Origin of the sequence: Pectobacterium peruviense (genome assembly GCF_002847345.1) — a bacterium.
GTDB lineage: Bacteria > Pseudomonadota > Gammaproteobacteria > Enterobacterales > Enterobacteriaceae > Pectobacterium > Pectobacterium peruviense.
On sequence record NZ_LXFV01000019.1, the window covers coordinates 1 to 57,671 of the forward strand.

At 48.9% G+C, this 57,671-nt stretch carries 52 protein-coding genes; 32 read left to right on the forward strand and 20 right to left on the reverse strand.

The features are described 5' to 3' along the window. Positions 1-410: 410 nt before the first annotated feature. Both A0G03_RS14535 and A0G03_RS14540 read right to left on the reverse strand, forming a co-directional pair. A complete protein-coding gene (locus tag A0G03_RS14535; RefSeq protein WP_241771477.1) occupies positions 411-1,559 on the reverse strand; it encodes a methyltransferase in 1,149 nt (382 codons plus the stop codon). Between the two features lie 302 nt (positions 1,560-1,861). Then, positions 1,862-2,449 (reverse strand): NAD(P)H-dependent oxidoreductase, encoded by a 588-nt coding sequence (locus A0G03_RS14540; RefSeq protein ID WP_048258951.1) that lies wholly within the window; start codon positions 2,447-2,449, stop codon positions 1,862-1,864. A 117-nt stretch (positions 2,450-2,566) separates the two neighbouring features. Here A0G03_RS14540 and A0G03_RS14545 point away from each other — a divergent pair, with 117 nt between their 5' ends. Further along, positions 2,567-3,172 (forward strand): TetR/AcrR family transcriptional regulator, encoded by a 606-nt coding sequence (locus A0G03_RS14545; RefSeq protein WP_048258950.1) that lies wholly within the window; start codon positions 2,567-2,569, stop codon positions 3,170-3,172. Between the two features lie 111 nt (positions 3,173-3,283). Here A0G03_RS14545 and A0G03_RS14550 read toward each other — a convergent pair whose 3' ends face one another. Then, a complete protein-coding gene (locus A0G03_RS14550) occupies positions 3,284-3,817 on the reverse strand; it encodes an HPP family protein (RefSeq protein WP_048258949.1) in 534 nt (177 codons plus the stop codon). Between the two features lie 132 nt (positions 3,818-3,949). Between A0G03_RS14550 and A0G03_RS14555 the strand changes: the two genes are divergently transcribed. The 3 genes from A0G03_RS14555 to cueP all read left to right on the forward strand — a co-directional run bounded on the left by A0G03_RS14555 (position 3,950) and on the right by cueP (position 5,784). Continuing rightward, a complete protein-coding gene (locus A0G03_RS14555) occupies positions 3,950-4,522 on the forward strand; it encodes a TetR/AcrR family transcriptional regulator (protein WP_080965215.1) in 573 nt (190 codons plus the stop codon). A 90-nt stretch (positions 4,523-4,612) separates the two neighbouring features. Continuing rightward, complete coding sequence (locus tag A0G03_RS14560) at positions 4,613-5,014, forward strand: VOC family protein (RefSeq protein ID WP_048258948.1); 402 nt, start codon at positions 4,613-4,615, stop codon at positions 5,012-5,014. A 215-nt stretch (positions 5,015-5,229) separates the two neighbouring features. Then, entirely contained in the window at positions 5,230-5,784 is a 555-nt protein-coding gene (cueP, locus tag A0G03_RS14565) for a copper-binding periplasmic metallochaperone CueP (protein ID WP_198528810.1), read from the forward strand. A gap of 98 nt (positions 5,785-5,882) precedes the next feature. Here cueP and A0G03_RS14570 read toward each other — a convergent pair whose 3' ends face one another. After that, positions 5,883-6,776 (reverse strand): ABC transporter six-transmembrane domain-containing protein, encoded by an 894-nt coding sequence (locus tag A0G03_RS14570; protein ID WP_048258947.1) that lies wholly within the window; start codon positions 6,774-6,776, stop codon positions 5,883-5,885. Positions 6,777-6,868: 92 nt separating this feature from the next. On the opposite strand from A0G03_RS14570, the gene A0G03_RS14575 reads away from it, so the two are divergent. Next, positions 6,869-7,441, forward strand: coding sequence for a TetR/AcrR family transcriptional regulator (locus tag A0G03_RS14575; RefSeq protein WP_048258946.1), 573 nt, complete (start codon positions 6,869-6,871; stop codon positions 7,439-7,441). Positions 7,442-7,502: 61 nt separating this feature from the next. Here the strand turns inward: A0G03_RS14575 and A0G03_RS14580 are convergent, their stop codons facing one another. Together A0G03_RS14580 and A0G03_RS14585 are read right to left on the reverse strand one after the other, a co-directional pair. Continuing rightward, complete coding sequence (locus A0G03_RS14580; protein ID WP_048258945.1) at positions 7,503-7,973, reverse strand: hypothetical protein; 471 nt, start codon at positions 7,971-7,973, stop codon at positions 7,503-7,505. After that, the gene (locus A0G03_RS14585) at positions 7,960-8,733 is read right to left on the reverse strand and encodes a winged helix-turn-helix domain-containing protein (RefSeq protein WP_048258944.1); all 774 of its coding nucleotides are present in this window, start codon (positions 8,731-8,733) and stop codon (positions 7,960-7,962) included. The genes A0G03_RS14580 and A0G03_RS14585 overlap by 14 nt, the downstream gene beginning before the upstream one ends. 674 nt (positions 8,734-9,407) lie before the next feature. On the opposite strand from A0G03_RS14585, the gene A0G03_RS14590 reads away from it, so the two are divergent. From A0G03_RS14590 to A0G03_RS14620, 7 genes are all read left to right on the forward strand, one after another. Continuing rightward, positions 9,408-9,956, forward strand: a complete 549-nt coding sequence (locus A0G03_RS14590; RefSeq protein WP_048258943.1) for a fimbrial protein — start codon at positions 9,408-9,410, stop codon at positions 9,954-9,956. A 209-nt stretch (positions 9,957-10,165) separates the two neighbouring features. Then, positions 10,166-12,589, forward strand: a complete 2,424-nt coding sequence (locus A0G03_RS14595; protein ID WP_244177726.1) for a fimbria/pilus outer membrane usher protein — start codon at positions 10,166-10,168, stop codon at positions 12,587-12,589. A 38-nt stretch (positions 12,590-12,627) separates the two neighbouring features. Next, entirely contained in the window at positions 12,628-13,377 is a 750-nt protein-coding gene (locus A0G03_RS14600; RefSeq protein ID WP_048258941.1) for a fimbrial biogenesis chaperone, read from the forward strand. A gap of 18 nt (positions 13,378-13,395) precedes the next feature. Next, the gene (locus tag A0G03_RS14605; RefSeq protein WP_048258940.1) at positions 13,396-14,430 is read left to right on the forward strand and encodes a hypothetical protein; all 1,035 of its coding nucleotides are present in this window, start codon (positions 13,396-13,398) and stop codon (positions 14,428-14,430) included. Positions 14,431-14,481: 51 nt separating this feature from the next. Next, positions 14,482-15,027 carry a fimbrial protein gene (locus A0G03_RS14610; RefSeq protein ID WP_241771476.1) on the forward strand — a complete coding sequence of 182 codons (546 nt, stop codon included), beginning with the start codon at positions 14,482-14,484 and terminating at the stop codon, positions 15,025-15,027. Between the two features lie 474 nt (positions 15,028-15,501). Next, on the forward strand, positions 15,502-16,173 hold the full coding sequence (locus tag A0G03_RS14615; protein ID WP_198528809.1) for an RraA family protein: 672 nt from the start codon (positions 15,502-15,504) through the stop codon (positions 16,171-16,173). A 124-nt stretch (positions 16,174-16,297) separates the two neighbouring features. Then, positions 16,298-17,647, forward strand: coding sequence for an MFS transporter (locus tag A0G03_RS14620; RefSeq protein ID WP_048258938.1), 1,350 nt, complete (start codon positions 16,298-16,300; stop codon positions 17,645-17,647). A gap of 53 nt (positions 17,648-17,700) precedes the next feature. Here A0G03_RS14620 and A0G03_RS14625 read toward each other — a convergent pair whose 3' ends face one another. Together A0G03_RS14625 and A0G03_RS14630 are read right to left on the reverse strand one after the other, a co-directional pair. Beyond that, positions 17,701-18,597 (reverse strand): LysR family transcriptional regulator, encoded by an 897-nt coding sequence (locus A0G03_RS14625; RefSeq protein WP_048258937.1) that lies wholly within the window; start codon positions 18,595-18,597, stop codon positions 17,701-17,703. 144 nt (positions 18,598-18,741) lie between these two features. Further along, positions 18,742-19,491, reverse strand: coding sequence for an AAA family ATPase (locus tag A0G03_RS14630; protein ID WP_048258935.1), 750 nt, complete (start codon positions 19,489-19,491; stop codon positions 18,742-18,744). 318 nt (positions 19,492-19,809) lie between these two features. Here A0G03_RS14630 and A0G03_RS14635 point away from each other — a divergent pair, with 318 nt between their 5' ends. After that, positions 19,810-20,259 carry a hypothetical protein gene (locus tag A0G03_RS14635; protein WP_048258934.1) on the forward strand — a complete coding sequence of 150 codons (450 nt, stop codon included), beginning with the start codon at positions 19,810-19,812 and terminating at the stop codon, positions 20,257-20,259. 116 nt (positions 20,260-20,375) lie between these two features. Here the strand turns inward: A0G03_RS14635 and fhuE are convergent, their stop codons facing one another. Beyond that, positions 20,376-22,598: a ferric-rhodotorulic acid/ferric-coprogen receptor FhuE gene (fhuE, locus tag A0G03_RS14640; RefSeq protein ID WP_048258933.1), complete on the reverse strand. Its 2,223-nt coding sequence runs from the start codon at positions 22,596-22,598 to the stop codon at positions 20,376-20,378. Between the two features lie 852 nt (positions 22,599-23,450). On the opposite strand from fhuE, the gene A0G03_RS14645 reads away from it, so the two are divergent. The 4 genes from A0G03_RS14645 (at position 23,451) to A0G03_RS14660 (ending at position 28,018) form a co-directional block, all read left to right on the forward strand. After that, a complete protein-coding gene (locus tag A0G03_RS14645) occupies positions 23,451-23,864 on the forward strand; it encodes a GNAT family N-acetyltransferase (protein ID WP_048258932.1) in 414 nt (137 codons plus the stop codon). 29 nt (positions 23,865-23,893) lie between these two features. After that, on the forward strand, positions 23,894-24,583 hold the full coding sequence (locus A0G03_RS14650) for a helix-turn-helix transcriptional regulator (RefSeq protein WP_048258931.1): 690 nt from the start codon (positions 23,894-23,896) through the stop codon (positions 24,581-24,583). 14 nt (positions 24,584-24,597) lie between these two features. Further along, a complete protein-coding gene (locus A0G03_RS14655; RefSeq protein ID WP_048258930.1) occupies positions 24,598-25,914 on the forward strand; it encodes a cytosine permease in 1,317 nt (438 codons plus the stop codon). 235 nt (positions 25,915-26,149) lie between these two features. Continuing rightward, entirely contained in the window at positions 26,150-28,018 is a 1,869-nt protein-coding gene (locus A0G03_RS14660) for an Svx/AvrXca family virulence/avirulence protein (RefSeq protein ID WP_048258929.1), read from the forward strand. Positions 28,019-28,141: 123 nt separating this feature from the next. Here the strand turns inward: A0G03_RS14660 and azuC are convergent, their stop codons facing one another. Continuing rightward, positions 28,142-28,228 (reverse strand): stress response protein AzuC, encoded by an 87-nt coding sequence (azuC, locus tag A0G03_RS22120; protein WP_085996941.1) that lies wholly within the window; start codon positions 28,226-28,228, stop codon positions 28,142-28,144. A 369-nt stretch (positions 28,229-28,597) separates the two neighbouring features. Between azuC and A0G03_RS14665 the strand changes: the two genes are divergently transcribed. From A0G03_RS14665 to A0G03_RS14695, 7 genes are all read left to right on the forward strand, one after another. After that, entirely contained in the window at positions 28,598-29,791 is a 1,194-nt protein-coding gene (locus tag A0G03_RS14665; protein ID WP_048258928.1) for a multidrug efflux MFS transporter, read from the forward strand. Between the two features lie 301 nt (positions 29,792-30,092). Further along, positions 30,093-30,497, forward strand: coding sequence for an ExbD/TolR family protein (locus A0G03_RS14670; protein ID WP_048258927.1), 405 nt, complete (start codon positions 30,093-30,095; stop codon positions 30,495-30,497). Between the two features lies 1 nt (position 30,498). Next, on the forward strand, positions 30,499-31,248 hold the full coding sequence (locus A0G03_RS14675) for an energy transducer TonB (RefSeq protein WP_048258926.1): 750 nt from the start codon (positions 30,499-30,501) through the stop codon (positions 31,246-31,248). Between the two features lie 78 nt (positions 31,249-31,326). Further along, positions 31,327-33,567 (forward strand): TonB-dependent receptor family protein, encoded by a 2,241-nt coding sequence (locus tag A0G03_RS14680; RefSeq protein WP_048258925.1) that lies wholly within the window; start codon positions 31,327-31,329, stop codon positions 33,565-33,567. Positions 33,568-33,835: 268 nt separating this feature from the next. Then, on the forward strand, positions 33,836-34,504 hold the full coding sequence (locus A0G03_RS14685; RefSeq protein ID WP_048258924.1) for a MotA/TolQ/ExbB proton channel family protein: 669 nt from the start codon (positions 33,836-33,838) through the stop codon (positions 34,502-34,504). Beyond that, complete coding sequence (locus A0G03_RS14690; RefSeq protein WP_048258923.1) at positions 34,497-35,837, forward strand: phospholipase D-like domain-containing protein; 1,341 nt, start codon at positions 34,497-34,499, stop codon at positions 35,835-35,837. The genes A0G03_RS14685 and A0G03_RS14690 overlap by 8 nt, the downstream gene beginning before the upstream one ends. Before the next feature lie 33 nt (positions 35,838-35,870). Continuing rightward, positions 35,871-37,232, forward strand: coding sequence for an esterase-like activity of phytase family protein (locus A0G03_RS14695; protein ID WP_048258922.1), 1,362 nt, complete (start codon positions 35,871-35,873; stop codon positions 37,230-37,232). 138 nt (positions 37,233-37,370) lie between these two features. On the opposite strand, the gene A0G03_RS14700 is transcribed toward A0G03_RS14695, so the two are convergent. Then, positions 37,371-38,261 carry an SDR family oxidoreductase gene (locus A0G03_RS14700; protein ID WP_198528808.1) on the reverse strand — a complete coding sequence of 297 codons (891 nt, stop codon included), beginning with the start codon at positions 38,259-38,261 and terminating at the stop codon, positions 37,371-37,373. A 126-nt stretch (positions 38,262-38,387) separates the two neighbouring features. Between A0G03_RS14700 and A0G03_RS14705 the strand changes: the two genes are divergently transcribed. After that, complete coding sequence (locus A0G03_RS14705; protein ID WP_223250532.1) at positions 38,388-39,323, forward strand: LysR family transcriptional regulator; 936 nt, start codon at positions 38,388-38,390, stop codon at positions 39,321-39,323. 160 nt (positions 39,324-39,483) lie between these two features. Here A0G03_RS14705 and A0G03_RS14710 read toward each other — a convergent pair whose 3' ends face one another. The 6 genes from A0G03_RS14710 to A0G03_RS14735 all read right to left on the reverse strand — a co-directional run bounded on the left by A0G03_RS14710 (position 39,484) and on the right by A0G03_RS14735 (position 46,947). Beyond that, positions 39,484-40,170 carry a GntR family transcriptional regulator gene (locus tag A0G03_RS14710; RefSeq protein WP_048258920.1) on the reverse strand — a complete coding sequence of 229 codons (687 nt, stop codon included), beginning with the start codon at positions 40,168-40,170 and terminating at the stop codon, positions 39,484-39,486. Between the two features lie 90 nt (positions 40,171-40,260). Next, the gene (locus A0G03_RS14715; RefSeq protein ID WP_048258919.1) at positions 40,261-41,727 is read right to left on the reverse strand and encodes a mannitol dehydrogenase family protein; all 1,467 of its coding nucleotides are present in this window, start codon (positions 41,725-41,727) and stop codon (positions 40,261-40,263) included. Positions 41,728-41,914: 187 nt separating this feature from the next. Continuing rightward, on the reverse strand, positions 41,915-43,285 hold the full coding sequence (locus A0G03_RS14720; protein ID WP_048258918.1) for an MFS transporter: 1,371 nt from the start codon (positions 43,283-43,285) through the stop codon (positions 41,915-41,917). Between the two features lie 326 nt (positions 43,286-43,611). Continuing rightward, complete coding sequence (locus tag A0G03_RS14725; protein ID WP_048258917.1) at positions 43,612-44,634, reverse strand: Zn-dependent oxidoreductase; 1,023 nt, start codon at positions 44,632-44,634, stop codon at positions 43,612-43,614. A 29-nt stretch (positions 44,635-44,663) separates the two neighbouring features. Continuing rightward, positions 44,664-45,878, reverse strand: a complete 1,215-nt coding sequence (manD, locus tag A0G03_RS14730; RefSeq protein WP_048258916.1) for a D-mannonate dehydratase ManD — start codon at positions 45,876-45,878, stop codon at positions 44,664-44,666. A gap of 169 nt (positions 45,879-46,047) precedes the next feature. Continuing rightward, complete coding sequence (locus A0G03_RS14735) at positions 46,048-46,947, reverse strand: LysR family transcriptional regulator (protein WP_048258915.1); 900 nt, start codon at positions 46,945-46,947, stop codon at positions 46,048-46,050. Positions 46,948-47,223: 276 nt separating this feature from the next. On the opposite strand from A0G03_RS14735, the gene A0G03_RS14740 reads away from it, so the two are divergent. The 6 genes from A0G03_RS14740 to A0G03_RS14765 all read left to right on the forward strand — a co-directional run bounded on the left by A0G03_RS14740 (position 47,224) and on the right by A0G03_RS14765 (position 53,804). Further along, positions 47,224-48,189: an alpha/beta hydrolase gene (locus A0G03_RS14740; RefSeq protein ID WP_048258914.1), complete on the forward strand. Its 966-nt coding sequence runs from the start codon at positions 47,224-47,226 to the stop codon at positions 48,187-48,189. 531 nt (positions 48,190-48,720) lie between these two features. After that, positions 48,721-49,419: a 4Fe-4S dicluster domain-containing protein gene (locus A0G03_RS14745; protein WP_048258913.1), complete on the forward strand. Its 699-nt coding sequence runs from the start codon at positions 48,721-48,723 to the stop codon at positions 49,417-49,419. Continuing rightward, positions 49,412-50,374 (forward strand): cytochrome c nitrite reductase subunit NrfD, encoded by a 963-nt coding sequence (gene nrfD / locus A0G03_RS14750; RefSeq protein ID WP_048258912.1) that lies wholly within the window; start codon positions 49,412-49,414, stop codon positions 50,372-50,374. Before A0G03_RS14745 ends, nrfD begins: the two co-directional genes overlap by 8 nt. After that, on the forward strand, positions 50,375-51,751 hold the full coding sequence (locus tag A0G03_RS14755; protein WP_048258911.1) for an MFS transporter: 1,377 nt from the start codon (positions 50,375-50,377) through the stop codon (positions 51,749-51,751). A gap of 65 nt (positions 51,752-51,816) precedes the next feature. Then, positions 51,817-52,164, forward strand: a complete 348-nt coding sequence (locus A0G03_RS14760; RefSeq protein WP_048259011.1) for an FMN-binding protein — start codon at positions 51,817-51,819, stop codon at positions 52,162-52,164. A 110-nt stretch (positions 52,165-52,274) separates the two neighbouring features. Continuing rightward, the gene (locus tag A0G03_RS14765; protein WP_048258910.1) at positions 52,275-53,804 is read left to right on the forward strand and encodes an FAD-dependent oxidoreductase; all 1,530 of its coding nucleotides are present in this window, start codon (positions 52,275-52,277) and stop codon (positions 53,802-53,804) included. 227 nt (positions 53,805-54,031) lie between these two features. On the opposite strand, the gene alkB is transcribed toward A0G03_RS14765, so the two are convergent. Both alkB and A0G03_RS14775 read right to left on the reverse strand, forming a co-directional pair. After that, entirely contained in the window at positions 54,032-54,688 is a 657-nt protein-coding gene (gene alkB, locus A0G03_RS14770) for a DNA oxidative demethylase AlkB (RefSeq protein WP_048258909.1), read from the reverse strand. 18 nt (positions 54,689-54,706) lie between these two features. Beyond that, the gene (locus A0G03_RS14775) at positions 54,707-55,162 is read right to left on the reverse strand and encodes an Lrp/AsnC family transcriptional regulator (RefSeq protein WP_048258908.1); all 456 of its coding nucleotides are present in this window, start codon (positions 55,160-55,162) and stop codon (positions 54,707-54,709) included. Positions 55,163-55,363: 201 nt separating this feature from the next. On the opposite strand from A0G03_RS14775, the gene A0G03_RS14780 reads away from it, so the two are divergent. Further along, positions 55,364-56,218, forward strand: coding sequence for an EamA family transporter (locus A0G03_RS14780; RefSeq protein WP_048258907.1), 855 nt, complete (start codon positions 55,364-55,366; stop codon positions 56,216-56,218). Between the two features lie 162 nt (positions 56,219-56,380). Here A0G03_RS14780 and ada read toward each other — a convergent pair whose 3' ends face one another. Continuing rightward, a complete protein-coding gene (ada, locus tag A0G03_RS14785) occupies positions 56,381-57,496 on the reverse strand; it encodes a bifunctional DNA-binding transcriptional regulator/O6-methylguanine-DNA methyltransferase Ada (protein WP_048258906.1) in 1,116 nt (371 codons plus the stop codon). Between the last annotated feature and the right edge of the window lie 175 nt (positions 57,497-57,671).

Here is a 57,671-nt window from a genome sequence, read left to right on the forward strand (position 1 = left end):
GATATATACTCTTTGATGCGTGGCCTTACTCATGTTGCGAATGACTCAATCACCGCCTATCGCAAACAATAAAAATTAAATCATAGCCTTACATCATCGCGCTTTCGTCCCCTTTTGCGATCGTAGATACTGACTACGTGGCCTTAAGCATCATCAAGCGAGAATATTAACGCCTCTCAACATTGATTACCCATACAAAAAATACTTCGTGGCCTTTATCGCAAAACTCTTATTAAAGAACGTGTTCGTTGTCTTTACTATAACAGCAGACTGGAACTTTACCGCTGTTGATAACCAATTTACGGATTTTAAAAACAGTGTCAATACTGTTTTTAATAACATGTTTTTAATAACAGTAGTCATGAGAATGTCGATATGGAAAACGTAAGAAAATAGGTCTTTTACGCCATTCATTCCAGCAACGCTGTGTTTAATTTAATTTCAACGACCGTGTGGCCAGTTGCTATTTTCTTTGTGCCAACGACTACTAATCCACCTAACGCCAGAATATCTGCCATATCTTTCAATGTCCTATATCGTGTGCCATCCTGACAGATAACGGATTGGAAAAGTGCATTCATCAATAATCTTGGTGACGTTTCCTCATGATCCAGTAGAGGCTCGATGATTAACAGTGTTGAATTTCCAATTGATTTCGCTATTTCTTTTAAGATCTTCAGGCAGAATTCATCATTCCAGTTATGTAATACGTTTTTAAGCAGATAGACATCATAACCAGAAGGAATCGCTTCAAAAAAACTGCCGGGAGTGAAAACCATTCTTTCTTTCAATGCAGGATAGTGCTGTGCGACGCTCTTTTCGCTTCGGCTACAGACGCCAGTCATGTCAAAAAGACAACCGGTTAGATTATGGTACTGCTTTATAAGTTCAGTCAAAATAACGCCGCTACCGCCGCCAATATCAATGACGCTGCCAGTATTTTTAAAAAGTGACGCATATTCTTTAGCCAGTACAGATCCAACCGGGCGCGATAAATCCCGCATGGCAAGATCGTAAACTTCGGCTCGTGATGCGGAGTTTGCCAGGTGCTCATATAGTGTCAGCCCAAACCTCTGCTTAAATCCCGACTCCCCTGTACGGCACGTATGCAGTAATCCATCAAACCCCTGATAGTATTCATTGCCAAATAACATACAGAAACTTTTCATTGAACTGACGTTATCCGACATCAGCAGCGTAGAACATGCGTTATTTTTAATAAAAATTTCATCTTTCACTTCAAAAAAACCAAATACCTCAAGTACCTTTATGATATCAAAAAGGTTTTTTTCACATGTATGACATGCCTTTGCTAATTCAGAAATGGTTGAACCCTGCTCTTCTATTTTATCTGCTATCCCTATTTCCGCTGCGACACATAATGCTTTTGCAGCTAAAGGCATCATCATTATTTCTGAAATACGTCTTATATTCTCAGCGGAATTCATATCTTTCCCTTTATTATCTGATTTCATAACGAGGATGGAATGACTATTTAGCACGTCATTTATGGCGATACGCAAAGTATGCTGAAATGAGGCTAAAAAGGTATCATCCATTTGGCTGAGCCATAATCAGCTATTTATGTCTCGGCCAAAAGAAATAAGGAATTATACCCGTAATATTTCAAGCTGCATGTGTGTTGGCTGCGTTCACTCACCCGAATCACTTACCTGAGTAAGCTCATCGGGATTCCCTCGCTTGCCGCGTTACGATGCTCATTAATGAGCATCGCCCTAAAGGGCTAACGCTTCGCGTTATTCAAAACGAACTCGTTTTGTCCTGAAACTCGAATTATTTGGGGTATAAAGCGATATTATTTAAAAAATAGGCTTTGCTAACAAGCGATCAATAACCGTGATTATCGAAAAATCTTCTCACCAATGTTACGTGCGGCATCAATACAGGCCGCTGGCGTTCCCAGTTCCGGCATCAACAGCATTTCAGACGTCAAGACTGGCGCACCGCAATAATCAAAAATCCCATGTGCGATCTGCGCATGAAAGGCATCTGCGTAGCCACGCTTTTCGAATGTTCTCTGGTTGGCAGCGCCCAGAGCCACAAGGTGCACCGGTAAATGCCCCAGTTTCTTTATCACACGTCCATCAGCTGTTTCTTCATAGGCCCAGCCGTTTGCAAAAACACGATCGATCCACCCTTTCAACAGCCCCGGCATGGACCACCAATAAATCGGGAAGACCAGTACCAACGCATCTGCGTTATCAATACGAGACTGCTGCGCAATAACGTCAGGCGGTGTTGCATCTGTGCGCTGAAAAGCCGCCATATCTGACACAGAAAACACCGGGTTAAAGCCTTCCTGAGTGAGATCTGCGATTTCAAACGTATTTGTCGGGTTTACCCCAACAATCCCTTCCGCTATAGCAGTCGCGACACTATGGGTTAATGAGGTATTAACAGGATGAGAAACGACAAGTAATGCATGCATTCTGGGTGCTCCCTATTGCCATAAAACGACGTCAGATATAGTCTTATATACTAACAGTAACCTACCATTGGTAAGTTACTTTTGGTACATAAGAATGTCAACAGGATAATATCGGTGATGTCCAGAGCACAGGCACGACAGCGTTTATCAAGAGAAGAGCGCCATATACAACTGATACAAGCTGCCTGGCAGATTATTCGGGAGGAAGGTACGGAAGCGCTGACGCTTGGGCATCTGGCAGAACGGGCGGGCGTAACGAAACCGGTGGTTTACGATCACTTTACTAACCGTTCGGGGCTGTTAGCTGCACTTTACAAGGAATATGATGCTCGCCAGACAGCGATTATGGATGACATTATTCGTAAGACTGAACCCGTACTCGATAAGTTGGCGACGGTGATTGCCACCTCATACATTGATTGCGTGCTGCTTCAGGGGCGCGAAATGCCTAACGTCATGGCAGCACTCACTGGCACTCCCGAGCTGGAACGCATCAGGCAGGAGTACGATGCCATTTTCACGGAAAAATGCCGCGCTCTTTTTGCTCCATTCTGTGCAGGCCAACCACTTCATGACGCCGCACTGCGTGCCATGCTCGGTTCCGCAGAAGGATTATCTTATGCTGCGGTTAAAGGAATTATTACGGAACAACAGGCTAGGGATGAGCTATTCCATGTGATTATTTCTATGGTGCAAAGGTGCTGTATAAACGAGCGTCAATAACGCTTCCCTGCAAAACAGCTGAAGCGGTCTAGGTCTAAGACTGGATTAGTAAGAAAACGTCCCACATCAAAAAACAGCCAACGACTCGCCTCATCCCTGAGGCATGCCATCTCAGGGTTGTCGCTTGCGCTGCCCGATGCCGTGCCAATACGCAGGCCAATGACTTTCCTCTGCGTAGTTATTGATCACGGCGGCGATAGCCACCAGCACAATGCTCCCCAGCAGAACGGGCGTGACTAAGAACTCAAACCCCACGGCGCTTTTCCCTGCCAGAATAATGACCAGTGGGTTAGCGCCAGCCGGTGGATGAACCGCACGAAAATATTGCATCAACATCGTCGCCACACCAACCGCGAGTGACAGAACAACGATCGTGTCACCGAATACATATAAAGCAATCAGGCCCACGGCTGACGTAATGAAATGTCCTCCAATTACGTTCCTTGGCTGTGCGAATGGCGATGCTGGCGCGGCAAATAAAATGACGCACGTTGCGCCAAAAGGTGCCATCAACCACGGTACGCCAGTGGATTGCCCCAAGTAGCTTAGGATCAGAATCCCTACGCTCCCACCCACTAGCCCTTTCATTAATTGGGTAAACGTTGGCTTTGGCGGTAAAGCACCGCCCCCCCTGAGTTTCTTCATTGCTCATCCCCGATAAAAATGTGAGTTTTATGAAATTGCCGTGCTATATTGAGTGTACAGATCTGTACACAACCAAATAAACAGTACAGATCTGTACACACAAAAACAACCCATTACTGATGAAGAAAAACGATGAAAGAGAGCATGGGCAAGAAAGAGCACATTGTAGATATCGCCGAAGCGCTCTTTAATGAATTTGGCTATACCGCCGTTGGCGTGGATTTGATTCGAGATAAGGCGGAAGTCTCCAAGACCTCCATGTATCGCCATTTCGGTTCAAAAAACAAGCTAATTGAAGCCGTGCTGATTCGTCGGCATACGCATTTTGAGGAAGGGCTCACTCACGTGATATCAGGAAGTAAAGACGCGGAAAGCCGCCTGGATGCCGTGATGGACTGGCATTTTTCCTGGTTCCGAACCGTGGACTTTAAGGGATGTATGTTCATGCATGCGCTGGCTGAATTTAAAGGGCAAGATGAAACCATTACCGCTCTAGCGCTGCGCCATAAAACCTGGCTCAAGTCATTTTTACTATCAATCTTCACCCCCGAAGAACCAGACAAGGAGTATAAAGCCGAAGCTATCATGACGTTTCTTGAAGGGATGATCGTGAGGGCGGAATTTATCGGCGTAGCCAGCGGCGAGGATGTTTATCGCCGACACGCGAAGCTCTTAGCATTATCCCATTCTTCTCTTAGCCAGTAATAACGCGGTGCCTATCGCACATCAGCAAAGCAAAGCGAACCGACGAACGCGTAGTCACCCTAGGTTTTGTCTTTAATTGAGGAACTAGCCATGAATTCACCAGCCACACAAGGCGTTCACCATATTGGTTTGACGGTATCAGCCTTGGAAGAAAGCGCGCACTTTTTTACCACGCTTCTGGGATGGACAGAGGTAAAACGACGAGAGGATTATCCCGCTATTTTTGTCAGCGACGGAACGATAATGCTCACACTGTGGCAAGTGCAAACCAGCGAACCTGTTGCGTTTGATCGAAAAAACAACGTTGGGTTACATCATCTTGCCATTAAGGTTGATAACAAAGCCGCGCTGTTTGAGATCTTTGAGAAATTATCGGCCCATAACATCAACATTGAGTTCGCGCCTTCTCCGATTCATGCTGGTCCGGCAATGCATATGATGTGCTATGAACCGAGTGGAATCCGCATCGAGTTTTACTGGTCAGGTCAGTAAGCGTGACGGAAGGATCCCCGACTCATGACCGGCATCAATAATGGCACTCATATCGCAGTTACTCACTATGGTTTAAAATTGACCAAAATCAATAAAAAACCAGTAAATACATTACTTTACTTTTCTATACGCTCCACCTTTTGACCTTCCCGTAGGGGGAAGGTGTAACGTCATTGCATGTGATTCCAAGATAATGACTCTATTGAGGGGAAGTAATGATGAAGATAAAGATGATGGCGGCACTACTCGGTCTGACATTAAGCGGTTCAGGTTTCGCAGCGACAGCTGACGCCAATGCTTTTCTAGCCAAGCAAGGACTGGCGGGGAAAACCGTCGAGCAGATCGTCGATGTTATCGATCAATCGCCGCAGGCAAGGCCGTTGGCCTACGGCGCGTCCATTACCAGCAAAGAACTGAAATTGTCAGATGGGCAGCAGCAGTATAGCTATCCGCTGGGAAATAAATTCTATCTCTCATTCGCCCCTTATATTCAACAAACGCATCCCTGCTTTAACCACAGTTTGTCTGGGTGTCAGGGTGAACTCGCCAATACGGCGTTTGACGTAAAAATCACGGATAAGGCCGGTAACGTTATCGTGCAGAAAACCCTAAACAGCCACCAAAACGGTTTTGTTGGCGTATGGTTACCGCGCAATATTGAAGGGACGATTAATGTCACCTATCAGGGACGCGTGGCAAGCTCAGCGTTTGCGACCTATGACGACAGCCAGACCTGCGTGACTACGTTGCCATTGAAAGAACGGGTGTAAAGAGAAGTCGTGAGTATTGATTGAGAAACCCAGCCGCAGCGCTGGGTTTCTTACTTAAAAGAAAAACAGACGAATTATCGAACGCTGGCGGGATGCACTCACACCACACCCGGATCCACGCGCTTACCGATATCTTTTAGCTGCGAATATTTTTCTAACAAGCCGGGCGCGTCGTCCAGACTCATGGCAAACATCCACATATAGGTCATCACCGAATAGATATGCCCCGCGTTAGTTCCGCCATTAAGCGTCATATACAGGATCGTCAGTGAAAACAGCACGGCAGCCGCCGCACCGATAGCTAAGTAACCTAGCGCCTCACGGTCCGACAGGCGAATGCGCAGCCCAGCCAACACGTGATAATGTTTGGTCAGTGAAGCCGCCGTCGCACTGCTAACAAAACCCACCTCTTTTTCCAGACGGTTATTTAATTTGCCGAACAGGACTTCATTTTTGCGCGTGTAACTTGGCAGGAACAGGGTAAAAAACAGCAGAATGACGATGCAGGCAACGCCCGCCCAGGATTCAATCACCAACAGCATCACGGCGGCGCCGATGATCGACGCCAGTGATGTGATCAGCACTGGGAGATGGATTTCAAAAAAATCCACGAACTCGCGTGACAGCGCCACGCGCGCCGCAATCGTCGAATGGCTGTGGTTTTCTTTTCTCTGCGCCAGAATAACTGGCACCGCCAATGCGGCGTAAATACGGGCGAATGTGCGCGTATCCACGCTGCGTCGCGCTGCGCCAATCGCCCACATAATAAAAACCATCAGAGCATACAATACCGCATGCCAGGGCTGAGCATTCAGAATCGCGTTAATCGCGAAGCCCGCCATGAGGGGATAAAGCAGATAAGTCACATTCTCCGCCACCACTAACAGCAGGGTGAGAATCAGTTTTTTGCCATGCAGCTTTCCCAGTTTTTTAAGGGTGACAGCGGCACTATGCGAAACCTTGGCCGGTTCGCTGATATTATGGGTTTGCATGAGAATAGCATCTAACAGAGTTATACTTGAGCGGTTGCTCAAGAGCAAAAATTGTATTTGAGCATCTGCTCAAAGTCAACGCGGGGACGGGAATGAAAGAGACGACGAAAGCGCTAAAAGACAAAATCCTTGGTGGCGCAATCGAGCTATTTATTGAGAAAGGCATAGAGAAAGTGACAACACGTGAACTGGCAGAGCACGTCGGTATTTCGCGTAGCCATCTTTATCACTACTTTCCTGACTGGCAGACACTGTCGATTGAGGCGCTAACCGTGTTTATGCAGAAAGATTTGGAAGACGTCGCGGCAGAAATCGCCACGTTGACGCCGAAAGAAAAACTGCGCGGGTTGGTAAAAAATTACCTACCGGATGCCACTGACGTCATCTGGAATCTTTATGGATCGCTATGGCAGTTGGCGGTTCACAATACCGCTTACGCTGAGCTCGCCCAGGTAATGACAGAGAAGTGGTTTGCTTTACTGGAAGACATTATTGCGTCAGGTGTCGCATCCGGTGCCTTTAAAAATGCCGATACTCAGCGCGTCTCCCGCCAGTTGGGCGCATTGTTAAACGGCTACTCTGACCATTTGATTATTAACCCTTCCACTGCCGATTTCCAGCAAGCAACTGAAGATATTGATGATTTTATACAACGCGTGTTATGACGCACGTGAGCAGTCCATTCCGAGTAGCGATTAATGTGTACACGCACTGTTCCAACACGCATTAATCGCGGATGTTGCATGCCATTTTTGATTGGACGTTACTAATCAGATAGGTATGTTTCGTCAACATTTCAAACTGAATAACATCATTTTCAGCCAGAATGGGGATTGCTTCATTGGGGGAATTGTCATTGGTATGCTTATTCATCGCGATATTGTTCACCACCAGACGGCTCCCCTCCCACACTGAATCAAAGCTGAACGTACGCCGAATCGTTAGCGGCACGCCATCTTCGCCAATGTAAAAACCGTTGACCAAAACCAGCGCCTTATTTTGGTTATTGAGATAAAAATAGACGTCATATTCCTTTCTGATCGTCTGATCTTCTGCGTAGAGCTTTACCTCACCCTGGCATATCAGCGGTTTTCTGTATAAATTACTTTTTAAATAAAAAATGATCCCAAGAGAAAATGAAATACAAAGCACCACCACGGTGCAAAAAATTTTCTTTCTGACTTTAATTATTAACATAAGTCACACATCCCTTCCCGTCTTTCTTGCAGGAAATAACAATTTCACTCTTCTTATCCAGCATTTCAGATATAACGATCTTTTTCGACAGGAAGAACAATATGTTATCTGAACACAATTTTTCATAATCAGTAGGGAGAGGGTAGCCAACGCTATCATATAAATAGAAAAGCTCGCATTTCCCGTTCATCTTCACATCAACAAGGTGCCGATACGGGAAACGGTTTACGTTCGCCAACACGAGTAGGAAAGCCCCGACTATCGCAGTACAGATAAGAAAAAATTTGATATATTGCTGCGTCCTTACTGGTTCAGGAATAGTATGATGTTTCATAGAAAAAGGTTTTTTTTCTTCATAACCTTTTTCTTCAAATCCCTCTTCAACCTCCTGATTTAACTTTTTTTTCTCTTCATCTCCCACATCCTCATTCAGATGTAAAACAATACTTTCAACGTTAAAGACAATACCCATTTTAGGAATAGTCACTATCGAATCTGAAAGGTCAAACTCGCGCAATACCTTCCTTAGTAGAGATAGATAATTATTGAGATTATTAAGAGAAGGACAAAGTGCATGCTTTTCCAGTGCTTCCTTTAACAAAAAATCACGGCTTAGCGTTACCCCTTGATTTTCTATTAATAAACAGAGCAATCGGGAAATAGGAAAATTCACAGAGGTTGCTTCATTTTCACGTTCTATCCATGCCAGTGTTCCCTCTCCCTCGTTGAAAATGATTAAATCATTAATCAAATAAACCATTCGACCTTTTCCATCAAGATTAGAGACACTATTCATTTGTTACAGTAACATTATAGATATGCTTTTTTATGATCATAAAACCTACGGAATAATCTGAAAAATCGCCATGAGAAAAAAACAGGTTATCTATAAAAGTAAAACTGATTATATACATAGCCTTAGCGAGGCTATCTTCGGCAAGGATAAAAACTTCCCCATTTATTGTCAAAGATTATTTAACTTTCATTAAATCACTACCTAAACAAAAAAGACATTTCATTATTTTTATAGCTAAACAGCCATTTTACCCCATCAACGAAAAGGAAATAGATCGTAAAATAACGCATTGAATTAACATGATTTATATCTAAAAACGATATTCCCTTCTTAAAATACCTCTAAAACAAGAAAAAACCCACATCAGCATAAAAACCTAAATAATTGTAAATTTAAAACATATAAACTAAATAAATATATTTAAAGCAATATATTTGACCATAAAATCAACCATCATTACTATTCACCTCGTTCCAGAGCAATAAGCTGGACAGACTGGGAAATATATCCACCACATGAAAGGTGGTAAGCCGTCAGTCAATCAATAGAGAAAGCATTATCCGTTAGGTATGAATACGGTGAACACTCATACATAGCGTTCATCTTTTAAATAGAGTAACCAACAGAGAGAGCATAATATGAAACCATCAATAATCACCCTGGCATCTATCATCTCCGTGATATTTTCTGTCGGTGCCTATGCCGCAGATTCACATAATGGATCGGTGACGTTTAAAGGAAAAATTATTGATACGCCTTGCTCAGTTTCTCAGGAAGATCTGCATCAAACTATTGAGTTTGGCGAAATCAGCAAAACCGTGCTGGAAAACGGCGGCACCTCAGAAATTAAGCCGTTTGATATCACATTAAAAGATTGCAGTCTGGATACCGCAACCAGCGCCAAAATTGTTTTCTCCGGCGGCGCGGCATCAGGCACCAATAATGAGCTTCTGGCATTAAACGGCAGTGCAACTGGTGCAGGTATTGCCGTAGAACGCATCGGCGAAAAAATTAAATTCGACGGAACAACACCAGCCGTTCCTGCTACGCCGCTGGCAAACGGAGATAATATTTTCTCCTTCACGTCTTATGTCGCCAAACTCCCAACCCCACAGGACGGCGAGTCACCAACAATAACCACAGGGGCTTTCTCCAGCACAGCTAATTTTGTTGTGTCTTATCAATAAAATATTTATGCGCTAGCAACAGGGTATCTGTAACCAAACGGGGAGGTCTCCTCCCCTATACCCTTTCTTTATTCCACATGTCGTTTGACATGAATGGACACCACAGTGCTGCATCTGCTTAAGCATATAATCCTATGGAAATGAAGAACATTACACTCAAAGAAAAAATACAACTCGCTTTATTTCACTATGGTATTTTTATTTTTTCTTTGAGTTCAACATCACTCAGTGCAACGGAATTTAACATTAATGTACTGGATGTCGATGAGCGCAGTGACATTGATCTTAGCCATTTTTCTGACCCCGAATACGTCACGCCTGGCACCTATCTTTTATCGATAAAAGTCAACGCACGTGAAATACAGCAAGAGATGATTAGCTACCTGCCGGAAGGTAATAATCGCGCTCGGCCAACGGCCTGCCTCTCGACTGAACTCGTCGATAAACTGGCGCTAAAAAAAGAAGCACGCGACCAAGCTGAATTATGGAATAACGGCACATGTGTCGATCTGACACCAATTGCTGGCGTCAAAATCTCTAACCAAATAGGCATGGGAACGCTAAATATTACCATTCCTCAGGCCTGGTTGGTGTACAGCGATCGCAACTGGATTCCGCCCGAACAATGGGATCATGGAATCGGCGGCGCACTGCTGGACTATAACCTCGTCGGGAACGTACGTCGTGAGACCAATGGCAGAGGCACATCGCACTATCTCAGCAGCTACGGAACAGCCGGATTTAATCAGGGAGCCTGGCGCTACCGTGCCGATTACCGCTATTTTCTGCAAAAATCGCGCAACTCGAATCGCGATAGCTTCTCGTGGGATCAGTTTTACGCTTATCGTCCGCTTCCCACCCTGTCAGCCGATCTCAAGCTGGGTGAAATGTATTTCAACAGCAATCTGTTCGATAGCTATCGCTTTACCGGCGTGTCATTAGCCAATAACGAGAACATGCTTCCCCCTTCGCTGCGTGGCTACGCGCCCGAAATTCGCGGCGTCGCCAAGTCAAACGCGACGGTGACCGTCACGCAAAATGGCAGGCTGATCTATGAAACTACCGTTCCTGCCGGCCCTTTTGCGATTCAGGATATGAAAAACGGCGTCAGCGGAACGCTGGATGTCCGCGTGACGGAAGAAGACGGCACGGTCACGACGTTCCAGACCGAGTCGGCCAACCTGCCTTACCTAACGCGCCCCGGACACGTGCAGTACAAACTCGCCGCAGGGAAACCCTCAAATACCAACCATCGTCTGCAAGGCCCAGCCTTTTCTGCTGCCGAAGCCTCATGGGGATTATCCAACGCGTGGTCGGTGTACGGCGGCAGTATTTTGTCCAATAACTACCAGTCCTGGTCAGCAGGCATAGGGAAAAATCTCTATCTGCTGGGCGCACTGTCCGCTGATATCACACAGTCTCGCGCGACGCTTCCGACCATGTCCTCGTCGCAAATGGGACATGCGTTTTCGCTTAACTGGTCTAAATACTTCAATTCGATCGATAGCCAGGTCAGTTTTGCTGGCTATCGCTTTTCAGAGAAGACCTACATGAGCATGGCGCAGTATCTCTATGCGCTGAATCTTGATAACCGCTATCGCAATGAAAAAGAGCGCTACACCATTACGCTCTCAAAAAACTTCGCGACACAAGAGTCATCTTCGCTGCTGAGCGGGCTGTCGACCTACGTTACCTATACACGCCAAACCTACTGGAATGAAGCCGAGCAGGATCGCTACGGCATTTCGCTCAACAAGTACCTTGATATCGGCGCATTTAAAGGAATTTCTGCGAATTTATCGGCCTATCGCACCGAATTCAACCGCCGTACCGATGACAGTCTGTATCTGAGCTTTTCTATACCACTCGGAGAAAAAGATCGCCTGAGCTACAGCATGGGACACTATAACGACGGCAGCAATCAGGCGCTGACCTATTCCAATAACGCCGATCCGCGTCGTACCTGGAATCTGAGTACCCGGCATGACAGCAAAGAGAACATCTACCTGAGCGGCAACTACACCCATCTGGCACCGATGACGGATGCCACCGTGGGCGTTGCCTGGCAGCAGGATCGCTATACCTACCTGAATGGCTCATTGCGCGGCGGGATTACCGCAACCCGCCATGGCGTCGCGGCACATCCGAAAGGCAATCAGGGCGGCACTCGCATCATGGTCGATACGGAACAGGCGGACGTACCGTTCTCTGGCAGTCAGGTCGAAACTAACCGCTATGGCCTGGCCGTCATTGCCGGTACCAGTAGCTACTACGATGTGTCGACCCGCATCGATATACAGAAATTACCGCAAAATATTGAAGCCATGACGACGGTGGTTCAAGGCACGCTGACCGAAGGCGCGATTGGCTACCGCAAATTCGAGGTGGTGAGCGGGGAAAAAGTCATGGCACACATTGCGCTGGCCGATGGCAAATATCCCCCATTCGCCGCCCAGATCAAGAACAAGAAGGGCCGCGATATCGCCATGGTTACCAACGGCGGACAGGCCTATATCACGGGCGTATCGCCTGACGAAACGCTATCCGTCATCTGGGAGGGGAGAACGCAGTGTTCCATCACCCTACCCGCCACCTTAAATCACCTTGATGCGCTGCTGCTTCCCTGTAAATAAGCGGCGTGAAGAATATAGAGAAGCCCGGAGAGTACGTTATGAAATACCCATCTTATCGGCGAGCAGTAGGATTCATCATCGGTTGCCTGTTTTTGATGCCCTCGGCCTATAGCGCCCTGAGCCTCGATCGCACCCGCGTTATTTTTAACGATGATGAGCAATCCGCGACAGTCATGTTAATGAACCAAAACGCGGAGAACCCGTTTCTGGCGCAGTCGTGGCTGACGGACGAGCGACACAATAAGGTGACCACGCCGTTGATGGTGCTGCCGCCATTACAGCGCATCGAAGCGAAAGGATATAGCCTGATCCGTCTGGTCAAAACCGAAAAAATCAGCCAATTACCGACTGACCGCGAGTCGCTGTTTTACCTTAACGTCCGGGAAATCCCCCCCAAGGCGGAAAAACCTAACGTACTACAGATAGCGATTCAGTCTGAAATCAAGGTGTTCTTCCGCCCCCGCAGCGTAAAGCCAGCCAAAGACGAAATATGGCAGGAAAAGCTGATCGTCAGAAAAACGGGAAAGACCTTTCAGGTAGAAAACCCAACGCCGTACTACATCACGGTAAGCAGCATACTGAAACAGCCCAAAGCGACGCGAGCCACCCCCACCAGCCTGATAAAGGGAAATGCCTTTATGGTCGCGCCACGCTCAACCCTCTCGGTTGAGGTAAATGACGGTGCGGTCGATCGCTTCTATCTGTACTACGTGAATGACTACGGCGGCCATCTGGAGTTGCCTTTTACCTGCGTACAAAACCAGTGCCAGCCCGTAATTCGTAAATAAGCTACAGGGATATCCGCCATGTATTGGTTAGCCACTCGTCAACATCGCTATGTCGCCCTCTGCGCGGCACTCTTTTTCGGTCTAACGGCGTTTAACGCCAGCGCGTTGGAATGCCGTCTGGGCACAGTGACCGGCCCTGTCGCCGATTATGAGGATATCGGTACGCTAAAAATCCCAGCGACCTTGCCTATTGGCAGCCGTCTCTGGACATCAAAACCCTATACCCGCAGCCTGGCCTGTTGGGCGTATAAATCCGTGCGCCCGCAGGGTGAGATGTCCTATTTCTATCCCAATCCTGAAGGCAAGGTCATCAGCCAAGGTGTTGGAATTGGCATCATCTATAACGGCCAGGATCTCGGTGTGATTACCAATGGCGGCACTACCGCCTCTCGCGTGTCCACAGGACAGTGGATCTCGCCGGGGCCCAATGGTTCAGCACCGCCGTCCAACCCGACCATGCTCAATGTCACGGTGCAGCTCTATCTCGAAAAAACGGCGAATATCACCGACACCACAGCGGGAGTCGATTCACTGCGCGTCTTCCAGATTGACGGTGAAGGGGGCATCAACAATAAGCCCGATAGCAACTATGGCCTAAGCCTGTCAGGGCTACACGGCATCGACATTATGCAGTGCGCGGCGAAGATCAATGTCTCGCCCGATAGCTATGTCGATTTTGGTACGGTGAGAGCGTGGTCAGGTACAGAGGCCAACGCGCTGGCGCAAACGGAGTTCCACATCAACGTATCGACCGATGGTGGGGAAGACTGCGGCAAGGGATTCGATCTCGACATCAACTTTGATGCCTCTTCGCGGGGCAATTCGCTCGTCGGGATAGACGGCATGAATATGGGAAATGGCGCCACATTAAAAATCGAAGATATGCGCAGCGGTAATAACGTGGCGTTTAACCAGTTCATCGGTCTGGTTGACGGCCTCACGGCATCAAGCGGCATGCTCGAACGGCGTTATACAGCCAAGCTCTACGCTTCCGGCCCCGCCGTAATAGGCGATACCGAGAAAAATATTATTCTGCGGTTTAATTATCATTAATCTGTCTTCATACGCGAGATCGCAACGATGATAAAAAATGACAACACGGTAATGAAAGCCAGGCCACGCGGCGCATTACTCGCTTTCACACTCGGTATTTTGGCTCTGCCATCGGGGTCGTCCATCGCACAACAGAAGTCATCACTGGACGACCATGAAGTGACGTTTCACGTTTTAGTCGTCAACGCCGCCTGCAATGTGAGTACGGAGAGCAAAGCCATTGTGGTGGACATGAGTGAAGTCTCCGATCGCTATTTAAAAGCCAATAGTTACGGTGACTGGCATGACTTCACGATTAACCTTACGGACTGCAATCTGGATACCTACCAAAACGTCACGATCCTTTTTTCAGGAAAAGAAGAGCCGTTATTACCAAAGCGGTTAGCGCTGGATACCTCATCGGGTGCCAAAGGCATCGCAGTTGGCATTTACCATGAAAACAAACTGGTCGGCATTAACAACAGCACGGATAGTGTGGTGCTGCAAAGCGGGGACAACGCCATTCCCTTTTCGGCTCGCATCGAAAAGATACGCGACGACCTGATTCAATCCGGTGATTTTGTGGCAACGGCGAACTTCACCTTGAGCTATTTATAACGAGGCTAAGATCTGGGCCGCGATGTGCTTTCCCAAAAACCGGCGGCTCAGTCATTCGCTATAATGCAGTACATAAAAAATTACTCAGAAATCACATAATCAGCAGTCAGTTTAGCTAGAAAACTATATTTTATCGTTTAAAAAATAGTTTAAATCATTGTATTAAATCACTTTACATAACAAGCCTCATCTCTTTCCAGCCAGCTATCCCTTCATGTTAAGTTTTTCTTAAACTGTTTTAAATAACCCTATATTGAGTAATTCCGCGCTACCTCTATCATCACTACCAAGAACGGAGAAGCTAATAGAAACACTATTTCTCTCTATTTATCTGACTATCAATATCGAGAAAAAATAACACTAAAAAAAATAAACAATATAATTAAACACAGCCAAATAGATTTGATCTACACATGTAAAAAAACTATTTACATGCGTCAAACATCGCACCTGGAAAATAGAATAGGCACAACTATGTTGAATGAAAATATGTTGAATAAAAAAAACACACTGAATATCGAATTAACAGAGAAATTAAAACGCCTGGGTACGGCAACGCTCTATGAAGCACAAGGAGCAACAGGTTCACTTGATTCTTCTATCAAACCACTGGCACGAGGTATGAAACTCGTTGGTCCTGCAACAACGCTACAGATGAGACCAGGGGACAATTTGATGATTCATTATGCACTGCTCCACGCTAAAAAAGGTGACGTGCTGGTCATCAACTGCGATGGATTCACTGGTGCAGGCATTTGGGGTGATGTGTTAACAGCACAGGCGCAAAATATTGGCCTGGCTGGACTAGTCGTGAACGGCGCAGTAAGAGACAGCGATGCGATTATCGAGTCAAACTTTCCCGTTTTTGCAAAAGGGCTTTCTATTCGCGGTACAGAGAAAAAGCAGCCAGGGAAAATGAATGAAACGCTTCTGATTGGTGACTGCGTAATTCATCCCGGCGATATTATCGTCGGTGATTCAGACGGCCTCGTCGTCATAGAGCAATCACGTCTGGAAGAAGTTATCCATCTTTCTGAAGAACGTGAGGAAAAAGAGAACATCTACAAAGAAAAGATATCACAGGGTTCATCAACGGCTGAATTAATGGAGCTAAGTAGCATTTTTAAAAATCTGAATCTGAAATAAACATCCCGTCATGGCATCATGTCGGATAAAAGTAAAAACATAAAAAAGAAGTACGTTATAAAAATAAATAATTAAAACCAAATGAAAGATAAACACTTACTTATTTAATCAGCAGGTAAAAAAAATGAATAAAATAAAAAATAGCAGTACGTTTCGCTGGGTTGTCACAACACTGATTTTCTTCGTGTACACCATTGCCGCAGCGGATAGAGCCAACATCGGGGTTGTTTTACCGTTCATCCGTAACGATTTTCATATGTCTAATACAGAAGCTGGCGCCTTAGCAAGTTTATTCCTGCTCGCTTATGCAATAGCGCAGATCCCAAGCGGTTTTTTGTATTCAAAATTCGGCGTGAGGAAAATATTCTCCCTCTCTATGATCCTGACCTCATTGGCAACTGGCTTGGTGGGTTTCTCTACCTCCATTCTCGGGCTCAAGGTTTCCCGTTTCATTCTGGGGCTTGCGGAAGGTCCATTGCCGATTGGTATAACATCGACAATAAACCGGTGGTTCCCTTCTCGCGAGAAAGGCATAGTCACCTCAATATTTTTGTCCGCCGCAAAATTCGGCCCTGTGCTTGTTCCTCCGGTTTGTGCCTTTATTCTTTATCACTATAGTTGGCACTACGCTTTCTATTTCTTCGCGATTCCCGGTATTTTTCTTAGCGTTATATGGTACTTGCTCGTTCCTAACACGCCACAGGAAAGTCGCTTTTGTTCCGAAAGCGAGATCGCGCTAATTGAAGAACGAGACAGTGTTTCCACACCATCAGCGAATACGGCCACGCAGAAAAAAGTCGTCCCCGTTCGACGCTTCACACTGCTGGACAAGTTGATTCGTGCCAAGAAGGTGAAACTGATTGATAATTCCAAGGGCATCTTCAGATCCTGGAATATTCTTGGCAGCACGTTAGGCTACTTCTTCATGATGGGGATTGTGAATGTTCTCCTTGCCTGGATCCCTACCTATTTGATGAATGAAAAAGGCTTTTCCATTATCAAAATGGGAATGCTGGCCTCTGCTCCGTGGGTTGGCGCAGTGATTGGCAATATTATTGGCGGCTGGTGCTCAGATCGCATTCTCAATAAACGCCGCAAGCCATTAATGATGCTATCAGCGATAGCAACGGTGATCATGATGGTGATCCTCATCAATGCACCAGACAACCCGATGATTCTTGGTCCATTGCTGTTACTGACAGGGATTCTGTTTAATCTCGGCTTCTCAGCTTATATGGTCTATCCGATGTCACTGACGACCAAAGATGTCTTTCCAGTTGCTGGGGCGCTAATTAATACCGGAGGCCAGTTAGGCGGTGCGGTATGTCCTTTGGTCGCAGGATACTTGCTCGATCATTACACCTGGGGACACGTTTTCGGATTCATGGCGCTAGGCTCTTTCTTATGCTTGCTTGTCCTCTTCACCATTTCTGAACCGCTCTCTGACGATCAAATTGATCGGAAAGCAGCCTAATCATCCTATCGCTAAGGCACAAGGAGGTGCCTTTAAACGAAAGCCAGCCGCACTCAACCTGATATCGTCTTCATCGTTTCAATAAAATTCATAATATTCGGGTTCGGGTTCTTCGCGTTATAAACGGCGTAGATATAGCTCAAGCATTTAAAATCTTCGATTGGCAGAAAAAGAATATCCTGACGATTATTAGGAATTGTTGATCTTCCAACGAGCGTGACGCCTAATCCTGCCCCAACCAATGCCAACGCCGTATGTATTTCGACCGTGCGATGAGCAACGGCGGGCTGTACGCCATATTCGATAAATTTATCCTGAATTCGCATGGTATAGCTGCTTTTAGGATCGCTCGGAAAAATAATAAAGGGTGAATTACAAAAATCTCGCAGCGTAATAAAATTCTTCCGGCTCAAATAGTGATTAATCGGAATCGCCGCCACAAGAGGATCAATCAAGATCAGTTCGCGCGACAGTTCCTGCCCGTCAGTCGGCTCGCTGATATCCATTTCACGGGTGAAACCAATATCAATGGATTGCGTTGATAGCAGATCGGTCTGATATTCAGAAAGCACCTCTTTTAGGGTGATACTAATATGGCCGTGCTTTTCTGAAAAAAGTTTGATTGTTTCGGGAATAAGATTAAACATCACCGACCGGACAAACCCCAAATTGAGATTAACGGATGCAGTACTCACATACTGCAACGCGTCCCTTTCGAGCTTGTCAAAGCTGAATATCACTTCATGAGCTTTGTTAAAAAGAAACTCGCCCAGCTTTGTCAGCGTAATGGGTCGAGAAGTACGGTTAAACAGCTCACCGTTCAACTCTTTTTCCAGCGACGTGATTTGCAGGCTGATTGCCGCTGGAGCAAGAGAAAAAACCTTCGCGGCCTGGCTTATTCCCCCTGCTTCAACCACTTTACAGAAATAACGCAATTGTTTGATATTCATGGCTCGCTATCCTCTACCGATCGTTTGGTATGTTATCAGCTAACGTGGATAGTGGTTTCCTTAAAAAGGTTCTAAAAGAAAAAAGGCGGTTTCCCGTCTTGATATAACGCCTCATTATCCTTTACCCCAACGCCGTGTTAATCCCTACTCTGCCAGTAGCTCACGTAACATTCGCTCAGGGTTGTTCAGGAAAGAACGCGTGATTTGATAGTGTTCTGTGTCCTCATAGGACACCTGCTGTATTCCCTCTTCACTGAACTCAAAGATAGTAGCATCAGGGTACGCCATCAGGATCGGGGAATGGGTCGCGATAACAAACTGCGATCCTTCAAGAATGAGGTCGTGCATACGGGCAATCGCAGCCAGCTGCTTACTGGGCGACAGTGCGGCTTCTGGTTCGTCGAGCAGATAAATCCCCTCTTTACCAAAACGGTTGAGCAGCAGCGCCATGAAGGATTCGCCGTGGGATTGTTCATGCAGCGAATGACCACCATAGGAATCGATCACGGGTGGATCAAAGCCAGGCTCGCTATCTAGCCGCTCAATCTCCGTCGCGACATTGAAGAAACTCTCCGCACGTAAGAAGAAGCCGTTTTTAGGCCGCTTGATGCCTTTCGCTACCCGCAAGAAATTCGAGAGTCTGGAATGCGAGGTACGAGTGCCGAAGTTGAAATTGCGGGTGCCGCCTTCAGGGTTAAATCCCATCGAAACCGCAATGGCTTCCAGCAACGTAGATTTTCCTGAGCCATTCTCGCCGATAAAAAACGTGACTTTTGGATGCAGATCCAGCTTATCCAATGAGCGAATCGACGGAATCGAAAACGGATACACCTCAAGTGAATCCACTTTTTCGTGTGCCAGCGCGATTCGACTGATGTATTGCGTTGAGATCATACGCAGTCTTCCTGACAGGTAATGAGTGAAAATATCCTAACACAGCGTGAAATAAAAAATAACTCTGTATTAATTCAACAAAAATAATAATCCAAAAAAAAAAACATCACCAGCATAATGACATTATATTTAATTTGACGTATGCCATCCCCCCCTCATCCACAGGTCATATTGTGCATTACCCTATTCATAACTAAATTAATCCAACATGCAAACAAAGAAAATATTTTCAATTCAACCTTAACAAGGCAAGAATTAATTATTTTATTTGTGAAGCATGGAAAACACACAATAAAACCTAATAGAGAGAAAATAATCATGGCTAAAATCACACAGTTTGTAGGAACCGAAGCCACTGCTGGAAAATTACTGCCAGCATCATGGCAATTGTTCTCCAGAGGCAGCATGAGTGAATGTGGTACGATCAAAGTTAATTCTATTAGTGATTACAGCGCCAATATCACTATTGCAGTCAATATTCATCACGTCCCTTTTAATGCGACGGTAGATATTAACCTGCTTGATAAAGATCCGAGTTCAACATCTGGTTCTGCCACCGTCAGTTTCGATGGTGGTCCAGTAGAGAATGTTCGCTATCACGAAGGGAAAGCTAATAACCCGCACAATTATAAAGGCGGAAATGCTATTTTCCTGGATGATTTACAATATGAAAACCTTAGCGTCAGCCTTCAACTGTGGCCGGTTGAAGACAAAACGTTGTTCTATATTAAAGTCCCAATGCTTTCTTTCTGGTTAGTCGCGGGTTAATTAGCAATAGTTTCCTCGCTCACCGATATGGTGAGCGAGGAAACAGTATTACAACACGAGTGATGCTACACCTACATTCTTGAACCGATACTTATTCATCAGCTCAAAATATCAACTTAGAAATTATAGTTGACCGTCATCGAGACGCTGCGAGGCGCGCCATAAACGGCATAAGGCGCAAGGTAGTCGTTGTACTCTTTATCAAACAGGTTGTTGATATTCGCCTGTACCGCCAGCTGTTTAGTGACCTGATAGCGGCTAAACAGGTTAACCAGCGCGTAGCTGCCTTGCTCGGCACGCAGCGTGGTATTTTGCGGGCCAGAACCCTCCTGCCAGATACCATTTTGCCAATTCACGCCGCCGCCAACGGTTAGCTCCGGCAACGTTGGTAACTGGTAGCGGGTAAACAGCTTGAACGACGTGCGCGGCTGTTCTGGGTTGACCGACTTGCCATCTTGATCGTCAACAACATAGCGCGAGCCGCCAAACGTCATTTGCAGGTTATCCGTCACCGCGCCATTAACTTCAAACTCAATACCTTTACTAACGACACCGTCAACAGCGTAATAAATTGTCTCGTTCGATCCTGCAAAACGGCTGCTATCCGTCTGTGCAACGTGATCCTGCTCAATACGGAAAACTGAAACCGACGCTGTCAAGCGACTGTTATACCAATCCCCTTTCAGACCCGTTTCGTAGTTTCTGCCCGTGGTCGGCTGCAAGTAAGTTTTATTAATATCGCGCTTGTTGTTCGGCTGGAAAATATCGGTATAGCTGGCATACGTCGACCAAGTATCGTTGATGTCATACACCAATCCAGCATACGGCGTAATCCGGTTTCTGCTATCGCTATCCGAAGATCCGTCCACGCTCCAATCTGTGTAACGCGCACCAATGATCAGGTGCAGCGGATCGGTCAGCGAGAAGCGTGCTGAAGTGTAGGCGGATTTCTGACGTGTCGTAGAATTTTCGTAGGGTTGCCAAGCACTCCATGCAGGGTCGGCAATATTACCATTCCAGTTGAAATAGTTACCGATATCGTCGGGAGTCATTGCGCTTGTAGGATAAGAGTTATTGTAGTCATTACTTTGTTTACTATAACTCGCCCCTACCACCAACTCATGCTGGCGACCTAATAGCTCAAATGGGCCAGTTGCATAGGTATCGACAGAGTCGATTTTACGCTTCCCTCTATTCCACCCACCATAGGCTCCAGCGTTATAAGCGGGATAATAAGGATCGACAAGCAGACCTGTATTTTTATCTGGGAAACCGTTGGCATACATCTGTTTCGAGTCAAAATTCGTCTCGTCATGCGTTCCGTTCATACGCACCTGCCAGCCGTTATCAAAACGCTGGGTCAATCCTGCGAACACCTTTTTCGACGTTGTATCGGTATAGCTCCAGTTAGGCGCGGAGTTCAAGCTGCGATCAAAACGAACACGACTTCCATCACTGTACCATGTCGGCAAACCTCCCCACGTTGAGTTAGTGTTGTGATTATCTTGGTAATCATAGCCAAGCGATAACGTGGTGGAATCTGTTACATCAGCATCAATCACACCGTAGAGGAATTTTTTACGGCTGTGGTAACGATCGAGCCAGGTGTCGTTATCCTGATAGCCCGCGACTACACGTCCGCGCACGTTACCGGATTCTGTCAGCGGCGCAGACAGATCGGTCACCATGCGCTGTTTATCCCATGAGCCGTAGCTGCCGGACACCGAGCCTTTGAACTCGCGGCTGTCCGCATGCTTGCGCACCATGTTTACCGCCGCAGAAGGGTTACCCGTTCCCGTCATTAGTCCCGTCGCACCGCGTACCACTTCGATGCGGTCATAGATCGCCGCATCCGAAGCGGAGTCGCCAAAGTTCCAAATATCATCAACCACCGTCGGAATCCCGTCGAACAGATAGTTATTGATAAGGAAACCACGAGCGAAATACGTCATACGTTCAGAATCAATAGCTTTAGAGGACACACCCGTGGTGTTCGCCATCACCTCGCCAATCGTTTGCAGGTTCTGATCTTCGATACGCTGCTGACTAATAACACTCACCGACTGCGGGATATCGCGTGGCGTCAGCGTCATCTTCGTTCCGGCGCTAGTGACTTTCACGCTGTAATCCTGTGGATCGCTGGCTTCTGCATTAGCATTGGCGTTAGCGCTGACAACAAGCGTGTCGCCTGAGGCAGGATTTTCTTCGGCAATAGCCTGAGCAGGCAGGAAAGAGGCAGAAATCAATAGGGCGAGAAGAGAGACTCCGAATGGTTTTGTTCCAGCCAGCGAAGAATCACAAACGCGCGTTTTTCCGGCGCGAGTAACTCCAAAAGACATGGTATATCCTTGGTTAACGAATGATGATTTTGGCGAGATGCTGATGCGTTTCTTGTCAACATTTGCACAGAAAGGTAAATGATAACTATACGCATTATTATTGTTATTTCAATGAAATGGTTAATTTCCTTAAAATACAAACTGATAGAAAAGAATAAATCACCATGTCGTTAACAAGGTATTGTTACAAAAAGAACATACGTGACATTTATAACAGCTCAGTCCGCCCAAGAACGGCCAGCGTCATCCGACGTCTGCCTGAGTGATTTCAGTATCGGTTCAATCCCTCACGGCAAACCTAAACCGATAATCGTCTTACTGAAGATGCTTCTAGACAGAAATAGCCATTCCGGTGACGCGACGATCCAGAATTTTTCCTGATACAACGACATATTCACTTGACCGGTTGAGCAGGGTTTTATCGGCTAGGTAGTCGCCGTGGCGTCACCTTTTTACACATGGCGCAACATACGTTGGTGGGGGGAGGAGGATGAAGGAGATAGAAGGCCAGCGAAACGGTAATGCACTTCGCTGGCACAAACCGAGCTGAGTGATAGGTCAGTCAAGAGGAAGAATCAAAGAGTAACCGATTCATAAAAAACATATTTTCTGACACAGAATGCATTTTCGTTATAAATAGTCTGGTATTTTCCCTGGCGAGGCTAATACGCACTTAATTTCTTATTTTTATCAACATATAATCAATAAATATCAGATTATGTTTCTTATCATAGGCCAATATAGAGGCCTAAGAACGAGTGAAATTCACCCTTGCCTAAAAATATTTAATATGATAAAGAAATATTCATATTGGAAGTATAATTTAGCGTACTAATAATGAGGCTTATTGTAATGAATTTGAATGTTACTGATACACCAGAGTCGGATGAAGAAGAGTTTGTCATAGCGAGCCTCTGGAAACACAACGCGCAGTATGATGCTGTTGATATTTCTCCTCTATTTTTAAATTTCAAAGACGATGATAATAATATTATCGCAGGATTAATCTCCAGAACTTGGTGGGGAGCATTGGAGGTTCAATATCTTTGGGTTAGTGAGAAGTATCGTAAAAGCGGCCTTGGTCGACAACTTATGCAAGCTGCTGAAAAAGAAGCGTTAAAACGCGATTGCCATCTGGCCTACGTAGATACATTCGCATTCCAGGCTAAGGGATTCTACGAAAAACTGGGATACAAAGAGTATGGAAATCTGCCGGGGTATGCGCACAAACATACTCGACATTATTTAGCTAAATTAATCCGTTGAATTAATCCCGACCTATTAAGGAGGGCAGGATGCCATCATCACAAACAAACATGACTGATTATATTCGCAATCTGATTATTATGATGGAGTGTTTAAATGAACCATGGGGTATTAAAGATTTATCATCACGCCATGTTTACATGAATAAAGCCGCTTACCTTTATACCAATACGCCGATGAGTTTTGATATTGAAGGACGACTTGATGATGAATTTCCTGCCAGTTGGGCGGAACTTTCCGACGATTTAAAAGAACATGACAGGCTGACAGAAAATAGTGAACAGCGCGTAACTGTAATAGAAACGCACTATTGGTATGGAAAGAAAACGCTGACCCCCTTCGTGAGCGAAAAGATCCCCATCTTTGATGAGAATAAACTTTGCATTGGGACCATATGGAATGCCAGACCTCTGGACACCCGGTCTCCACTCATCTATATAGACCAAAAAAAGCCTACTACATTACAAACGGAGCTAACTACCAGCATTTTCACCCAGTCAGAATTAGATATTATCTTTCTGATATTACAGCGTTTATCAAATAAAGAAATCGCAAGGAAAATGAACGTATCACCAAAAACAATCGAGAATCGAATATATAACATGTATCAAAAGGCAGAGGCGCACTCACTACCTCAATTTGAGGAATTCTGTCGCCATATGGGAATCGATGGTTATATCCCTAATTCTCTCATCGAGAAAGGCATTCAATTTATATAAGAGAACATATCTACATGGAAAAAATAGATGATTATCCCGTCAACCGCGTTCCGCTGAATGTTCGGCTGCCTTTCTTAAACGTGGCATTAGTGCATATCGGCATGTTAACCGCGCTAGACCAGTTTATGTTAGGTGCAGTGCTTGGCCATTCAATGACGCTAAGTCAGGCATTTCTTGCCATCTTTATTGGTAGCGCCATTTTTGGCGTAGTGACCGTAGGGCTTGGCTATGCGGGGATGAAAGAAGGTATGTCGGGCAGCCTGCTCGCACGCTGGTGCGGCTTTGGCCGTATGGGTTCCGTCCTTATTGGGCTGGTTATCGCCGTTAGCCTTATCGGCTGGTTCGGCGTCCAAAATGCCGTGTTCGCCAAAGCACTCAACTTCGCCATGGCGGATAAGCTCGGTTTTGGCTGGTCCGCCGCCCTATCCGGTATTGCGCTGACGCTGCTGGTGGCCTTTGGTTTCAAAGCACTACGTTTCACCGCCAAAATCGCCGTGCCAATGTTTATCATCGTTATCGGCTACATTTCGATAATGACGCTATCCGGCCACAATATCGCTGAACTGATCGCATCAGCGCCTAACGGTGAGGCTATTTCCATTAGTGCCGGCGCAACGATGGTGGTCGGTGGTTGCATCGTTGCCAGCTTAATTACTCCAGATATGACACGCTATTCCCAAAAAGGAAAGCACGTGTTCTGGATGACAATGCTGTCGATTATTGTCGGCGAGTTTATTGTGAATGGCCTTGCCATCATTATTGCCCGCGCGCTCAATACCGCAGATGTTGTGACAATCATGTCTCAGGCGGCTGGTGGTATCGGGCTGATTGCCGTTATATTTTCGACATTGAGAGTGAACGATATCAATCTTTATTCCTCCTCTTTAGGGATCGCCAATGCCATAGAGGGCGTCACAGGGAAAAAATTACGCTATGTCTCAATAACGCTGGTGATTGGCCTTATCGGCACCGCACTATCCGTAGCGGGTATTCTGGATCGCTTTATCGATTTTCTGACGCTATTGGGCGTACTGTTCCCACCCATTATCGGTGTGATGCTGGTTGATTATTATATTTTACGCACTCACAGAACGCTGCTCGACACCAGCCGTGCCGAAGGGAAATTGCCCGATATCACACAAACGCCGCTGATTGGCTGGCCAGCTATTATTGCCAGTATTGTCGGTGCCCTCATCGGGTTAGCCTTTGAGTGGGGCGTGCCAGCATTTAATTCGTTACTAGCAGCCAGCCTGCTTTATTGGATAATAAAGATTTACACCAATAGCCATATTCATTTTAGGAAACCAGAGCATAACCAAAATTTAAAATGAAATAGGTAACAAGATAAAATTAATCTATAATCCAATCGACCTCACCCTACAGGGGTCGATATATTTTTTACTTAAGCAAAATAGCTCCTGAATAATTCCAACTGCATGCAAGCGACAACGCACGGGCAGTTTGAAGCATGACGGATATAGGCCATGATGGCCTTGGGATGGGGCCTTATATATTCCCGTGAAATAATAAGGCTGATTAGCAATATTCATGCTAGGAAAAGGATTTATGCCAACAATAAAAACACTTCTCACGCCGCTAAACTGTCTACTCGTTTTAAGTGGCGCATTAATGATCAATACGGCCAACGCCGCCGAGGCTTGTGTCGCAGGTAACTGGCAGGTGGACAATGCCATCACCGATATGCCTTCCGTAAAATACCAGACAGAGCACTTTGCCTTCCGCTGGAATAATAACGACGTTAACCGCAATGATGCGGTTGCCGCAGGGCAGAAACTGGAACAAATTTGGGATAAGTTCATTAACCAAATTCAGTATCCCGAACCTTACTGCAAACAAACCGTGAAATATAAAGCCAATATCCACATCGATCCTACTTTTGGGCTCAGCGGAGGTATTGCAGGCGGTGGCAGTATGGGAATGTGGATCGGCCCCGCCTCGCTTAAGGATAACTGGGGGCTGGCGCACGAATTTACCCATGCGCTGCAAGGGCAAACTGGTGGCTTCCAGGGTGCGGGCGGAGAAAACTACGTTGGCTGGATTTGGGAATCCCATGCGAACTGGATGACGCACCAGATGGATGAATTCCGCGGTACGTCAGCACACTGTTCGGAAATGCAGGTCAACTATTCACATATTTATCTGGGGTCAACACGTAACCGTTACTGCAACTGGCAGTTTATGGAATATCTGAAAAACCGCTTTGGCTATAGCGCCATCAACGATATGTGGTCAAAAGCGCCGAAAGGGGGCGAAAGCGGCCAGTCTACTGCCGATCCGCTATCCGTTCTGCGTAGCAACATGGGCTGGAGCCAGTCCGAATTCAACGATGTCTTCGGTGACTGGGCGATGCACAACGTCAACTGGGATTACGTCGATCCAGACGGCTTCGACCGTGGTCGTTTTTACCGCTCCACCTACGGCAGCTATGGTGCAGTCCAACCCAACCAGAATAACGCCGACCGCTTGCTGAGAACCACGGCGCTTGAACCAGTTACCGGTGCCAGCGCTAGCCTGCGACGCTTCTCCGTACCGTTCGATCAGGCTCCGCAGCAACTGGGCTACAACATCGTCCGGCTGATCCCAGAAAGCGGTGCGACGAAAATCACCGTTAAATTCCGCGGCATGGTGCAGAGTAAATCGGCCATTACCCGCTTCCCTGGGCTGAAAAATGATCCAGCAGCAATGCCGCAGCCGAATTCCGACTGGCGCTGGGGTATTGTCGCTATCGGTTCAGACGGCGTTTCACGCTACAGCGAATTGCAGCGCGGCGCGTCAGCCACGGTGAAAAACTTCACCATCCGACAGGACGATAGCGGCATTTACATGGTGGTAATGGGTACACCGTCGCAAATGCAGAAGATCAAGTGGGATCAGGCTTACTACTCCCTTTACCGCTATCCGTGGATGGCTGATTTCACCGGCGTCTGGCCGGAAGGCAGCCAACCCGGCGCACCGAATCCAACGGCTAATGGTTCTCGCCATGCCAACGGCGGCGGCTGGGTATCTAACTCCGCGAATGTCGCGCCTACCGCATACGTCGGGCCTTATGCTCGCGTCATCGGTGGTACGGTGAGGGATAACGCCAGAATTGAAGATCGTGCAACGATTCTGAGCGGAACGGTGGAAGGACGCGCCGTTGTCAGCGGCCTGACAGTAATGCAGGGCAATACTATCGTGCGCGATAACGCGCGACTGCATACGGTCTTCATGGGGCCGGGAGCCTATGAGCGCGGCATTGTGCTGTCAGGCAATGCGCAGATGCGCGGGGACGCGGAAATTCGCGGCGCTTCCGCATCGCAGGGCGTGTTCTATGGTTTTATTGATGAAGAGGAAGTCAGAAGCAGCGCATCTGGTGCTTACCTGACTGACGCGGTGCCAGAAGTAACGGCGGTGCCGGTCTACAGCACGAAATAATCTCACCACGAAAAGGGGAGTTGACTTAGAACCACACCATGTTGGTTCTAAAAATAAGTCGGCTCCATAAATAAACAGGCCGCCAATATGGCGGCCTGTTTGATGCGATGCATAGCACAGATTCTAGAACAGTGCGCCAGGCGGCACGTCTTTATAAGTATTCAGGTAAGCCGCCAGCATTTTTTTGAAGAAGTTACGCACTTTTTTCACCTTGGTTTTACTCAGATCGTTATTCTAATGACGCGATGGAGTTGCATTTGTCTTACTGGCAGTGGTCTGCCTTATGGTGGTGAATTGTACAACTCCTGTTGAGCAAAAGCTAATTTTTTGTGACGCAGGTCACATAACAAAATTCATCGATGCTATCCCCTACCCGCGCTGGTTTTCTTTTGTTGCGAATCATTACCCTCAGTGACCAATACACCACGAGCTATGCTATGCTCATGATGAAAGACGAAATTTTAGTCACTGCACGTTATTAATTGAGCGCTATTCTCTGTCGGTTAGCACACTTTTTCACTCGCAGTCACCGCGATTTCGCCATTGGTTATTCGCTGATGAAGGCTCGTTCCGACCCCCATGGAAACCTGGAAACTTAACCTCTTCTCTGCCTGGCTGGGATGTTTTTTCACCGGGCTGGCCATGAGCCAGATATTGCCCTTTCTGCCGCTGTACATCGAACAGCTTGGTGTTAGTTCGCACGAGTCGCTGAGCTTGTGGTCCGGTTTGATCTTCAGTTCGTCTTTTCTGATCTCTGCCATCGTTGCGCCACTGTGGGGAAGCCTCGCAGACCGTAAAGGCCGCAAGCTTATGCTGCTGCGCGCCGCACTCGGCATGGCGATCGTGATGTCGCTGCAAGGGTTGGCGACCAACGTGTGGCAGTTGTTCATCCTACGCTCGTTAATGGGGCTGACCTCTGGGTATATCCCCAACGCGATGGCGCTGATCGCCTCACAGGTTCCACGTGAAAAAAGCGGCTGGGCACTCGGTATGCTATCAACCGGGCAGATTGCTGGCGTCATCCTCGGCCCCTTATTCGGCGGCTTTATGGCCGACTACATCGGGCTACGCATCGTCTTTTTCATCACCGGCGGCATGCTGTTCACCAGCTTCCTGATTACGCTTTTCGCGATTAAAGAGAGCGTCGTTAAGGTCACCAAAGAAAATAGGCTGAGCGGGAAAGCCGTCTTCGCTTCTCTGCCTTATCCCGCACTGATCATCTGTCTGTTCATTACGACGATGATGATTCAGATGGCAAACGGCTCTATCAGCCCTATTCTGACGCTGTTCATCCGCGATCTGGCTCCCGGCACGGACAATATTGCCTTTATCAGCGGCGTGATTGCGGCGATTCCCGGTGTTTCCGCCCTACTATCTGCGCCACGCCTTGGCCGTTTGGGCGACCGAATCGGCGCGCAGCGCGTCCTGATCGCGGCGCTGGCAATCAGCGTACTGCTATTCCTCGTCATGGCGCTGGTACAAAGCCCCACACAGCTCGGCATCCTGCGCTTCATGCTGGGCTTTGCCGATGGGGCATTGATGCCAACCGTACAGGCGCTATTAGTCAAATACAGCAGCCAGCAGGTGACAGGCCGCATCTTCGGCTATAACCAGTCATTCATGTATCTGGGCAACGTGCTGGGGCCGCTGATGGGATCCGGCGTGTCCGCACTGATGGGATTCCGCTGGGTGTTCGTCGTCACCGCTTTTCTGGTGCTATGCAACACGCTGCAACTCTTTTTCGCCTTCAGGAAACCACGCGGAAAAGGATAGCTATCCGGTCAAAGAATAACTCCTCGGCCAGTGGCTTCACTGGCTATTCCTTTTTCACTCGCCTAGCGTACTTTTCCTTTCTCTGGGGATTCTCCCACTGCTGTTAATTAATGATGTAAAAACATCAAAAAACTTATTTTTTGACAAAAAATTACCATCAAAACGTATCAACATGAAAAAATAATCACATAAATGTAAAAAAAATTAAACAAACCCTACCTATATTGGCTGCTTTGTTTCGGCGCCACGCGGATTGCCCTGTTCAGACATGCAGACATTCGCGCCTGTAGGGAAATGAGTAATGAGAAACTGGAACGAACCTAAAAAACAAAAAGCCCACATCGATTTGGTTCCCATGATCGATGTGATGATGTTCCTGTTGGTCTTCTTTGTCCTGATCAGCATGAACGTTATTCCAGCGCTCGGCCTGAAAACACAGCTCCCCGCCGCAGGCAGCGCACAGCAACTCAAGCCACAGAAAAAAGCGATCATCACGCTTGGCGCACAGGATCAACTCGAGCTAGACGGGCAGCCGATGGCGCTGAGCGATCTCATCAATACGCTGCAACAGCAGCAGCAAGACCAGCAAACCACCATCATTATCAACAGCGATAAAAGCGTCGAGGTTGAGCGTCTAGTCGCCGTCATGGATACCCTGCGTCAGGGGGGCTTCTCGTCCATTTCTATCGCCACCCGGAAATCGTGACATGTATCTGCTCTATCGCTCACGCCACGCCATCAGCTGGTTGCCGTTACCGGTCTTTGCCACCTGCATGTTCTTCGCCAGCCAACAGCCGCCGCTGAAAGTTCAGCAGCAATACGACGAAACGGTCATGGCGCTCACGCTGGCTGAACCGGAACCGATTCCCCAGCCCGAACCGCTCCCAGAACCGGAACCCGTACCACAGCCGGAACCAGAACCCGAGCCGATTCCGGTTGATGAGCCAGACCCGATTATAGAAACACCGCCGGTTACTCCCCCTAAACCGGAAGTGAAACCGAAGCCTAAACCCGAGGTTAAGCCCAAGGTAGAAACCAAGCCGAAACCGACGCCCACGCCCGCTAAGCCGACTGCGCCACGCCCGGAAGCGCCGGTCAAGCGCCCAGCACCAGCTACGAATGCTGCGCCATCCGCGCCGTCGGTGAATGTCGCCGCGCTGGAAAATAGCTATGCACAGGCGCTACGCGCACAGCTTGAACAAACCAAACGCTACCCGACTGGACGACAGGCATCGCTTGAACGTCCCGAAGGTCGGGTTGAAGTCTGGCTGGAAGTCGATCGCACAGGGCGAGTCATCAATTCTGGGATCAACAGCAAAGCGCCCAACATGCTGCTGAACCGCGCGGCACAGGCCAGTTTACAGAGCATCAAACAGGTTCGGGCCTTCCCTGCCGATGCCTTTGCAGGACAAAGCACAAAACGCTTTTTAGCCACGTTTGATTATCAGGCGCAGTAGCGTTTCGCACCTGAGCAAGAGAGTGAAATCAGCAAAACAACGTCAACAGTACATTACTGATAATACTAGGATAATTAAATGAAACCGTTCAAACTTTCTGGGGTATGTTTGTCCGTCGTCGGCGCGTTATTGGCAAGCTCCGCGCTGGCGGAGGAAGCGACAAATGTCGGCACCATCAACGTTCAGGGGCAACCGCTCGGCGCAGGGCTAATGGTTCAGGAAGACAGCGCCAAATCGCGCTCGACCGTGACAAAAGACGCGCTGGACAAAATGCCCGCAGCAGGCAACGCCATCGATAAACTGAAATACACCGCGGGCCTGAACGTCAGCAGCAATGACGCCAGCGGCTTGAGCGGCGTCAGCTATACCATGCGCGGCATGAGTGCGGATCAAGTCGGCCTGTCGTCGGACGGCATTCCCGTCAATGACTCTGGCGACTACGCCGTGTACCCGAACGGGATGGGCGACCCAGAAAACCTGGAGCAGATTTTCGTTACCCAAGGTTCGTCAGAAATGGATGGCCCGCACATCGGTGCCAGCGGCGGTAACATTGGGCTGGTTTCCCACCGTCCGGCGAAAGAGTTTGGCGGCTTCGTTAAGCAGACATTCGGCAGTAACAACCTCAGTAAGACCTTCGCACGCTTGGAAACCGGTAAACACAACGGCTTCAGCAGTTGGCTTTCTTACTCGTATACCGATTCCGACAAATGGCGTGGCGCAGGGTATTCCCGCGCCGACAAAGTCGAGTGGAATGGCCTGTACGAACATGAAAATGGCCACAGCAGCAGCCTGATCGTGAAATATAATCAGCAAGATACCATCAACTATTCGACGCTGAGCAAACGGCAGTTCGAGCAAAACGGTCGTACGATGGATTACGCCACCGCGCCCGTTTACAACAACCGTGGACAGATTTCCCAATACTACAAACTCAACCGTAATAACTTTGAAACGCTGAACGTCACATTCACTCAGAAATTGCAGCTACGCGATAATCTGGCGCTGACCTTACAGCCCTACTATTTCTCGACAAACGGCGGCAGCTTTGGCAGCGGAAGCGCCAGCGTATTGTCTGCAACATCAGACCGTGCAGGTAACTACGATCTCAGTAATCTGACCTCTAACACCTACTACCGCCCGTCGTGGACGGAAACCTGGCGACCGGGGATCACCACCAAACTGAAATGGGATCTTAACGACGAGCATAGCCTGGATATCGGCTACTGGTTCGAACGTGCCCGCCAACGCCAAACGCAGCCATTCATTCCGATCCAGAGTGACGGCAACCCCGTTAACGTCTCCGGCAAACCCGGCGATGCGAATCAGATCACTGACGCTAACGGGAAAGTGGTTCAGGGCCGTAACCAGTTTACCGTCACGCCAGCACATAAAATCTGGGTACAGGACACCTGGTTCTTCTCACCAGAATGGACGTTCACTGGCGGTTTGGCCTATCAGCACGTAGAACGTGACGGCACCAACCTCGGCAGCCTGTATAACGTTGCAGAGAAAAAGAACAAGAAGTACCACGAATTCCTGCCCAGCTTTAACGCGGCTTACCGCATCAATACCGAAAATCAGCTGTTCTATAACATCACGCGCAATATGCGCACCCCGCCCAACTACGTCTTGTACAACGTTGGCGATTCCATCAATACCAAACCTGAGCTGAGCTGGAATCAGGAACTCGGCTGGCGCTTCCAGGATGAGGACATGCTGCTGAGCGCCTCGCTGTTCTTTATCCGCTTTACCGATCGCCAGATCTCCAGCCGTGACGCCAACGGCGATTACGAAATGATCAATGCTGGGAAAGTAGAAAACAAAGGGCTGGAACTGGAGTGGAGCGGCAAACTACCTCATAACTTCAACTACTTCGCCGCTTACACCTATACCGATACCGAGCAGAAAAGTAATCTCGCCACCAGCGGCAGCCAGCTTCCCACCACGGGTAAGCAGGTCGCTAATGCGCCGAAAAATATGCTCAACCTCGGGCTGGGCTATGACGACGGCCTCTACTACGCCGGCGTGAATAGCCGCTACGTCGGTTCGTTCTACGGCGATATGACCAATGACGAGAAAATCGGTGGGCGTACCGTTTTCGATCTCAGCGCCGGTGTCTATCTGCCAGTGGATAAGAAGATCGTGAAAAGTGCCACCTTACGCTTTGGCGTCAGCAACCTGTTCGACAAAGAGTATCTCGACTCGGCGCGCTCAGTGAGCTTCAACTCAAGATCGTATAACGGCGTATCGGCAGGCACACCGTTTTACAACGTCGGGGAAGAACGCACCTTCAGCGCCTCTCTGGAAGCCACGTTCTAATTCGTTAATAGCCGAAGCACAGAGCAAAACGGGGATAATGGGATAGAAGAGTAAAGCGTCCGCGCCAGGGACAAAAACGTCAGGAACGTTTTTTGAACGTCGCTTGCGACGGCCCTGAAAGGGTGAATCTCAGGGATGAGATTCATATCTGCGCGGCTCGAGCTTACAGGGATGTACTCGCAGCGTCTTTACGATCTACCCATTACACCCGCCCGACGGACATCGTCATCACAAATCACGCCCAACAAGGCAACAGAAGGATCAGGCCATGAACGCCGATATGCTGCACGAGATTATTTTCTACGTCATGTACGCCTCACTGGTGATCGCCCTGATGATCATCATCGAACGCAGTCTCTATTTTTCCTACACGCGTCGGCAGGCCAAACGTCTGGACCGTGCGCTAACGGCGGATATTCGCCACGTTCACGATCTGCCGGACGCACTGACCCAGCGCCCCAGCCTGCCTATCACGGTAGTCACCCCCGTTCTGGCGCAGTCACATCAGGCAGAAAACCGCGATGCGCTTAACGACCTGATCGACGCACAATATCTGCAAAGTAAGCCGCAGCTGTCTCGCGGGCTATGGATTCTGGAAACCGTCGTTACCGCAGCACCGTTGCTGGGGCTGCTCGGCACCATCATGGGGATCATCGAAACCTTCAAAGCCCTGTCCGCCGCCGGAATTTCCGACCCAAGTCAGGTTTCTGCCGGAATGGGAACTGCGCTGTACGCTACCGGGTTGGGGATCGCCATCGCGCTGGTGTGCCTGTTGGGGAATAATTTCCTGCAAAGCCGGATGGAACACATCAACGAAATGCTGAAAGTCCTGCTGATTCGCGCCGGAATGCCGCATACTCGCCAACAGAAAGCGGGCCCTGCGGTGGCACATAATTCCATGACAGAGAAAGCGATGGCGGAGAAACGCTATGCTTAATCGTGGTGGTTTCACCTATCCGGGGCGACGCTGGAAGCATTCCATCAACACGCTGCTAGCAGGAGGCGTATTGTTTATTGTCAGTGCGTCAGCCCATGCCGACCCTAGTGCGAGCGGCTATCGCATTCCCGGCTATGAATTAGTGTATGACGCCCCGGTAGAAACCACGCTGACCGCCCCCGATTTACGCCCTAGCGATGCGGTGTGGATATCGCTGTTTGATAACGCCCAGCACACGATTGAACTGGGCCAATTCTATGTCGCTAATCAGGCTGGCACACGCTTCGATAGCGTCTTGCAGCATCTGCGTGCCGCCGGAGAACGCGGCGTGCGAATCCGCCTGTTGATCGAAGAAAAAGGGATAAAAATCTCCACGCAGGACACGCTGGATCAGCTCAAAACCATTCCAAATCTGGAACTGCGCGTGATTCCCTTTGAACGTCTGAGCGGCGGTATTGTGCATGCCAAATACCTGCTGGTTGATGGCAAACAGGCTTACATGGGTAGCCAGAATCTTGACTGGCGAGCACTGGAGCACATTCACGAAACGGGGCTATTGATCGACGATCCGCACGTGGTTAAGCAGATTAGCGCCATTTTTGAACAAGACTGGCAGGCACAGGCACGACTGGCTAGCGGTGAAACCGTTCCACCGCTACCCGCATCGACGGACGCCGTTGACCGTTCGGGCAACTATCTGGTCGCCAGCCCCAAAGCATTTAATCCCGCTGGCGTGATTGATTCCGAAGAAGAACTCCCTCGTCTGCTGGCGGAAGCCCAGCAACAGGTTCGCATTCAGGTGATGGATTATGTCCCGCTCTCCTACGGCTCCGATAAAACGCGCCCGTACTATGCGGTTATCGATAATGCGATTCGCACCGCCGCCGCACGCGGCGTACAGATAGAGCTGATGGTGTCCGAATGGAGCACCAAAATGCCGAATATCGCCTACCTGAAAAGTCTGGCATTGCTCCCGAATATCCAGATAAAAACGGTGTCGATACCCCAAGCCAGCAGCGGCTTCATTCCTTTTGCCCGCGTGATTCACAGCAAGATCATGACCATCGATGGCAAAAAAGCCTGGATCGGCACCAGTAACTGGAGCGGCGGCTATCTGGATAACTCGCGTAATCTGGAGATGGTGATTCAGAACCCAGCGATGGCGCAGCGGGTAGACATGCTCTATACACAACTGTGGAACAGTGCGTACGCACATCCTCTACGTATTGATTATGATTACCCACGGCCCAATCCGGGTGGTGTGAAAGAAAAAGAGAAAACGAAGGAAGACAGCCCTTCATCCACGACAGGCGGCACGGTCACCGCACCGTAGCCACCGCCAGAATGACATTTGATGGGGAATAGCATGAAACACACGTTGTTAGCACTGCTGGTTGCCGGATTTCTGCCGTTCAGCGCGCAAGCCGAGGGAGAAAAAGTGACGCGCTATGTCGTCACCTTCCCGGCAGGCGATCAGGTTCCGTATCAGGGCAAATTCGCCAAAAACTTCCCCAACGGTCTGCCTGTCGGCATTGGCTCTGGCCTCTATTTCACTGGCAAACAGGGTGATGACCTGATGTTCACCACCGTCACCGATCGTGGCCCGAATGCCGATGCGCCGCTGGTCGGCGAGAAAGACGCCAAGATCTTCGCCAGCCCTGACTACGCGCCGCTGATGATGGATATTCGAGTCAGCGCGAAAGCGGCCGAAGCCATAAACCCTCGCTCGCTGCACGATGCCGAGGGCAACATCACTGGCCTACCGCTACCAGCAGACTTTATTGGTGCCACCAATGAAGTGGCGCTGAATGACGCACTGCAACCGCTCAACACCAGCCAGCGTGGACTCGACACCGAAGGCGTTACGCCGGATGGCAAAGGCGGCTTCTGGCTGTGTGACGAATACGGCCCGTTCCTGATCCACGTTGATGCCAGCGGGAAGATCCTGCAAAAATTCGGTCCAACGCCTACGGGCAATGAGCACTCGGTTTCCAGCGGCTTACCGAATATCATCAAGTGGCGTCAGCCGAATCGGGGTTTTGAAGGGCTGACTCGCCTGCCGGACGGCACCATTGTCATGGCTGTGCAGAGTACGCTGGATATCGACGGCAAAAGTAAAAACAAAGCGCAGTTTACGCGTCTGGTGATGTTTAACCCGGAAACCCAAACCAGCCGCATGCTGGGTTATCCCATCAACATCGACAGCTATAAGAAAGCGAAGGATGCCAAGATCGGCGATATCGTCGCACTGGACAATCAGCGCATTCTGCTGGTCGAGCAAGGTACGGATAAAGACAAACAGATGCAGAACCGCATCTACCTGGTCGATCTAAGCAAAGCAAGCGACCTGACGCCATTTGATGCCGACGGTAAATCGCCGGAATTTGACGATCTCGCTCAGTTGGAGAAACGCGGTATTACGCTGGCGCACAAGCAGGAGTTGGTTGACCTACGTAAGCTCGGCTGGCAGCAGGAGAAAGTGGAAGGTCTGGCGCTGGTAGATAAACAAACGCTGGCCATCATCAACGACAACGACTTTGGTCTGCAATCCGTGCTGCACTCTCCCATGAAAGCAAAGGACAAAGCGGACGACTATCAGGTCGCTGCCGATGGAAAACTCACGCGAGACGGAAAGTCGGTCGATACGACGTTGGAAATCAAACCGTTGCAGAAACCAGAAGCCGATAACGAGCTGTGGTTAATTAAATTGGCGCAGCCGCTGAAATAGCTTTTAGCATGACTTCCACCGGAGGATCGCACCAAAGGTGGAAGCCATAATTCAGCCACTAAGGCGTACTCGAATAGAACTGGGTTATCAAAAAACCCTATCTCCGAAAACAAATATGGTCTTATGATTTAATACCGCTTAGTAAGCGAAAGCATCTCTGTGCTTTTCGATAAATTCTCTCCAGCGAACGGGTTCTTTACCGACAATACTAGGGAAATTATCGAATGTATCATCGACGCCAGGAATATCCCTGGCAGCAACCCTACGGAAATTATCGTAAACACAATGCATATAAGCCATTTCAGCACCTGCTTCCCGCATTTTTTCAAGGAACAGTGTCGGATCAAGGGCTTCATAGCGGAATGGCTGACCGAGAACCTCAGTCATAATCGCGGCTATTTCACCATAAGATTTGGCGTCATAACCTAAACGGTAAGTCTTCCCACCGTGTTTATCTGGATGTAAGAGAGCCTGTGCGGCAGCCAGTGCGACATCTTCACCATCTACCCAACTGAATGGTGCATCGCCTGTATATTGTTGAATTACTCCATTTTTAATGGCCTTAGTGCCATCGTAACTTAGGAGATTCTGCATAAACGTTTCCGGACGTAAATGTGTAAAAGAGAAACCGGACCATTCAATATAGCGCTCTATGTATTGATGCCAAACCCAATGTGCCACAGTGCTATCGTCACGGCCACAGGCTCCCAGATGTACGATATGGCGAATACCCATGTTTTTTGCTTCATCAAGAAATACTTTGCTCTGACGTAACATATCCACGGTATATCCAGTAACCAGAAAAGCGCGATCGATCCCTTCCATAGCTGGAGCCAGTGTTTCAACTTTGTCGAAATCAAGGATCACGGTACGGATCCCTTTATCCTCGAACGCTTTTGCTTTAGCTGGCGATCTTACTGCTGCAACAACAGTAATCGAGTCATCGGTCAAAAGGTTACGTAAAGTATCTCCGCCGATCTGGCCCGTCGCCCCCGTAATAAGGATGGTTGTTTTTTTCGTATTCATCATGGCTGCCTCTATTTTTTCAAAAAGGATGATCAAGTCGCGTTGATATCAATGAGTTTACTGTGAATTTATTTCGTATTTGCGTTATAAAATACAAATTTACGGGAATTTAATTCATCAATAAGGTTCATGATGTACTCTTCAGAACGTTTAAAGGGGATTGATTTGTTTGTCTGCGTTGCCGATGTAGGGAGCTTTACCTCGGCAGCAGAAAAAATGAATTTAACCAGTTCAGCAGTCAGTAAAGGGATAGCCAGACTGGAAAGTCGGCTACAAGTCAGGTTATTTGATAGAACGACGCGACGCTTGTCACTGTCGGATTCCGGTGTCGCGTTTTATCGCACCTGCACCAGCGTGCTGGCGGATTTGGAAGAAGCGGAACTTGCGATGCAGTCTGAAACGACAGATCCTCGAGGGAAAGTGCGGATCGATTTACCAGCGTCCTTCGGACGCTTGCATGTTCTACCCGTTATCCTTAATTTCATTGAAAAACATCCCCTGCTGACCCCGCATATTACCTTCTCCGACCGTTTTGTTGACCCTGTGGTTGAGGGTATTGATATCATCGTTAGAATCGGAGGTTCTAATATATGGTCAAATACGTTAGGGCATCGATATTTAGGTGTTCAACAACAAATTTTTTGCGCATCTCCTTCCTATTTGCTTAAAAACGGCCAACCAAGGAACAGGCAAGATCTGGAGCAACATGCCTGCATCGTTTATGCAGAAAATAATGGCATGACCACCCCCTGGCATTTCTCTGGGGGTCAGCCTCATGATACGGAAAGAAAAGCATTTCCGGCGCGGATTGCGATTGGGGACGGTGAAGGGCAGGTCACCGCCGTTTTGGCAGGACTTGGAATTGCGCAGCTTCCTTCATGGCTGATTAAACAGCAACTCGATCAAGGTACGCTGGTAGAAGTTCTGCCAGAACTAACTACTGAGGGGCTACCTATTAATCTTGCATGGCAAAAAAGCAGACAGACCATTCCCAGAATCAGCGCATTCCTCGATATTCTGAGCAAGGGCCTATCCCCGTCTGGCAGTAACCTTAGTGCAGTATGATCATCACACTCTCAAAATATGTGGCGATTATTTTCTCGGGACATCTCGCAGAGAGCGCGCTTCCTCAACGTTCAACCTCAGCAAATGGCGTATTTAGCACCATCGCTTACGATATTACCGATCGGCTGACCTATAGCGATCGGGATATCGCAATACCCGCTCAGACGTGCTCGAACCAGTCGCTATTCTGCTGTGCAATCGGCGTGATCGAATAGATCATTTCCTGTAAATGCTCACGGATCGCTTTTTCCGCCGCATCGGGATCGCGCGCTTTCAGGGCGCTAAAGATCAGGTAGTGCTGTTGGATCAGGCTTGGTGGGGGAGAAACCTGGCTCAGGCTGAGAAAACGCACGCGATCCATCGTCGCTTTGATCGATTCGATGGTTTCCCACGCCAGCGGACAGTTGGCAATCTGCGTCAGAAGCTGATGGAAGCTGTCATCGAGGCTAAGAAACTCGCGAACCTGCTCATTCTGCGCAGCCAGTTCCTGACGGCGCAAGTTGTGCTCCAGCGTTAGTAGCTGCTCGTCCGTCACCATTTCGGCTGCACGGCGCACAATAGCGCATTCCAGTGCCTGACGGATAAAGCGGGCATCCGCCACGCGCTGTTCGGAGATCTTCATTACAAACGTGCCGCGCTGCGGCATGATCTGCACCAATCCGGCCTCGGCTAGCTTGATAAAGGCTTCTCTGACCGGCTGGCGAGAAACATCAAAACGCACAGAGATTTCTTTTTCAGACAGCAGTTTACCCGGCGGAATATTGCATTCCACAATGTCTTTGCGCAGTACGCGATAAATTTGCTGGTTGACTGGTTCGCTGTTGTTGATCTGAAAAGAGGTATCCATGCCGCTGTGCTTAGCCAAGAAATTTACCGCTTATGATACACGCTTAGCGCAGCGAGTGTCAGTGTTACCGAACCCGCCGCGCTTTTCATCCTACCAATCCGTCGCCTGCAACGTCTCTTTCACACCTTTAGCTAATAGCGATAAATAGTGCTGCGTCACGGCTTCCACAAAGGTGGGATTCTGCGGTAAATCCTCACCGAAAATCGCCGTCAGCGCCAGCAATGCAACGACACGGCTTTCCCCTTCCATACTGTTTTGCACCGTTTCGGCGATCGCCTCTTTCAGCGGATCGCTGATTTCAATCGGTTGCCCTTGCTCATCCACACCACCGACATAGCGCATCCATCCCGCCACGCCGAGCGCCAGCGCATCAAAAGGGCTACCGTTCGCCAGATGCCAGCGGATCGAATCCAGCATCCGCTGTGGCAGTTTTTGCGAACCGTCCATCGCAATCTGCCAGGTGCGATGTTTTAACGCACGGTTACGATAGCGATCAAGCAACGCACCTGCGTAGGCGGCAAGATCGACACCCTGCGTCCGCAGCGTCGGTGCCTGTTCACGCAGCATCAGATGGTGCGCTGCCGCGACCAACGCGCTGTCCTGCATGCACTCGCTGATATGCTGATAGCCCGCAAGATAGCCGAGATACGCCAGAAACGAGTGGCTGCCGTTGAGCATGCGCAGTTTCATTTCCTCAAACGGCAGCACATCCTGTACCAGCTCCGCACCAGCCTTTTCCCACGCGGGACGACCGTTAACGAAGTTATCTTCAATCACCCACTGGAAGAACGGTTCACAGGCGATCCCAGCCGGATCGGCGACGCCCAGTTGCCCGTGGATCGTTTCCAGCGTTTCTTCGGTAATGGCGGGGACAATACGGTCCACCATGGTGGAGGGAAAGGTGACGTGCTGTTCAATCCAACGCGCCAGTTCGACATCCTGCTGTTCCGCCAACTGCACGATCACGTTGCGCGTAACGTGCCCATTCTCCGGCATATTGTCGCAGGACATCACGCTGAATGCCGGTAGCTGACGTTCCCGTCTGCATTTGATAGCAGCCAGAATCACACCGGGCAGGGAGCGTGGTTCTGCGGGTAACGCCAGATCGTGGCAAATCAGCGGATGTTCACTATTCAACTGCCCCGTCGCCGGATGGTGGCAATAGCCTTTCTCGGTTACGGTAATCGACACGATAGCGATATCCGGCGCACTTAACGCTTCCAGCACCGCTTCGATGCCTTCGACTTCCGCATGCAACGCGGTCGTCGCCACGCCGATGACCCGACTATTCCAGCCGCTGTCTGCCATTTCGGAAACCGACCACAGTAAATCCTGCTGGCGAATAGCCTCAATCTGCTGCTCGCCGCCAATTAGGTTAATTTCGCAATAACCCCAGTCGCTGCTCTGCTCCGCCGCCAGTTTATCGGCACAGACCGCCTGATGCGCCCGATGGAATGCGCCAAAGCCAATATGCGCAATACGTGTTTTTAGCAGGCGTCGGTCGTAACGCGGCACCGCAACCTGCGGTTTAAGGGTAGAAAACTCATTAATACTCATCGTTATCCCTGATAGGTGATTCAAAAATATGGCAGCCTGCATGGGCCGGGGATAATGGGTAGATCGTAAAGACGCTGTGAATACATCCCTGTACGCTCGGGTTGCGCCATCCATGGCGCAAACGCTTTACTCTTCTATCCCATTATCCCTGTTTCCGCTTCACAAACAGGAGCGCTGTAGCGTTCTGTTATGCTGCGTCTTCTAATTCATCTAAATCGCGATCTTTGACTTCCGGCATGCAGATAGCCGCGAATAAACCAATTACGGAATAGACAATCAGCATCACAACAATCGGCCACCAGGAACCGGTCATGTTGCAGAAAATACCTGCTAATACCGGACCAAAGCCAACGGCAACCAAACCACCGGTTTCTTTGGCAATCGCCATTTGCGTAAAGCGGCTACGTCCGCCGAACATTTCTGCCAGAGTGATATTCTCCAGTGCAAATAATCCCAGCACCGCAAAGTTATGAATAATGATAATGCTGACGATAATGACATTAACGCTATTCTCTTTATCAACGATAAGAGAGAGCATTGGGTAGGCTAACAATATCGCCGAGATATTCAGAATAATATAAGGCACACGACGACCGATTTTATCTGACAACCATCCTAAGAATGGAATGGTGATGAAACCGATAATAGAGCTAATCATCAAGGCATCTGTCGGAATATACTTCTCGAACAGCAGCGTTTGAACCAAATACCCAGCCAAGAAGGTCTGAATTAATCCTGAATTTCCCGCCTGACCGAAACGCAACCCGACTGCCAGCCAAAACGCTTTGCCTTTGAACATCGACAATATGGATTTTTGCTCGCTTTGCTCAACCACCAGAGCAGATGATGGATCTTCAGTACCAGAGACGTCATTGCTGACTTTCTCAAAGACTGGGCTTTCCTTCAGGTTCATACGCAGCCAGATCGCGAATATCATCACGACGACGCTGGCCAGGAACGGTACACGCCAGCCCCATGCCAGTAACTCTTCTCTTTCAAGGGTGAAAAACATCACAGCCCAGATAGCCGTAGCGCTGAGCGTGCCGCAGTTGGTGCCCATGGCAACCAGTGAGGAAATAATCCCGCGTTTCCCTTTCGGCGCGTATTCAGCCAGCATGGTGCCTGCACCGGAAATCTCCGCGCCCGCCCCTAGCCCTTGCACAATACGCAAGGTCACCAGCAAGATCGGTGCAAAAATACCAATCTGTGCGTAGGTCGGCAGCACACCGATTAACGTGGTACAGATACCCATCATGGTGATGGTAATAAAGAGCACTTTCTTTCTACCGATGGAGTCACCCATGCGGCCAAAAATAAAGGCACCGACAATACGAGCAATATAGCCTGCCCCATAGGTACCCATTGCCAGAATCAGCGCCATCGCCGCCGATTGTTCAGGGAAGAATATTTCATGAAAGACCAGTGCCGCCCCGAGCGAATACAGCTGGAAATCCATAAATTCTAATGCCGTGCCCAGCCAGCCGGACACCGCCGCTTTAACTAAGTCAGAGGTACTTCTTGCAGGTTTATTTTGTCCAGATGCTATTTTCGTATTCATATATATACTCTCGACGTTTTGTAATTATGGTATATCCGTCATACTTCAAGCTGCATATGCGTTGGTTTCCTCGCTCACCCCAGTCACTTACTTATGTAAGTTCCTTGAGATTCACTGCGTCGCCGCCTTCATGCAACTCGAATTATTTAGGGTATAAATAACAGTAAGTAAAGTTACTGTTCATCATGGTGTCGCAATCCACTCCAGCCCGTTATTTATGGTCTGGAGTGATTAAGAGAGAAATAATTACTTCAAAGGAATCATTATAGTTTTCTGTAATCGATAGTGTGTTTCCCTTTTATATATCCCCTGTTACCAATAACGTGTCATGCATCATTAAACGTCAGCAGGACTTTGCAGCAGCGTTTTTGATCTTTTTCGAAGACCTCAATCGCTTGTACTACCTGCTGATAATCAAATCGGTGTGTGATCAGCTTTGCCGGATCGATACGTTTCTCTTTCAGCCACTCAATCACGATAGGGAATTTATTGGCATTCAAGCGCGATGAGAAAATGGAGAGCTCTTTGCTGGTAATTCCCTGCTGGCTGATCTGACAAGGTTCGCTGGAAAAGCCCATGATGGCGATACGCGCCGCAGGAGAAGCAATCGTAATCGCTTCCTGCAAAATAGACGGATGGCAGGCGGCATCAACGATCAGCGTAGGCTTGATATTCAGCGCCTCCAATTCGTCTTTTAATGACAGCGACGCGTTGTTGATGACCCTGTCCGCTCCGCTACGTAATGCCATATCCAGACGTTCAGGAATGCGGTCGACGACGATCACTTCCTTCACGTTGAACACGCCTTTCAGTACCTGAACCGAGGTCAACCCCATCGGCCCCGCGCCATAAATCAGGGCGACATCCTGTTCTGTCGGTTTCACCTGCGCGGTCACGTTGGCGGAAATCGTGAAAGGCTCCACCATCACAGCAAATTCATCAGGAATCTCATCGGGAATGACGTGCGCATTCTTCGCCGGTACAGCAGCGTACTCGCTGAACCCACCGTCACGATGCACGCCCAGCACCACCAGCGAGGTACAAACGTTCGGCTTACCGATTGAACATGGGTAGCAGTGGCCACAGCTCACCACCGGATCGACCGAGACGCGTTCGCCCAGCCGAGCGGCATCCACACCGTCACCGACCGCCTCAATCACGCCGAAAAATTCATGTCCGATTACGCGCGGGTACTTAGCGAAAGGGTTATGCCCACGATAGATGTGGCTATCGGAACCACAGATGCCCGCCAGCTTCACTTTCACCCGAACTTCACCTGCCGCTGGCTGCGGAATACTACGTTCTTCAATCACCAGCGCATTTGGCTGCTGTATCACAATGCTTTTCATATTTTGGCCTCTAATTACCCATTCGACTCTTACCAATTCCACAACGTGCCATCTTCCAGACGGGCAACCGGCAAATACGCGGGGTCATAGGGATATTTGGCCGCCAGCTTTTCATCGAACTCAATGCCTAATCCCGGCTTTTCACCTGGGTGCATATAGCCGTTATCGAACGTCCAACTATGTGGGAACACTTCCAGCATTTGCTCCGAGTAACCCATATATTCCTGCACGCCAAAGTTGGGCACCCAGAGGTCAAAATGCAGCGCCGCCGCCATGCAGATAGGCGACAGATCCGACGGGCCGTGTGAACCGGTGCGCACCTGATAGAGCGAGGCAAAGTCGGCGATGCGGCGCATACCGGTAATCCCACCCGCGTGGGTAATGGTGGTACGGATGTAGTCAATGAGCTGTTCTTCAATCAGTTGCTTACAATCCCAGATGCTGTTGAAGACTTCTCCCACCGCAATCGGCGTAACGGTGTGCTGACGAATGAGACGGAAGCACTCCTGATTTTCCGCTGGTGTCGGGTCTTCCATCCAGAATAGACGATAGTCCTCAACGCTTTTACCAAAGCGCGCCGCTTCAATCGGCGTCAGGCGGTGGTGCATGTCGTGCAGCATGTGTTCGTTGAAGCCAAATTTGTCGCGTACGGCTTCAAACAGCTTCGGCGTGAAATCGAGGTATTTTTCCGTGGACCACAGTTGCTCTTCCGGCAAACTGCCTTTTGTTGCAGGCTCATACGCCAGCCCTTTGCCCTTAGCCATGCCGTAGGTGGTTTTCATACCGGGCACGCCGCACTGCACGCGAATCGCTTTATAGCCCTGATCGCGATGTTTAGCGTAATCATCCAGCACTTCATCAATCGAGTGACCGGTCGTGTGGCAATACACCATCACACCCGTGCGCGATGCGCCCCCCAACAGCTGATAGAGCGGCATGTTGGCGGCTTTAGCCTTGATGTCCCACAGCGCGGTATCGACAGCGGAAATCGCGGACATGGTTACCGGGCCACGACGCCAATAAGCACCTTTGTAGAAATACTGCCAAATGTCTTCGATCTGGTGCGCATCACGGCCAATAAGCTGCGGACACACATGATCTTTTAGGTAAGAGGCGACCGGCAGCTCACGCCCGTTGAGCGTCGCATCACCAAGGCCGGTTAATCCGCTGTCTGTCGTAATCTTCAGGGTGACAAAGTTCCGCCCCGGGCAGGTGACAAACACTTCAGCGCTGACAATCTTCACGTTACTTATCCTTCTATGCATGTAGCCATTCGTTTATGCTGACTACCATACAAGTATATTAATAACGATAATTTGAATCGCCTCACATTTATTCACATTTGCAACATTTACCTAAAACGTGTGAATAGTGGGAAGCGGCAGCTGAATGAATCGAGGGAGGTAAAATGCGCTACCGAACAGACTCGCTGTAATCTTGCAGGAAATCCAAAAACAGGCGCACCATGGGGATGTTCACGCTGCGTTTTAGATAGCTAATGGCGAAAGTCCTTTTTAACTGCTCTTCCAGCGGAATAACCGCGACGTCGTAAGCCGTCAGGCTTTTGGCGACAGACGAACAGAGGAAGACCACGCCGGATAGGTTCATCACCAGATCCATAATGATGTCCATGTTGCTACATTCACGAAAGTAGCTGGGGTTGATGCCCTGTCTGGTGAAGGATTCAGAAACAGCGGCATGCTCCCCCGTCCCTTTCTGCGGAACGATCAGCTTTTCTTTTACCAGCTGCGGCAGGCTTAGCGTTTTATTATCAGCCAGGGGATGCGACGTCGCCATCACGGCAACAATGTCGTCAATCTGGCAAATGGTGTGATGAAACAAAGGATCGTTCAGGTATTCATCGAAAGGCGTCGAAAAAGACAGATGGATCTCGCTATTGCGCACTCTTTCCAGCAAATCGGTGCTCACGCCGTCAATAAAAGAGATATCAATATTGGGGTAGGCTTTCTGAAACAGGTTAAACATATTGTAGTGGGCCAGACGATTAAAAATCGGGATTACGCCAACCAGCAGTGCGCCGTCCGTGCTTTCCTCATAGCTGCTAACGAACTGTTCCAGCTCATAATGTTCTTTAATCATTCCCTGAATTTTGTCAGCAAAGATCTTCCCAAATGGCGTCAGAGAAAACTGTCGAGTGGTTCTGTTAATCAGTTTTCTTTCCGTTTCAATCTCCAGGCGCGCGATTTCCTGTGACAAAAAAGCCTGAGAGATATTCAGCGCTTTCGCCGCCTTGGTGAAACTCCCGACCCGGATGAGTTCCTGATAATAAATCACACGCTTTATACTAAACATTGCTTTATATTACGCATCAACTGCCTCATTTATCATCACTTATGATATCAATTATAAGGATCTGTAAATAATCAAATGTGATTAGATGCACATTTAATTAATGAGAAATAACGTTAATGGTAGATATAGTCAACTTATTATCAATAAGGAAATAATTAATTAGCGGAGACAGCCACCCATAATATTAAAGATTTTTTAATATTGTTTTTACAAATAATAACATCATCCCTCACAAACCAAAAAAGTTTACATCCCCCTAACAAAAGGACTTAAGATATGGATTATTCGAAAACAACAAAAATAGGGTTAGCAACCTTGGCAATGATGAGCACCACTGCAATCAATGCAGCACCGAATCAACATGACATCACCGTAAAGCAGGAAACCACATCGGTGAAATTAATCTCTGACGTCGTTTATTCTCAGGTATCGGTGCGGGGCTATCCGAATGTTGCATTAAAAATGGATATTCTTCAGCCTGAAGCGAAGAAAGCACTCCCCGTCGTATTATTCATTACGGGCGGCGGATTCGTTAATGCTAATAAAGATAATTACCTGCAACAGCGCCTTAACCTTGCCGAAGCGGGTTATGTGGTTGCCAGCATGGAATATCGTGTCGCCCCTACCGTTCTTTTCCCCGCGCCGCTGGAAGATGTAAAATCCGCCATTCGTTATCTGCGCGCTAATGCGAAAAAATTTGGTATTGACGGCCAACATGCGGCGGTTTTCGGCGCTTCTGCGGGTGGCTATCTGGCAGCATTTGCCGGGGCAACCAATGGCTCGAAAGCCTACGATAAAGGCGATAATCTTGACCAAAGCAGTGATGTGCAGGCCGTGATTGATTTCTATGGATTATCCGATCTGACGCTCGTCGGTGAAGGCTTCCCTGACGATGTCGTTCAGAGACACGCGTCACCTTCTGCAACAGAAGCTATCTGGGTCAACGGCACATCGGTATTTAATGAGGGCGGCGCAATCACCCGCTACCCTGACAAAGCCGCAGCGGCTAACCCTATTAACTTTATCAACGGTGCGACGCCTCCATTCCTGATCATGCACGGTACAAACGATACGGTGGTTTCTCCACGTCAGACCGAGCGCCTGCATCAGGCTCTGACGGCGAAAAATATCGAATCGACCTATTATAGCGTTAAGGATGCAGAGCACGGCGGGCCACATTGGTTGCAACCGGACATTATGCAGATTACCGTCCGTTTTCTTGATAAGCACTTAAAACCCTGATACCAACCTACCATTAATATTTTCTATTCTTAATTATTTATGTTACATAAACGTTAGTGCTAAATAAGCACTAACGTTTTTATTTGTTGCAAACAAAAGACTAACCTCAATTTATACGCCATCATTATCGGATAAAAAAACGTATAATCTGATACACATCAATTATTCACTATCATCGCAAACGGAAAAAATAAAACAACAAACCACTACAATGGAAACGCTGCCTCCTAAAAATCACCCTTCTAAGAAATAAATAAAAAGCCAATTGAATAGCATATATAACAAATCGAAGTTTGTTATATAGGAAACTACAAAAAAACAAATGTGACCAAACGCACACTTAGCCTTTTATTGCCATGCTCCAATAAAACCACAATAAAAACGTGGCCTATTCATTATTTCCATCGTAATTATGGGTCACTCTTTTCTATTAGCATCACACTGCGAACGATTAACATTATTATTGGGTTAATAATGTCTATGACAGATAGGGGTTCGCACGGCTATCACCTCAATGTGAAGATTTATGATATGGAAGAGTTATCTCGCCGTCGTTTTATTGCCTATATGGGAAGTGCGATTGCCGTTAGTGGAAATATCGGTCTCGCACAAGCGAAAAATGAGCCAGAAAAAACGCAGGGTAAATTAGCTGTTAAATATGGCTTATTGCATAACGAAATGCGTTGTATCGGATGCAAAGCCTGTATCAAGGCCTGCAAAGAGACGAATAACGTCCCTGACGGCGTAACCCGGCTGGACATACTGCAAACCGTCGACATTCCCGCCGTCGAGAAAACGCGTGCCATCAAGCAATTTTTCCGTAAGTCCTGCCAGCACTGTGAGAATCCGCCCTGCGTTGCCGTCTGCCCAACGGGCGCATCCTTCAAAGATGCGCTCACTGGCATTGTCGACGTCAACGATAAGCGCTGCGTAGGCTGCCGCTACTGTATTGCCGCGTGCCCTTACCATGTGCGTTTCATCAACCCCGTCACGAAAACGGCAGACAAATGCAATTTTTGTCGGGAAAGCAATCTGGCAGCAGGGAAGCAGCCCGCCTGCGTAGAAATCTGCCCCACTAAAGCGTTGGTATTTGGCGATCTCAACGACCCTGAAAGCAACATTTCCAAGATGATCGAGAGCAACGCGACCTACCGCTCCAAGGTTTATCTGGGCACCGAGCCTCAACTCTATCGTATTCCTGGGAAACGAGGAGCAATCGACAATGCATAATGCCTTCACGTTCGACACGCTGGTCTGGGATTGGCCCATCGCCGTTTACCTTCTTCTGGTCGGCATTTCGGCGGGGATGGTGTCGCTGTCTCTGCTCCTCAGGCACTACGTTCCCACCGAATACCACGGCAGTAATCGCATGATCAAAGCCACGGCCATCGTGGCACCGCTCGCCGTGATCCTCGGGCTGGTGATTCTGATTTTTCATCTGACTAAACCGCTGACCTTTTGGTATTTGATGGTTTTTTACAATCCCACCTCCATCATGTCGCTTGGCGTGATGCTCTTTCAGGTGTATTTCGTCGTGATGCTGTTATGGCTCATTACGCTTTATCATGACGTATGGCTGACCCAGCTTGAGACCGTCTGGCACCGTCCCGCGCTGGCTGCACGAGTACGTAGGCTGACGGCGATTATCGTTAAAAATGCCGCGATAATTGAAAATCTGCTGCTGGTACTTGCCGTCCTGCTCGGCTGCTATACCGGTTTCCTGTTATCCGCGCTGAAATCGTTCCCGTTGCTGAACAACCCCGTTCTGCCCGTCCTGTTTTTAGTATCAGGTACGACATCCGGTATTGCCGTCATGCTGCTGGCCAGCGCGTGGGGGCATCAGGCATCAGGGAATTCACGCTCCCTGCATTTCATCCATCGTGTGGAAACTCCGGTGGTGTATGCCGAACTGTTCCTTCTGCTGGCATTTTTTGTCGGGCTGCTGCTTGGCGGCGGGCAAAAAGTTGTCGCTGCCCAGACCGCGCTGTCAGGCTTCTGGGGAGGCGTATTCTGGATTGGCATTATCGGCATCGGCATTGTAATCCCCTCGATTATCAATCGGGTACGCAAACCCTCTACCCATTCCGGCAAAGGGCAAGTGATTACCTTAGCCGTCATGAGCCTGTTCGGCGTGTTCCTGCTACGACTGTTCGTGCTTTATGCCGGACAAATGACGGTGGCCTAAATGAATACGTCATGGGTCTTATTCTGGATTGCTTCCGCCACCTTTTTCATGCAATCCCTGGATACCACCATGGTGTATATCGCCATTCCGGCTATCGCACAGTCGCTGCATCAGCCGGTATTGCATATGGAAACGATCGTGATTTCTTATATTGTCACGGTCGTCGCGTTTACGCCGGCCAATAGCTGGCTGGCGGAACGACTCGGAGAAAGGAAAACCTACCAGATAGCGATTGCCATTTTCACGCTCGGCTCGCTGCTGTGCATGACGGCTACCACACTCGGCAGTTTAAGCGTTTACCGCTTTATTCAAGGCATCGGCGGTGCGCTCATGCTGCCCATCATCAGAACCGTTATACTGCGTACCACCCCGCAGAGCCTGAAATTACGCTTTCTTAATCGGGTGACCTTGCTAGGGTTACTCGGCACCCTAATCGGCCCCGTGTTCGGTAATATTTTGGTTAGCTTTCTTTCCTGGCAGGCTATTTTTCTCGTTAATATTCCGCTGGCTTTCGTCTGCTTTTTTCTGGCAACCAAATATATTCCTGTTGCGACGATTAAAGAGACGTCACGCACCGGTGCCTATCAAGTCGCCTTTCCCATTTTGATGCTATTCCTTGTGGCCTTCATGTTAACCACCGCCACAAGAAATATACTGCCAACGTTCGTCATGTTATTCCTATCTTGCAGCACGCTGGGTTTGGTTTTTATTTATTACCGGCAACATCTCATTGCAGAGACCGCATTATTCCCTCGCGCCCTGTTTGGCATCAGAACCTTTTCTATCGGCATTATTGGCGGCATTGTGACGCGAACGCTACTGGCATCAATACCCGTCGTGCTCTCACTCATGCTGCAAACGACGCTGGCCTGTAAACCCGCAGAAACCAGCCTGATTCTGCTGCTCTTTTCCAGTGGTGCATTGCTGTCAAAGTTGCTGTTCGAGCCACTGGTCAAGCGTATCGGCTACCGGCGGCTGTTGATGCTGACGACCGGTATCACATCGCTGTGCGTGCTTGCCTTGAGTGTCGCCGTGCAAGAGAGATCGATGCATCTCATCGGTATTATCGCCATGCTCTTAGGTGTGCTGATTTCGACGTTATATTCAGCGGAAAGTACGCTGGCCTTCAGTAATCTGAATAACAGTACATACCACAGCGGTAATAACCTGTTAACCATTAGCCAACTGCTTTCCGTCATGCTCAGTATGACGCTGACGTTCCCGATATTACGCTTTCTTTCTCAGTTCGAAATCGCTCTCAATCTTAACCATTTCAGCCTGTTATTTTTATTACTCGGCATTGGGTTACCAATTTGCTGCCTGATATTCAGGCCCCTCAATAACGACGACGGCTATCACTTTATTCATGGGAGATAACTTTATTTATGGGAGATAACGTAGTTATTCACCGTATTCATTCAAAAACTAATGGAACTATTGATATGAAAATATGCTCAGGAATCCTTCCACTTTGTTTGTTCTTCGTAATGGGAACCGCAGTCGCACAAGACGGAAATTTTAAAGCCGGCACCTACTCTGCCGCCAGACAGGGTATCGGCGGCGATGTCACCGTCACGCTCGATATCGATGCGCAGGGGAAAGTCCTCAAATCGACGATTGATGCCCCAGAAGAGACGCCCGAAGTCGGCGGGGAAGCGGCAATTGAACTCGCAAAAACCATGACCGAAAAGCAGAGCATACAGGTTGATGGCGTGTCGGGTGCCACGATGACCAGTGGTGCGGTGCATGAAGCGGCGGAAGATGCGTACTCGCAGGCTAAAGCGAATTAATCCCGCTGGGTTCTCCACGTGCGACGCTCTACATGCGCGAAACACGGCAGTGGGAACGCGGCGGTAACACACCGTGTTGTAAAAATATTAATAACATCAAGGAAAACATCATGAAACGCTTCAGAAAAAGTGTACTCGCGACGCTCTGCCTCTCGATGATGAGCTGGTCTACCGCACAGGCGGCGGATGCAGCAAAGCCGGAAATCCCGAAAAGTGCCGATATCGTTATTATCGGTGCCGGCGCGGCTGGCACCTCGGCAACCATGGCCTCCGCAGAAAAAGGGGCGAAAATCGTCTTACTGGAAAAACAGCCGATTGTCGGTGGCACAGGTAACTTTGCCGAAGGCATCTTCGCCGCCAACAGCAGCATGCAGAAACGTCAGGGGATTATAGTGACGCCTGATATGGCGTTTAAAACCATCATGGATTACAGCCACTGGATGGCAAATCCCTTCGTGGTTCGCGCCTTCGTGAACCGCTCGGCGGACACGATTGAGTGGGTGAAATCAAAAGGCATCAAGTTTGAATACATCGGCCCCGGCGGCCCCGGCGGGATGTTGACCTGGCATGTGATCGACGGCCCCGGCCACGGACGCCACCTGATTAAGACATTCCACGAGCAGTTTAAAAGTATGGATGTCACCACGCTGGTGAAAACAGCGGGTAAAGATCTGGTCGTAAAAGACGGCAAAGTCACGGGCGTCATCGCACAAGATAGCGATGGCAACACTTTCCAGATAGACGCCAAGGCCGTCATCATCGCCACTGGCGGCTACGCCAACAATAAAGAGATGCTGCAAAAATACGCCGCTTTCCCCGACACCATTATGGTTGGCAACGTCGGTAAAGACGGTGACGGGATTAATATGGCCTGGAAAGCCGGTGCTAAACCGGACGGTCTGGGTCTGCTGCAAGCCTATCGTCCCGGCCTGCCAGACTATGCGCCTAACTCTCACCTGCTAGCCGCTGCACGTCAGCCCTATCTCTGGATTGATCAACACGGCCGCCGCTTTACCGATGAATCCAACGTCATCATCTGGCCACACTCCGGTAACGCGCTGTCAAAAGCAGGCGGCATTATGTACTCCATTTTTGACGAGGCATCCCGTAAGCATTACGTCGAAGATGGCATTGATGTGCCGATTGGCGAATGGGTTATCGCCAATACCAAGCTGACTAAATTCGATAGCGAATTTACGAAGGAAAGTCAGAAAAATCGCGGCTTCGTCTTCAAATCTGCCACCGTTGACGGACTGGCGAAAGAGATGGGCGTTGATGCCAGCGTGCTGAAAAATACACTGGAAGAAAATAACAAGTTTGCGACGCAAAAACGGGATGACGTGTTCAACAAAAACATGGATTACCTGCGTCCAATAAAAACCGGTCCGTTCTATGCGGTGAGAATGCAACCCGCCGCGCTGGGCACCTTGGGTGGCGTGAAGATCGACGAGAAAATGCAGGCGATAGATAAATCCGGTGAGGTCATTCCGGGCCTGTACGTCACAGGTAATGATGCCGCTGGCATGTATGGCGACACCTATGACCTGCTGTTAGGCGGCGGCACGTTTGGCTTTGCGCTAAATTCGGGTCGAATTGCAGCAGAAAGTGCCCTTGATTATATGAAGTTCAGCAAGAAATAAGCTCGTCTCTTAAGTCTACTGCCGTTCGTTTAAGCATCGAGATACACGGGGCGACCACAGGGGTGAGGCGTCCCTGCGGGACCCCCCCTGTGTTTCCCCTAACAACGGGCTTAAGCGAACAGCATTATGCCCTAAGCCAGCCTGTATGCCGATGCGGGCTGGCTATCTATTTAAAAGGAATTCACTCAAACACAAACGAAATTCACGGTAAGCGGAATAGCGTTCTCTTATCCGGCTTTACGAAACGTCAGATTAAAACGGCATGCATCAGGCATTCCTTCCGGTAAGGTGCCATTTTTCAGCGGCAGAATACCGTGGAAATAGAGCCGCGATTCACCGCCCCAGACCACCACATCGCCGTGCGTCAGCGGAACGCGCTGTGCTTTATCGCTACGAGCCATGCCGCCAAACAGGAATGTCGCGCTCAGCCCCAGCGAAACAGACACGATGGGCTGGTGAAAATCCCGTTCGTTTTTATCCTGGTGCAGAGACATGCGCGTACCGACATCATAGCGGTTGATGAGGCAGGCATCCGGTTCAAAATCAGCAAACCCAGCGTCGCTCGCCGCCTGCTTCGCCAGTCGGGAAAAGGCCTCCGGCATAGCGGGCCACGCTTCTCCACTTAGAGGATCCTGTGAAGTGTAACGGTAGCCTTGTTCATCCGTCACCCAGCCGAGCGGTCCGCAGTTACTCATCGCCACCGACATCACAAAGCCGCCCGGCGTGACCATATTACGCAGCGGTGCACGCGCAATGACGGTTTGCAGCGCCGCCAGCAACGCTGGCGCATCGTCATAGGCGCGACCACGCAAGATCAGCGCACCCGGTGCTAACGTTTCTGTCCAGCGACGCGGTGCTTCATCGGCAAATAAATCAAAATTCACGGTATTTAGCCTATCTCACTAGGGAACCAACGGTGTCCCGCCAATGTGTTTCATCACAAGCGTAGTCGACGTTTCTGCGACACAAGGTATCCCCTGAAGCTCGGTAGTGACAAAATCCGCCAGCGTGTCCATGCTCTTTACCCATACTCTCAGCATGTAATCACTTTCTCCTGTCACAAGCATACATTCGGTGACTTCTTCCATGCCTTTCACCGCGTTAACAAACTCTCGATGCGCTCCAGGATTAGGGCGAGACAATTTAACTGAAATCAGAACACAAATCCCCAGACCAAGTGCACCAGGATTTAGCTTTACAGAATATCCCTCAATCACCCCAGCCATTTCCATCTGCCGGATACGTCTCCCACAAGGCGTAGGCGAAAGCCCGATGCGTTCTGCCACCTCTGCTGTAGTCATTCTGCCGTTGCTGACCAAGGCAGCAAGGATACGACGATCGATAGCGTCTAATTTCATGCTTAGCCGTTTCCTTCAAAAAAGAAAATATCTTGCCGCTTTACGTCAATTTAAATGCATTACATGAAGATGTTTGCACACATCCACCATCATGTCATTGGTAAAATTTATCGCGCTAACGATACCAATGATGGCGGCAAAACCGTTTTTCTAAATATTTGCCAACGTGTTCTTTTTTAACTAAGAAATAGCGACACCATAATGAATAAATCCGTTCACCTGCCATTACTGGCTGTTTTCGTTTCGCTTATTTCTATCCAGGTGGGGGCTGCTTTTGCCAAAAGTGCCTTTTCCGTGGTGGGACCATTTGGTATGTCGGCGCTAAGAGTGGGTATCGCCATGCTGTTGCTCGCTGCAGTATTTAAACCCTGGCAATTACGAACGGACAAAAAGGGATGGAAAACTCTCGCCATCTACGGTGTGATGATGGGGGCAATGAACATCCTCATCTATATGTCATTCAAATACATTCCCGTGGGCATCGCCATTTCCATTGAAGTATTGGGGCCACTCACCGTTGCAATGCTCGCTTCGCGCCAAAAATCCGATTTGGTATGGATCAGTTTTGCCATTCTTGGGCTTCTACTACTACCGTTAGGCAGCCAGAATGGTTCCCTAGATCCACGCGGGATCGCCTACGTCATAGCCGCCGCTTTTTGCTGGGGAATGTATGTACGAGTTGGCAGCAAAGCGGCAGAGTTTGGTAGTCGTGGCGTTGCTATTGGCACTGTTTTTGCCTCACTGTTTATCGTACCAATCGGTATTTATCAGAGCGGCTTTGCACTTCTTATTCCCGATATTTTCATGCTCGGTTTTTTGATTGCGATTATGTCGAGTGCGCTACCTTTTTTACTGGATATCTATGCGCTGCGCCGCTTATCTAGCAATACCTTTGGAATTCTGATGAGTGCATCGCCCGCCGTCAGTGCATTATCTGGTTTTTTTATATTGGGAGAAAAACTTAGCTTCGCTCAATCTAGCGGCATACTGGCAATTACCGTTGCCTGTATGGGAGCAACGTATTGTGCAAAATCAAAGACCGTGAAAAATAAATGAGCAAAGAGAAAAACGAAAAACTCACCATGCCATTGAATAATTTCAGGTCTGCGTTACGTTTACAATTTGCAGGAGATGCCGAAGCCGCACGAGTTGCAGACGCTTAGCTTGCTCTGTCAGCCTTACCGCACGGTGGCGCTTCATCGGCAAATAAACCACGATTCACGGCAGCGAGTCCTCTGAATGATGTGCGGCTTGTTCTTTCTCCACTTGCTCTTTCTCCAACAGGGCACGTTTACGCTCAACGCCCCAGCGATAGCCTGACAGCGCGCCATCATGCCGAACCACGCGATGACAAGGAATTACGACCGCCAGCCGGTTTGCCGCACAGGCACCCGCAACAGCGCGCACGGCAGCGGGCGAGCCAATTCGATCAGCAACCTCACGATAACTCAGCGTTTCTCCTGCCGGAATGGCCCGCAGTGCCTGCCAGACACGCTGCTGAAATACTGTGCCGCGAATATCGAGCGGCAGCGCCAGCCCGATGGACGGATCGTCAACAAACCCGACGACCTGCGCCATCCGCCGTTCAAACGCCGCATCACCGCCGACCAAATGCGCGTTAACAAACATCTCCTGAAGCGCATTGAGCAGAGGTTCAGGATCGTCTCCCAGCAGGATCGCGCAGATCCCTTTTTCGCTTTCCGCCACCAGAACGTCGCCAAGTGAGCAGCAACCAATCGCAAAGTGGATCGTCATCCCCTTTCCCTTGTTCTGAAACGCCGTCGGTGTCATCCCTAAATGCGTACCGGCTTCGGCATAAAAACGCCCGCTGGCATCATAGCCCGCCGCAACAATCGCCGTGGTCACCTCATTATTATCGGCCAATTGTTCACGTAACTGCCGGTGACGATGGGCGCTGGCATACTGTTTTGGCGTCAGACCCGTTGTGGTTTTGAACATGCGATGAAAATGGAAAGCGCTTATTCCTACGGCTTGAGCCAGCATCGCCAGCGTCGGCGGACGATCCGACTGCTCTATCATCCGGCAGGCACGGGCAATCTGCTGTGTCTGCTGTTCCTGTCGCGAAAGCGTCCCCTGACGACACCGTTTACACGGGCGGAAACCCGCCGCCTGTGCTTCATCAGCCGTCGCGAAGAACACTACATTTTCACGCCGGGGCTGGCGTGATGCACAGGATGGAGAACAGTAAATCCCCGTCGTTTTCACCGCATAGATAAAGCAGCCGTCAGCCGCCTTATTACGCGTAACCACTGCCTGCCAGCGCGAGTCAGCATCCTGAAACGGCGTATCGTTAAGCATCGTGTCGTTACGCATTTGTGCACCTCATTTCAATTCAGTATTACGGCTAATCTTACTATTACTGAAAGTCACGTCATGCGCTAACGCTAAACCGAAGCAGCCCTGTGCACACGTTCAACTCTTGCTTTTTCATTCGGGTTTTCTTTTTCATACGAATAGCCCTTCCCAGATGGCGCGCCGCACGGCAATC

Excerpts from the sequence above, each read along its gene's own strand:
- A0G03_RS14535 (WP_241771477.1), bottom strand. The coding sequence starts at position 1,559 with ATGGATGATACCTTTTTAGCCTCATTTCAGCATACTTTGCGTATCGCC.
- A0G03_RS14540 (WP_048258951.1), bottom strand. The coding sequence starts at position 2,449 with ATGCATGCATTACTTGTCGTTTCTCATCCTGTTAATACCTCATTAACC.
- A0G03_RS14545 (WP_048258950.1), top strand. The coding sequence starts at position 2,567 with ATGTCCAGAGCACAGGCACGACAGCGTTTATCAAGAGAAGAGCGCCAT.
- A0G03_RS14550 (WP_048258949.1), bottom strand. The coding sequence starts at position 3,817 with ATGAAGAAACTCAGGGGGGGCGGTGCTTTACCGCCAAAGCCAACGTTT.
- A0G03_RS14555 (WP_080965215.1), top strand. The coding sequence starts at position 3,950 with ATGAAAGAGAGCATGGGCAAGAAAGAGCACATTGTAGATATCGCCGAA.
- A0G03_RS14560 (WP_048258948.1), top strand. The coding sequence starts at position 4,613 with ATGAATTCACCAGCCACACAAGGCGTTCACCATATTGGTTTGACGGTA.
- cueP (WP_198528810.1), top strand. The coding sequence starts at position 5,230 with ATGATGAAGATAAAGATGATGGCGGCACTACTCGGTCTGACATTAAGC.
- A0G03_RS14570 (WP_048258947.1), bottom strand. The coding sequence starts at position 6,776 with ATGCAAACCCATAATATCAGCGAACCGGCCAAGGTTTCGCATAGTGCC.
- A0G03_RS14575 (WP_048258946.1), top strand. The coding sequence starts at position 6,869 with ATGAAAGAGACGACGAAAGCGCTAAAAGACAAAATCCTTGGTGGCGCA.
- A0G03_RS14580 (WP_048258945.1), bottom strand. The coding sequence starts at position 7,973 with ATGTTAATAATTAAAGTCAGAAAGAAAATTTTTTGCACCGTGGTGGTG.
- A0G03_RS14585 (WP_048258944.1), bottom strand. The coding sequence starts at position 8,733 with ATGGTTTATTTGATTAATGATTTAATCATTTTCAACGAGGGAGAGGGA.
- A0G03_RS14590 (WP_048258943.1), top strand. The coding sequence starts at position 9,408 with ATGAAACCATCAATAATCACCCTGGCATCTATCATCTCCGTGATATTT.
- A0G03_RS14600 (WP_048258941.1), top strand. The coding sequence starts at position 12,628 with ATGAAATACCCATCTTATCGGCGAGCAGTAGGATTCATCATCGGTTGC.
- A0G03_RS14605 (WP_048258940.1), top strand. The coding sequence starts at position 13,396 with ATGTATTGGTTAGCCACTCGTCAACATCGCTATGTCGCCCTCTGCGCG.
- A0G03_RS14610 (WP_241771476.1), top strand. The coding sequence starts at position 14,482 with ATGAAAGCCAGGCCACGCGGCGCATTACTCGCTTTCACACTCGGTATT.
- A0G03_RS14615 (WP_198528809.1), top strand. The coding sequence starts at position 15,502 with ATGTTGAATGAAAATATGTTGAATAAAAAAAACACACTGAATATCGAA.
- A0G03_RS14620 (WP_048258938.1), top strand. The coding sequence starts at position 16,298 with ATGAATAAAATAAAAAATAGCAGTACGTTTCGCTGGGTTGTCACAACA.
- A0G03_RS14625 (WP_048258937.1), bottom strand. The coding sequence starts at position 18,597 with ATGAATATCAAACAATTGCGTTATTTCTGTAAAGTGGTTGAAGCAGGG.
- A0G03_RS14630 (WP_048258935.1), bottom strand. The coding sequence starts at position 19,491 with ATGATCTCAACGCAATACATCAGTCGAATCGCGCTGGCACACGAAAAA.
- A0G03_RS14635 (WP_048258934.1), top strand. The coding sequence starts at position 19,810 with ATGGCTAAAATCACACAGTTTGTAGGAACCGAAGCCACTGCTGGAAAA.
- fhuE (WP_048258933.1), bottom strand. The coding sequence starts at position 22,598 with ATGTCTTTTGGAGTTACTCGCGCCGGAAAAACGCGCGTTTGTGATTCT.
- A0G03_RS14645 (WP_048258932.1), top strand. The coding sequence starts at position 23,451 with ATGAATTTGAATGTTACTGATACACCAGAGTCGGATGAAGAAGAGTTT.
- A0G03_RS14650 (WP_048258931.1), top strand. The coding sequence starts at position 23,894 with ATGCCATCATCACAAACAAACATGACTGATTATATTCGCAATCTGATT.
- A0G03_RS14655 (WP_048258930.1), top strand. The coding sequence starts at position 24,598 with ATGGAAAAAATAGATGATTATCCCGTCAACCGCGTTCCGCTGAATGTT.
- A0G03_RS14660 (WP_048258929.1), top strand. The coding sequence starts at position 26,150 with ATGCCAACAATAAAAACACTTCTCACGCCGCTAAACTGTCTACTCGTT.
- A0G03_RS14665 (WP_048258928.1), top strand. The coding sequence starts at position 28,598 with ATGGAAACCTGGAAACTTAACCTCTTCTCTGCCTGGCTGGGATGTTTT.
- A0G03_RS14670 (WP_048258927.1), top strand. The coding sequence starts at position 30,093 with ATGAGAAACTGGAACGAACCTAAAAAACAAAAAGCCCACATCGATTTG.
- A0G03_RS14675 (WP_048258926.1), top strand. The coding sequence starts at position 30,499 with ATGTATCTGCTCTATCGCTCACGCCACGCCATCAGCTGGTTGCCGTTA.
- A0G03_RS14680 (WP_048258925.1), top strand. The coding sequence starts at position 31,327 with ATGAAACCGTTCAAACTTTCTGGGGTATGTTTGTCCGTCGTCGGCGCG.
- A0G03_RS14685 (WP_048258924.1), top strand. The coding sequence starts at position 33,836 with ATGAACGCCGATATGCTGCACGAGATTATTTTCTACGTCATGTACGCC.
- A0G03_RS14690 (WP_048258923.1), top strand. The coding sequence starts at position 34,497 with ATGCTTAATCGTGGTGGTTTCACCTATCCGGGGCGACGCTGGAAGCAT.
- A0G03_RS14695 (WP_048258922.1), top strand. The coding sequence starts at position 35,871 with ATGAAACACACGTTGTTAGCACTGCTGGTTGCCGGATTTCTGCCGTTC.
- A0G03_RS14700 (WP_198528808.1), bottom strand. The coding sequence starts at position 38,261 with ATGATGAATACGAAAAAAACAACCATCCTTATTACGGGGGCGACGGGC.
- A0G03_RS14705 (WP_223250532.1), top strand. The coding sequence starts at position 38,388 with ATGATGTACTCTTCAGAACGTTTAAAGGGGATTGATTTGTTTGTCTGC.
- A0G03_RS14710 (WP_048258920.1), bottom strand. The coding sequence starts at position 40,170 with ATGGATACCTCTTTTCAGATCAACAACAGCGAACCAGTCAACCAGCAA.
- A0G03_RS14715 (WP_048258919.1), bottom strand. The coding sequence starts at position 41,727 with ATGAGTATTAATGAGTTTTCTACCCTTAAACCGCAGGTTGCGGTGCCG.
- A0G03_RS14720 (WP_048258918.1), bottom strand. The coding sequence starts at position 43,285 with ATGAATACGAAAATAGCATCTGGACAAAATAAACCTGCAAGAAGTACC.
- A0G03_RS14725 (WP_048258917.1), bottom strand. The coding sequence starts at position 44,634 with ATGAAAAGCATTGTGATACAGCAGCCAAATGCGCTGGTGATTGAAGAA.
- A0G03_RS14735 (WP_048258915.1), bottom strand. The coding sequence starts at position 46,947 with ATGTTTAGTATAAAGCGTGTGATTTATTATCAGGAACTCATCCGGGTC.
- A0G03_RS14740 (WP_048258914.1), top strand. The coding sequence starts at position 47,224 with ATGGATTATTCGAAAACAACAAAAATAGGGTTAGCAACCTTGGCAATG.
- A0G03_RS14745 (WP_048258913.1), top strand. The coding sequence starts at position 48,721 with ATGGAAGAGTTATCTCGCCGTCGTTTTATTGCCTATATGGGAAGTGCG.
- nrfD (WP_048258912.1), top strand. The coding sequence starts at position 49,412 with ATGCATAATGCCTTCACGTTCGACACGCTGGTCTGGGATTGGCCCATC.
- A0G03_RS14755 (WP_048258911.1), top strand. The coding sequence starts at position 50,375 with ATGAATACGTCATGGGTCTTATTCTGGATTGCTTCCGCCACCTTTTTC.
- A0G03_RS14760 (WP_048259011.1), top strand. The coding sequence starts at position 51,817 with ATGAAAATATGCTCAGGAATCCTTCCACTTTGTTTGTTCTTCGTAATG.
- A0G03_RS14765 (WP_048258910.1), top strand. The coding sequence starts at position 52,275 with ATGAAACGCTTCAGAAAAAGTGTACTCGCGACGCTCTGCCTCTCGATG.
- A0G03_RS14775 (WP_048258908.1), bottom strand. The coding sequence starts at position 55,162 with ATGAAATTAGACGCTATCGATCGTCGTATCCTTGCTGCCTTGGTCAGC.
- A0G03_RS14780 (WP_048258907.1), top strand. The coding sequence starts at position 55,364 with ATGAATAAATCCGTTCACCTGCCATTACTGGCTGTTTTCGTTTCGCTT.
- ada (WP_048258906.1), bottom strand. The coding sequence starts at position 57,496 with ATGCGTAACGACACGATGCTTAACGATACGCCGTTTCAGGATGCTGAC.